The sequence below is a fragment of the Variovorax sp. CF313 genome (assembly GCF_000282635.1).
In the GTDB taxonomy this organism is placed as follows: domain Bacteria; phylum Pseudomonadota; class Gammaproteobacteria; order Burkholderiales; family Burkholderiaceae_C; genus Variovorax.
Map to the genome: position 1 here is coordinate 55,354 of NZ_AKIW01000027.1, position 54,496 is coordinate 109,849.

The following is a 54,496-nucleotide window of genomic DNA, read 5'->3' on the forward strand; positions in this document are numbered from 1 at the left end:
GACCAGTTCGCGCACCGCCTCGCCCGTGGCGGCGCGGTCGCTCAGGTCGACCTCGATGCTGTGCAGCTTCGGGTGGTCGATCTCGGCCTTGCGGCGCGCGAGCGACACCACCTCGTAGCCCTGCGCGAGCAGGTCCTCGCAGATCGCCTTGCCGATGCCGGCGCTGCCGCCGGTGACGGCCGCGACCTTGGGCGCCGCGCCGCTCATGCCGATGCCCCCACCAGCGCGAGCACCCGCAGCGGGCTGCCGCTGCCCTTCTCGATCTTCAGCGGCGGGCAGATCAGCACCGCACCCACGGGCGGCAGCAGGTCGAGGTTGCTCAGGCACTGCAGCCCGTAGCGCCCCGCGCCGTGCATGTAGTAGTGGCACGGGTACGGCGGGCGCAGGTGATAGCCCTGCCCGGCATCGGTGCCGATGGCCTCGGAGCCGAAACCCAGCACGTCGCGCTGCTCGACCAGGAAGCGCACGGCCTCGGTGCTCGGGCCGGGCGTGTGCTGACCGGTTTCGTCGAAGTTCTGGTACGCCTCGGGGTCGCTGCGCTTGGACCAGTCGGTGCGCATCAGCACCCACGCGCCCTTCGGGATGCGGCCGTGCGCCGCCTCGTAGGCCTCGATGTCCTCCAGGGTCAGCAGATAGTCGGGGTCGTCCTTGACCTGCGGCGAACAGTCGATCACGCAGGCCGGCGCCACGAAGTGCTGCACCGGAATGGTGTCGACCGAGTTGTTCGGCAGGTCGCGGCCCGAGATCCAGTGGATCGGCGCGTCGAAGTGCGTGCCGGTGTGCTCGCCGCACGAGAAGTTGTTCCAGTACCAGCCCGGACCGCGCTCGTCGTACTTCGACACTTCCTCGATGCGGAAGGGCCAGCACTGCCCCATCTCGGGCGGCAGCGCGATCTGCGGAAACTCGGGCGTCAGCGTCTGCGTGAGGTCGATCACGCGGATGCGGCCGCTGGCCATCGCGGTCACGAGGCCGCTGAGGATTTCGGCGGTGGACATCAGTTCGGTGGTGATGGTTGTCATCGTGATGTTCCTCGATCAGCCGCCCGCCGCGAGTTCGCGCTCGAGCACCTTGGGGTTGTCGCGCCAGCGTTCCAGCCACTCCTGCGCCACGTCGCCGGGGTAGACGTCTTCCACGCCGTCACGCAGCGCCTTCACGATGGCATTGGCCAGCGCGGTGGGTGCGAGCTTCGGTGGTGGCGTGTGCTGGTTCCATTCGTCGTCGATGGGCCCCGGGAACACATTGATCACGCGGATGCCGGCCGGCCGCATCTCGGCACGCAGGCACTGCGCAAGCGAATGCGCAGCGGCTTTCGACGCGCTGAAGGTGCCGTGCGGCGGGAAGTTGCTCAGCGCGTAGATCGACAGCAGGTTGACCCAGGCCGTGGCGCCCGTCGCGCCGTCGGCCGAGCGGCCCTTCAGCGCAGGGCCGAACTCCTGCGCCAGGCGCAGCAGGCCGAAGTAGTTGATGTCCATCTCGGCCTTGGCCACGTCGGTGCCGCGCCGCGCGCCGATGCCGAAGGTGCGGTGCACCTCCGCGTTGTTGATCACGATGTCGACCTTGCCGCCGATGGAGCCCGCGAGCTCGGTCACCTGCCGGCCGTTGGTCAGGTCCAGCGGCACCAGCGTGACTTGCGGCAGCGCCGAGATGTCGTCGAGCCCGTCGCCCATCTTCTTCCACGGCTCGGCATGGCCGACCCAGACGATGTCTGCGCCGGCCTTGACCAGCGCACGCACGATGGCCTGGCCGGTCTCGGTCTTGCCATCGGTCACCAGCGCCTTGCGGAACTTGGGGTCGCTGGTCATTTCTCGCAGCATCTTGTCGTCGGCCATATGGGCACTCCCTTCATTCGGAAAACCAATGAGAACGGCCTGTCCCGCGCGGTCGAGCCGGGCGCCGACACGCACGCGTTGCGGTGCATCGCCGACTTCGCCGTGCAGATGGACCATGAGCGTCGGGCCCGCATCCAGGTGCACCAGCCCCAGCCGCCAGGGCAGCCGCTCGCGGAAGAACAGGTCGTTGCTGTGGTGCAGCGTGGTGCTGCCGAGCAGTTCGCCCTCGCCGCTTTGCTGCCGCCAGCGCAGTGCGGCCGAAAGGCACTTGTGGCAGACCTCGCGCGGCGGGTACTGCACCGTGCCGCAGTCTTCGCAGGTCTGCAGTTCGAAGCGGCCTTCCGCGGCGGCGGCCGTGAGGCCGAGCGCCACACGGCCGCGCGCGCCGGGCGGCAGGTTCATCTGCCGGGTGCGCAGCACCGGGTTCTTGCGCGGGGGGCGCATCAGGGGCATCGTCATGCCGATCTCCCGAGAATGACGGCGCCTGTGCACAGGCAGCGGTCGTAAGTGACCATGCCGAAGCCGGCGACGAGGCCCAGCCGGGCGTTCGGCACAGCGCGTTGTCCGGCTTGGTCCGTGAGCTGCCGGATCGCCTCGACCATGCCGAGGAAGCCGCCCGCTGCACCGGCCTGCCCGGCCGAGAGCTGCCCCCCGCTCGTGTTGTTCGGAAAGCTGCCGTCGAAGGTCATGGTGTTGGCCTGCACGAAGGCCGGGCCCTCGCCCTTCTCGCAGAAGCCCAGATCCTCGAACTGCATCATCACGATGACGGGATAGTCGTCGTAGGTCTGCACGAAGTCGAGTTCCGCGGGCTGGACGCCGGCCTGCGCGTAGAGGTCGTCGCGGTCCATGCGCCAGCCGCCCTGCACCATCACCGGGTCTTCGGCATAGGCGTTATGGCGCTCGATGGCACCGCGGATCACCACGTGCGCCAGGCCCAGGTCGCGTGCGCGCTCCTCGCTCATCACGAGGAAGGCATCGGCGCCCGCACAGGGCATCACGCAGTCGAACAGGTGGATCGGGTCGGAGATGGGCCGCGCGGCCATGTACTCGTCGAGGGTCAGGCCCTTCTTGAACATCGCGTTCGGGTTGCCCAGCGCGTTGGTGCGCTGGTCCACGCAGATACGGCCGAAGTCCTCGCGCTTCGCGCCGTAGGTGCGCATGTAGTTGGCGGTGATGAACGCGAAGATCGAGTTCGGGCCGCCCGAGCCGTAGGGGTAGCTCGCGTCGCGCGCGAAGTTGCTGAAGCTGCCGAGCGTCTGGCGGAAGGAATCGACGTGGTTGGTGTCGGCGCCCACGCAGGCCACGATGTCGGCATCGCCCGCCTGCACCGCCCGCGCCGCGCGGCGCAGGCACATCACGCCCGAAGCACCGCCGGTGGGCACATGGTCGAGCCAGCGCGGCGACAGGCCCAGGTGCTGCGTGACGCCCACGGCCGTGTCGGGCGCGAGCGAAAAGCTGCTGAGGCACAGGCCGTCGATCTGTTCCTTGGCCACGCCGCTGGCCCGGACCAGCGCCTCGATGGCCTGGCCGATGAACCAGTGGGCGGTGCGCGTGGAGTAGCGCACATAGGGCACCGTGATGGGCACGGCCACCGCGACGCCTTCGTAGGAGAGCCGGCTGCGGGTCATGACTGCCTCTTCTTCATCGCGCGGGTGTCGATGCAGTGGCCCTGCCCCGGCAGCGACTTCGCCATCTCGCGCAATTGCCCGCGCTGGATCTTCTGCGACGGCGTGAGCGGCAGCGCATCGACGAATGCCACATAGCCGGGCGCCTTGTAGTACGCCAGCTGGTCCAGCGCATGCGCGACGATGCTGGCTGCGATCTGTTCACGCTGCGATGCGTCGGCGCCTTCGCGCATCACGATGCAGGCCAGCACCTCGTCGCCGCGCACCGCATCGGGTGTGGCGGCCACGGCCGAGGTCTTCACGGCCGGATGCTGGTTGAGCACACTCTCCACTTCAACCGCGGAGATGTTCTCGCCGCTGCGGCGAATCACGTTCTTCTTGCGGTCGACGAAGAAGAAGTTGCCTTCGGGGTCGCGCCGCACCAGGTCGCCGGTGTGGAACCAGCCGTCGGCCCAGGCTTGGCGCGTGGCTTCCTCGTCCTTCAGGTAGCCGGAGAAGAAGTAACGCTTCGGGTCGTCGCCGGCCGAACGCACGAGCAGTTCGCCCGGCGCATCGACGCCGACATCGTTGCCGTCTTCGCCCACGAGGCGGATCTCCACGAAGTCTTCCTGCCGTCCGAAGCAGCTGGTGCCCACGAGACGCGGTTCGCGGTTCGCCATGATGCAGGCGGCTGCGCCGGTCTCGGTCATGGCCCAGGCCTCGACCAGCGGGAAGCCGAAACGCTCTTCGAAAGGTGCGTGGTTCTTGCGGTCCACACCGGCGCCGAAGCCCCAGCGGATTGCATGCTCCCTGTCGGCCGCAGACGCGTTGGCCGACAGGAGCATCGCCGGCACCACGCCGAGGTAATGCACGATGGTCGCGCCGCTTTCGCGCGCGCTGGCCAGCCAGGTCTTCGGATGGAAACGGTCCAGCTGCACCAGGCACCCGCCCGCCACCAGCACCACCATGGTGGAGAACGCCATCGCGTTCATGTGGTTGAGGGGCAGCGGCGTGATGACGCGCTCGGCGTCGGGCCGGATGCTGCAGACACCGTCGAGCGCGGCGTACCACTCGCCGGCGCGCAGGAAGTAGGCATTGCTCAGGATGCAGCCCTTGGGGCGCCCGGTGGTGCCCGAGGTATAGAGCAGGCCGCATTCGGTGTCGACGCTGATGCGATCATGGGCTCGCGGTGCAATCGTCTTCGCACTGGGCACCGCGTCGTCGGGCCCCATCGTCTCGAAGGCCACACCGGCCTGCGCAGCCGCAGCGCGCAGGTCGCCGGCACGTTCAGGCAGCGTCACGGCCAGGCCGATTTCGCTGTGGCCGATCAAATAGATCAGTTCCGCCGAGCGCATCTCGGCGTTGATCGGCACCACGCTCACGCCCAGGGCGTTCAACGCGAACCAGTGGAAGAGGAATGCGGGACGGTTCTCCAGCAGCAGCCCGACACGGTGGCCGTGTCCGTACCCGGCTTGCGCATAGGCCGCGCGCAGACGCTCGACCTCGGCCGCGGCCTCGCCCCAGCGAATGACGCCGGCAGAAATACCGTAGGCGGCGGCCGTCACCGATTCGGTGAACAGGAACTCGGCCTGCGGCGTGCGCGCCGCGGTGGCCGCGAAGACTTGATGGACGGTGGCGTGTGTCATCGCGTCCCTAGATGAAAAGCTGCACGGCTGGCAGCGCCGCGTCGCAGTTGAGCAGGTTGACGCGCTTGAGCGCCATGCGCAGCGCGCCATCCTGCACCCTGAGATGATGGAAGAAGGTGCCGACGTAGAACTGCAATTCGTCGCCCTGCGACTCCGTGTAGTGGAACCCGGTGCGCACCACGTAGCGGTTCGCCTCGGCGTCGAATTGCTCGATCACCGGCATCTGCAGCAGATGATGGCAGCGGCTCGGCGGTTGCTGCGAAAAGGCACGCGGACTCTTGAGGCGCTCGATGCGCAGGTCGCGCAGCAGCTTGTCCTCGTAGAGGTGCGAGGTGTGGTTGAGGCCGTCTTCCTGGTCGGGAACCAGCGGCACCCAGTAGAAGGCATCGTCGGTGAAAAGCGCGTTCCACTCCTCGTAGCGGCGCGTGTCGAGCAGGTGTACTTCGTTCACGACGAAATCGATCAAGTCCTGGCGGGTGACTTCGATGCCGGTCATCACATGGTCTCCGTCATGCGCTGGACCCATGCGCGGTACTGGTTGCGCATCGGCAGCTCGTTGGTGCCGCCCGTGGTGATCTCTCCGCCCTTCAGCTCCGACGGGTCGTAGTTGCGATGCAGGCTCACCCACTCGTTGCCGCTCGCATGCAGGCCGGCCTGCATGCCGCGGTAGGCCTGCAGGTCGTCATGCCCCACCACCGAGAACGGCGAGTTGATGAGCCGGTTGTACATGGTGGTGCGCTGCAGCAGCTCGGGCGGCGCGCCCTTGAGGCGGAAGGTCCAGCTCTCGATCAGCGTCCTGTCGGCCGAGATCGGCTTGACCACGCGGATCGCCTGGATCGCGCCCTTGATCGTGAGGTTCGGGTAGTACACCGTGTTGTGGCGCGCCATGCCGAGGATCTGCGCGGTTTTTTCCTCGCCGTAGCGCGCCTTCATGGCGTCGTCATAGGCCGGGATCGCCTTGTACTTGCTGTGGATGCTGAAGTGCACACCCGTGAAGCTGTGGCCGTTGTCGTAGGTGCGGATGCCCATGTCCTCGAAGAACTTGTAGTCGGACATGAAAGGCACGAACTGCTCGACCGCCATGGGCTTGGGCTCATCGGCGGGCTTGTCGGCCCACATGCGCTTGGCGGTTCCGGCCGAGGATTCGTGCGCCACCATGGGGTGCATGGTGTCGTTGAGGTTCTCGACGAACATCTTCCAGTTGCACTGGTGCATGAAGCGCAGGCAGCCGCCCGCGATCTCGAGTTCGCCCTCGGGCGAACGGTCGGCCATGTTGTCGATGGAGCTCAGCGAGTCGCCGAAGTAGTCGTCGAAGTCCGGCCCGGCGTCGTTGATCTTCACGAAGATGAAGCCGCGGTGGCTGCGCACGTGCTTCAGCGTCGTCAGGCCCTTGACCGATTCGCACGCGTGCAGTTCGGTGTTCTCGTAGCCGGTCTTCAGCGGAATGGCCAGCAGCGAGCCGTCGGTCTTGAAGGTCCAGGCGTGGTACGGGCAGCGGAAGAACTTGCCGGTGTTGCCGCAGGGCCCATTGACGAGCCGCGAGCCCTTGTGGGCGCAGCGGTTCATCATGGCGCGCACGCTGCCGTCGGCGTGGCGCACGACGATCAGCGGGCGGCCGGCGATCTCGTTGCTGATCCAGTCGCCCGGCTTGAGCAGTTGGCTCTCGTGGCCGACATAGTTCCAGGTGTTGGCGAAGAAGTGCTCCTGCTCCAGCTCGAACAGTTCCTGGCTGGTGTACAGATCGCGGTGCACCTGGTCGTTGCGCACCAGCGCGCGGACGGCTTCAGGGTTGTCTCGGTATGAAGGCATGGTTCTCGTGGCTCCTTCAGAGGTCGAGCACCAGGCGCGCACCCTTGGCGCGCGAGATGCAGATCTGGATGACGTTGCCGGCCGCTTTCTCGCGGGCGGTGAGCACGTAGTCGCGATGCTCGATCTCGCCTTCGATGACGGGCACGGCGCACACGCCGCATTCGCCGCGCTTGCAGTCGAACATCGGGTCGCAGCCGTGCTCGATCAGGCAATCGAGGATGCTCTGGTCGGCCGGCACCGTGAAGCGCTGGCCCGACTGGGCGAGTTCCACCTCGAAGGGCTGGTCGCCCGCTTCCGCGACCGGCTCGGTGAAGAGTTCGAAGTGCACGCGGTCGTGCTCCCAGCCGCGCGCCTGGGTGCGGGCCAGCACGGCGTCCAGCATGAGCTTGGGGCCGCAGACGTAGAGGCGGTCGCCAGCGGGCACGCCGTCGAGCAGCGCGTCGATGTCGAGAGGCGCACCGGTTTCGGCATCGGCGTGCACGCGCAGGTCGTCGCCGAGCAGCGCCTGCAGCTCGGGCAGGAAGGCCATCAGCTCGCGGCTGCGGCCGGCGTAGTGCATGCGCACCGGCGCCTCTTCGGCGCGGCGGCGCGCGGCCATGGTGGCGAGCGGCGTGACGCCGATACCACCCGCCACCAGCACGGTGCCGCCGGGACCGGTGTGCAGCGGAAAGTCGTTCTTCGGCGCCTCGATGGCGACGGTATCGCCTTCTTTCAGCTGCTCGTGCATGAAGCGCGAGCCGCCACGGCCTTCGGCCTCCTTGCGCACGGCGATCACGTACTCGGTTGGTGCGTTGGTGGCGTTGCGCGCGGTCGCGAAGTTGATAAGCGAGTAATGGCGCCAGTCGGTCTTGCCATCGGGCAGCGACACCTGCACACGGATGTGGGAGCCGGCCGCGAAGCCTGGCAGCGCGCGGCCGTCTTCGGCGCGCAGGCGCAGCATGCGGATCAGCGGATTCAATGCCCGCGCTTCGACGACGCGCAGCGAGAGGATGGCGGAGGGTGCGGTCATCTTCGTTGTCTCTTCGTCAGGCCAGTGCGTGCAGCGCCAGTGCAGCCTGCAGCTTGTGGCCGTGTTCGTCGGCCAGTGCCGCGTCGCGCAGTTCGCGCAGCGTGGCCGGTGCCAGCCCCGCGCCGGCGCGCTCGACGGCACGCATCACGGTGTCGTAGTTGCGAACGCCGCGCTCGTGCGTGTCGCTGTAGCCCTTCACGAGCCGCTGGCACTGCGCGAGTTCGACGGCGAGCTCCGGGTTGCGCTGCGCAGTCGCGGCGATGCGCTGCAGCCATTCCTCGATGCGGCGGTTCTCTTCGGCATAGCGCATCGTCGACAGGCGCCAGCGCTTCATGGCTGCCACCGTGCGCAACATCAGGTAGCCGCGCAGCGAGCTGGTCCGGATCACGCGGCCGTGCTGCGTGAAGCGCTCGACGAGCTTCTTCGGCAGCGTCGAATCCATGAGCCAGCGGCCGATGCCACCCGGCAGCGTCTCGCAGATTTCCTGCAGGCGTGGGTGCATGTATTCGTTGATGGCCAGCACCTGGCCCGGCTGCACGCGCGCCTCGCCGCGCACGCGCTCGAAGCGGGTCGCGCGGGTCTTCAGGGCCGCGACGCGGGCGGTGTCTTCGTAGGACATCCAGAGCGCAAGATGGCGCGCGGTTTCACGCAGCAGCCGGTGGTCGCCGGCCGGCAAGGCCGCCATGCGGTCGAGGTACAGGCCGGCGTAGGCCGGGTCCTGGTAGTCGATAAGGCGGCGCACGCCTTCGAGCAGGAAGTCTTGCGCGGCAGCCGGAAAGTCACGCTGCACGCGCTCGACCAAGGCACGCACGGCCGGGTGGCGGGGTTGCGGTGCCGGCGTGGCGAGCGGGGCCTCTTTCACCGGCTCGCCGTCGTCGCCGCCCTGCGCGCGGGCGAATGCGGCACCGAAGGCCTTGAGGCTGGGCTTCACACCTACGCCGCCGCGTTCGATCGTCGCCTCGAACTGCGCACGGCTGAACGGCAGTACGCCTGATCCTGCCAACGCACCAAAGAGCACAGCGCTGATCACGCTGCCCGAAGCCTCGGCCGCCTGTGCCATGTCGAAGCGGATGAAGCGCTTGGCAGCCCGCGCCGTGTGCGCGAGCAACTGGTCGCTGTCGACGCGGCCGTCACCCAGCGCACTCTTCTCCGCGATCGAGAACACGCGGTGCGTGGAGGCGATCAGCGTGGTGCGGTCGTTCGTGACCAGCCCGCGCTGAACTGCGCGTCCGGCCTCCATAAGTTCCGACGCCAGCACCACGTCGACATCGCCCGGCAATGGCATCAATGCGAGCACGGGTCGGCCGCCGTCCGCCTCGGCCTGCGCGCTCGGATAGAGCTCGACGTAGTAGATGGTTGCGCCCGTGCGCTGCGCCACGCCTGGCACCGACGTGGTCTGCGCCACGTAGCCATTGGCCTCGCCCATGTCGACGATCCAGTCGGCCAGAACGCCGCCTCCCTCCCCGCCCATGGCGAGGATCGCGATCTTGATCGGGCTCATGGCTCCCCCCCAGTCTTGCTCACTTCGTGTAGCCGCCAACCCCCTACCGGGGACGATACCTGCGGCCCGGCAAAGCCGGTTCCGCGGCATCCCTGGCACTTCGACGCAATGTCTTCGCTTTGCATGGAGGGACTCATTCAGAAGGCATAGGCTTCACGGCGGCGAGCTTCGCCGCGCTGCAGCCAGCCGATGACGGCAGTGCGCACACGCTCGCGCAGCAGGTCCCAGCGGCTCGGGTTGCTCACGATCTGCGCCTTGTAGAACGAGGGGCACAACACGGCGGCGTGCGAAACCTCGCCGCACACGCCGCAACCCACGCAGCTGTCGAGCACGGTCGCGACCGGGTCGGTGCGCAGCGGATCGGGGTTGGGCTTGATCGACAGCGACGGGCAGCCCGACAAGCGGATGCACGAGTGGTCGCCGGTGCAGGTGTCGGCGTCGACGCCGAACTTCTCGCGCACCATGCGCTTGCCGTCGGCGATGGCCTTGCGTACCAGCGGCTTCTCGCGGCGTTGCTTGTTGAGCATGCATTCCGACTGGGCGATCAGCACTTTCGGGCCCCGGGTCTTGGTGGTGAGCGCTTCTTTCAGCGCATCGCGCATGCCGGCGACGTCGTAGGTTCGGCGCAATGTCTTGACCCACTCGACGCCCACGCCGCGCACGGCGCGCTCGATTTCGTGGCCGGTGCTGCGCGTCTTGTTGACGGCGTTCGACGAGAGGATGTCCTGCCCGCCCGTGGCCGAGGTGTAGTTGTTGTCGACGACGATGGTGAGGTTGTCGCTCTTGTTGAAGACCGCGTTCGCCACGCCGCTGGTAAGGCCGTTGTGCCAGAAGCCGCCGTCGCCCATCATCGAGATCGCGCGCTTGCCGGCCGGCGCGTTGAGCGCGGAAGCACCTGCGCCGCCGAGGCCGTAGCCCATGGTGGTGTTGCCGATGTTGAAGGGCGGCAGGATGGAGAACAGGTGGCAGCCGATGTCTGCGCTCACGTGGTGCGGGCCCAGTTCGCGCTCGACCAGCTTCATGGCGCTGAAGATGGGGCGCTCGGGGCAGCCGGTGCAGAAGCCCGGTGGACGGGCGTGGACCACTTCACCCAGCGCCGTGGACGGCGGTGCGGGCTCGGGCGCGGCATCGACGCCGATCGCTGCGACCTCCACCAGAGGGATCACCTTGCGCACGGGGGCGGGCACCGGCAGCGGCGCGAGCCGGTCGTAGCGCTCGCAGAAGCTGCGCGCGCCCTTCAGCAGTTCGGATGCGGTGTACTCGCCGGCCACGGGCAGCATGTCCTTGCCATGCAGCGCGGTGGTGGAGCCGGCCTGGCGCAGGATGGTCGCGAGGTTCTGCTCGACGAAGTTGGGCTGGCCCTCTTCCACGACCAGCACTGCGCGCTTGCCTTCGCAGAAGCGGATCACCTCGCTCTCGATGACCGGGTAGGCCACGTTCATCACGTAGAGCGGCACCTGGGTGTTGCCGTACACGTCGGCCAGGCCGAGCCGCTCGAGTGCGCGCAGCAGCGTGTTGTAGCTGCCGCCCTGCACGATGATGCCGATGTCGTCGGCGTCTTCGGAGAAGAATTCGTTGAGCTGGCGCTCCTCGATGAAGCGCACGGCCGCGGGCCAGCGGTCCCGCACCTTCTCCTGCTCGTGCACGAAGCTCGCGGGCGGCAGCACGATGCGGCCGACGTCGCGCTGCGGATTCTCGAGTGCGTCCTTGAGCGTGAACTTCGCGCGCTTGTTGTCGCCGGCGATGAAGTGGCCGTGCACATGGCAAGCGCGGATGCGCAGCTGCAGCATCACGGGCGTGTTGCTGGCTTCGGAGAGATCGAAGCCCTGCTTCACCGCATCGACGATGCTCGGCAGGTTGGGCCTCGGGTCGAGCAGCCAGATCTGCGACTTCATGGCGAACGCATGGCTGCGCTCCTGCATGATCGACGAGCCCTCGCCGTAGTCCTCGCCCACGATGATGAGCGCGCCGCCGGTCACGCCGCCCGACGCCAGGTTGGCCAACGCGTCGGAAGCCACGTTGGTGCCCACGGTGGCCTTGAAGGTGACGGCGCCGCGCAAGGGGTAGTTGACCGACGCCGCAAGCGTGGCGGCAGCAGTGGCTTCGCTTGCACTGTTCTCGAAGCGGATACCCTGCTCGGCAAGGATGTCCTGTGCGTCGGCCAGCACATCCATCAGATGCGAGATGGGCGCACCCTGGTAGCCCGCCACATAGGAAACTCCGGATTCGAGCAAGGCCTTGGTGACCGCCAGAATGCCCTCGCCACGAAAGACATCTCCGCCAGAAAGCCTCAGCTTCTTGACTTCTTCGACGAACGAACGCTCAGCCATTGGGGGTCCTTCTTCCTTCGCGTGGGAGGATGCGCTTCAGGTGCCACATCACGCTTCCTATAATGTTGACAAATGAATGTATCCACAATCATGAATTACCCTAGACATGCAAGCCGCGTGCCCGCGGCGACTGTGAGGTGCCTTCATGGCTGAACCAGATCCATCCACCGAATCGCATCGCTTCGTCGACGACTACCTGCCGGCGCTGCTGGCACAGGCCAGCCAATTGATTTCCTCGGAGTTCCACGAGGTTGCGCGGCAGCAGGGGTTCTCCGTGTCGGAGTGGCGCGTGATGGCATCGCTTGCGGGCAGCGAGCCGATCAGCATCGGCCAGCTCGCACAGGTGACTGTCACCAAGCAGCCGACGGTGACGCGGCTGCTCGACCGCATGGAAGCGCGCGGACAGGTCGAACGCCTGCCCCACGAAAGTGATCGCCGCATCACGCTGGTGCGCATCACGCGCAAGGGGCTGAAGGCGGTCGAGCATCTGATGGAACTCGCGCGCGACCACGAGCGGCGCGTGCTCGAACCCTTCGGGCTGCGGCGCGCCGAAGAGCTCAAGCAGACGCTGCGGCAGATGATCGACCTGCATGTGCACGTACCGGTCGAGGGGCCGGAAGAAGACTGAGTCTCCGCGCCTCGCTGGTCAAAGGCGAGGCACGAGAACAGCCCGTCCGCGGTGGCCGCGTTGCGCAATCCAGTCGAGCGCGCCGGCCGCATCGTCGAATGCGAAGAGCCGAACGTCCAGATGCAGGCGGCCGTCGCCCAGCCTTGCGAGCAACTCGGGGGCAGCGGCGCGGCCGGCCGATTCACGCCGGAACATATTGAGCGGCAGAAGCGCGACATCGCGTTGCAGGAAGTGTGCAATGTCCAGCTGCAGCGTCGGGCCGGCGGTGTAGCCGATCAGCACCGCGCGCCCACCGGGACGCACCGCGGGCAGGACTTTCGCAAGGACGTCGCCGCCGACGGTGTCGATGAGCAGGTCGGCGCTGGCCGCGGGCGGCGCTTCGGCATTCGCATCGACGGCCGTCGCTGCGCGGCCCAGGCTGCCTGCCAGCTGCATCACTAGCGAGCCGACGGCACCGCTCGCGCCGGTCACCAGCACCTGTTCACCGGGCCGCAGCTTCGCGACGTCGTGCAGCGCCACCCAGGCCGAGGTGCATGGGGAAAAGAACGCGGCACCCAGCGTCATCGGAACGCCGTCAGGCAAGAGTCCCAACGCTTCGTCGGGCGCATCGACAAGTTCGCACCAGGTGCCATCGAAGAGCGTGCCAAGTCCGCCACCGCGCAGCCACACGCGCTGGCCGACGTCGTAACGTTCGCTCGCGACGACGGTGCCCGCAGCCTCCACGCCGGGCGTGTAAGGCAACGGCGGATGCCGCAGGAAGCTGCCGCGCCACACGGTGCGGTCGATGTGGCCGACCGTCGCGGCTTCCATGCGCACGATGGTGCGGCCCGGCCTTGCGACGGGATCGGCCACCTCTTCCAGCACGGGGACTGCATCGAAGCCGTGGACGCGCACGGCCTTCATGGCAGCGTCGCCAGAAAGTCGAGTACCGTGCGCGCGAAGGTATCGGGCATCTGATCGGGCAGCGGCACCATGCCGCCTTCGATGTCGACGATGCGCGCGTGCGGCAAGTGATGCCGCAGCTGCGCCGCATGCGGCGCCGCGAACGGATCGTCGGTGGCGCGCACGATCAGCGTGGGGTGTGCGACAAGACCGATGCGTTCTTCCATGCGGTACGACGCGACGGCGCGATGGCCCTCTTCGACGCGTTCGACCTTCAACGCATCGCGCACGAAGGCTTCGAGCAGTTCGGGCCGCCCCGGTGGATAGAAGCTCTGGCGCTTCTGCCACAGCGCAGCGAGATGGGAGCCGTCTTCGCTTGGCGCGACTTCGTCGATGGGCGGGTGCTGCGCACGCACGCGGCGAAAAGCTTCGTCGGTGCAAGGCGTGGAAGACAGCACCAGGCTGCGCACGCGATCGGGAAACGCGGCTGCAAGCTCCACTGCCACGACGCCGCCGGTGTGGTGGCCCACCACGTCGGCCTGCGCGATGTTCAACACGTCCAGCAGTTCGCACGCCACGCGCGCCCATTGCCCGATGCTCGCGGGCACGCCGCCGTCCGCGGAGTCGCCGAAGCCGGCAGTGTCCATCGCAATGGCCCGGCGCTGCGCGCCGATCAACGGCAGCACGGCGCGGTACTCGGCCCAGCTGCGCGGCGACTGGTGCAGCAGCAGCACCACCGGCGCGCTGCGGTCGCCGCATTCCGCAAAGTGCACCTGCCCCACCGACAGGTCGGCAAAGGCGCGGCGGATGCTCATGGCAAGGTCTCGTCGGCCGGCGCGCGCCACAGGCCCGCGTGCCGCAGTTCGCCGAGCGTGCGCGAAAGCACGTCGCGCCGGTAGGCCGCGACGTCGCGGCCCGCGTAATCGTAGAAGCCGCTGCCGCTCTTGAGGCCGAGCCGCCCCTGCTCGACCATGCGCCCGACGATGGCCGGCGCGGTGTAGCGGCCGGCATCGAGCGAAGCCGACATCTCGCGGCTCGCGTGATGCAGGATGTCGCAGCCGCCGAAGTCGATGAACTCGACCACGCCAAGCGCGGCGAAGCGCAGGCCGAGGCCGTAGCGCGTGGCCTTGTCGATCTCCTCGGCTGTGGCGGAGCCCTCCTCGATCATTCGCGCGGCTTCGTTCATTACCAGCGCCTGCAGGCGCGGCACGATGTAGCCGGGCGACGCGCCGCAGACCACGGGCAGCTTGCCGATCTCTTCCATCAGCGCCTTGGTGCGCGCGAGCACGGTGGCGTCGGTGCCCGGATGGCAGCTGAGCTCCACCACCGGGATCACGTAGGCCGGGTTGAGCCAGTGCATGTTGAGGAAGCGCTCTGGCAGCCGCACGAGTGCGGCCAGCTGCGTCACGAGGATGCTGCTGGTGGTCGAGGTGAGGATGGCGTCGTCGCGGCAATGGCGGTTGAGATGCTCGAAAGCCTCGCGCTTGGCCTCCATGGTTTCGGGCACGCCTTCGAACACGAGTTCGGCGGCGGCGAGCACCTGCGGTGCGGCGGCAGCGTTGACGAATTCGATACGCGCGGCGACGCGTTCGACCTGCGAGGCATCGATCACGCCAAGCTGGGCGAGACCCGAAAGGCTGGCTTCGATCTCCGCCCTGGCCTCGTCGCGCAAACGACGCCACGCATCGTCGCTGCGCGGGCGCAGGTCGATCAGCGAGATGCGCCGGCCGGCATAGGCGAACGCGATGGCGATGCCGCGTCCCATGCGGCCCGCGCCGACGGCCGCGAAGCGCGGGAGCACGGCCTCATTCGCCATCGTGCAGCCTCTGCTTGAGTTGGGCGGCGCTCAGGCCGGCAAGGCCGAGGCTTTCGAAAGTGCGAGGCCCGCGCCGAAGGTCGCGGCCGAGAAAGCCGCCGACGATGGCCAGCAGGCCATGGGCGATGGGCGCATCGACGCCCGCATGGCGCGCGGCGGAAGCGAGGAAGGCGAGGCCGAGCTCGGTGTCCTCGGTGATGTAGCGGTGCGTGTGCAGGTCGATGTTCTCACGCCAGTCGCCCGACTTCACGAGCTGCTTGTGCGCGTCGCCGTACATCCACTGGTCGTTGTTGTAATGGTCGGCCAGCGGATAGTGCGGCGCGCCCTGCCCGAAGGCTTCGCGCACGGCGATGCGCTCCTGGTCGAGCCGGTCGGTCACATCGCGCACAGCGCGCTGCGTGCCTTCGTTGTGGATGTCCCAGCGCTCGAAGTGCTGCAGCGGCGCGGCGTTCATCACCATCAGCGGCGGATGGATGACGGGGCCGGCGTTCATCAATGCGCCCGAGAGCGCGTCGCCGCAGCCGTGCACGGCCGGGTAGGCCTTGCGGATCACCTCGATCGCGTCGGCTTCCTTGCGCGCCGGATAGACGCCGGTCGGCAGGCGGATGGCGCGGATGGTGACGTTCACCTCGCGTTCGCCGTGCTTGCGCGCGAGGTACGGCAAGGTGCCGGTCTCGGCCCAGGCGACGTCGGCGCGGCTGCCGGCCTCCTTCACCGTCCTCGCCATCACGTAGCTGCCGAAGGTGCCCGGCGGCAGGAACACGACTTGGCCATCGACCAGATGCGGCGCCATCGCGAGCGCGATGTCGTGCTGGGCGATGGCGGGCGTGGGAATGACGATCAGCTCGGCGCCCTTCAGGGCAGTGCCGATGTCGGCGGTCGCCAGCGCAATAGGCACCTCGCGGGTGCCTTCGGCGTCTTTCAGAGTGATCGCGCCGGCGCGGACGACGGGCTCCAGTGCGGCGGCATCGCGGCGCCACAGGCGCACCTCGTGGCCGGTTTCAGACAGGTCGGCGGCGGCCGCATAGGCGCCATGACCACCCCCAAGAATCGCAATTTTCATGTCGAAAGTCGAAAAGCAGGTGTCGATGAACCGGCGGCCGCAGGACGGACCCGGGGAAGCAATGCGCCATTACATTACTTTTCATCGATTCAGGTGTCAATCAAAATCAAGCGACACCGCACTGCTCGGAAACCCGAAATGAAAAAGCCCGCGTTCGTGAGAAGCGCGGGCTTTCGAGGGGGCGAGGCGGCTGTCAGGCCGCTCGGCAAGGATCAGCGGCTGGGCTTGAACGAGCGCTTCTGCGCGTCGCGGGGCACGAACACCTTGCCCTGGCCGCCATGGCCTGCGCCATTGCCGCGGGGCGCGAAGCCTTCACGCGGTGCGAAACCTTCGCGGGGAGCGAAATCACGGCCACCGCCATTGCCGCCGCGCGGGGCGCTGTCGCCCCAACCCGGCTTGCGACCATAGCCGCCGCCTTCGTCACGGCCGCCGCCGAAGCCGGCGTTGTGACCGCCGCCATGGCCGTGGCCCTGGCCACCGAAGCCACCGCCGCGCGGTGCCGGGGGACGCGAGCCGCGGTCGTTGAAGCCGCTGGCGCCTGCGTAGTTGCTGTTGCCGCCGCCGAAGCCGCCGCCATTGCCACCGCGATGACCGCCGCCGCCGAACTTGCGGTCACGCGAATGATTGTCGCCGCGGCCGCCGCGGAACTCGCCTTGTGGCGGGCGCGATTGCGGCATGCGCTGTTGCGGTTCCATGCCCGGCACCACTTCGGCCTTGAACTGCTGGCGGCTGTAGTGCTCGATGTCCATGATCTTGCGGCGATCGCGGAACTCGGCGAACGTGACGGCAATGCCGTCGCGGCCTGCACGGCCGGTGCGGCCGATGCGGTGGGTGTAGTCCTCGGCCTTCATCGGCAGGCCGAAGTTGAAGACGTGGGTGATGGTCGGCACGTCGATGCCGCGGGCGGCAACGTCGGTGGCCACCAGGATCTGCACCTGGCCCTGGCGCAGTGCCATCAGGCGGCGGTTGCGCAGGCCCTGGCTCAGGGCGCCGTGCAGCGCCACGGCGCTGAAGCCGTCCTGCTGCAGGTCGTTGGCGAGGCCGTCGCACTCGACCTGCGTGCTCGCGAACACGATGGCCTGGTTGATGGTGGTGTCACGCAGCCAGTGGTCCAGCAGCTTGCGCTTGTGCTGGCTGTTGTCGGCCCAGAACAGTACTTGCTTGATGTTCGCGTGCTTTTCTTGCGGGCTGTCGATGGTCACACGCTGCGGCTCGCGCATCACGCGCTGGGCCAGCTGCTGGATGCGCGGCGCGAAGGTGGCGCTGAACATCATCGTCTGCTGGCGCTCGATGGTGAGCTGGTTGACTTCGGCCAGGTCATCGGCAAAACCGAGGTCGAGCATGCGGTCGGCTTCGTCGACCACCAGGAACTTGACCTGGTCGAGCTTGATTTGCGACGAGCGCTGCAGGTCGAGCAGGCGGCCCGGCGTGGCGACGACGAGGTCGGCGTTCTGCAGGCGGGCGATCTGGAGCTGGTAGGGCATGCCGCCCACCACGTTGGCGATGCGCAGGCCGCGGCAGTGGCGAACCAGTTCGATGGCGTCGTGCGCGACTTGCTGCGCGAGTTCGCGCGTCGGGCACAGGATCAGCGCGCCGGGGGTGGCGGGCTTGAAGTGACGGGCGTTGGTCGGGTCCTTGCGCTTCGGCTTCTTCGGCACGGCTTCGCCGCGGGCAGCGGCTTCGGCGGCGAGGCGCTGGAATTCGGCCTTGGCTTCGGCTTCGGCTTCGGCCTGGCGCTTCAGCAGCGTGTGCAGCACGGGCAGCAGGAAGGCGGCAGTCTTGCCCGAACCGGTCTGGCTCGAAACCATCAGGTCGACGAAACGAGCGGTCTGGGCGGCGCCCTCTTGCTCGCCCATGGCGATCGGGATGACCTTTTCCTGGACGGTCGTGGGCTGGGTGAAGCCCAGGTCGGCCACGGCGGCGATCAGCTCGGGCGCGAGGCCCAGCTTGATGAAGCCGTTGGGCTGGGCGGGCTCTTCGGCCACGGCCACTTCGGGAGCGGCTGCATCCAGCGCTTCGAGGATGGGCGATTCGGACACGGTGTCCGAAACAGCGGTGAATTCGTTATGGGTAGCGGATTGCACAGGCGCGAACTCGCCCTGCGCTTCAAAAGCGTCGGTCATGAATATCAATCTCAAACGCGAGCGCTGCCGTAAGCGGCGCCCCGTTGGTGGTTAAAAACATCAACCATCCAACGACATTCAACTTCGGGCTGGTGCCCAAGGCTGCGGCCCTTTTTGATCAGCGAATGCGATCGGGCGCGGTGTGCAAGATAGGGAGATGCAAGAGACGCTGGCCGGGCTTGAAATACCCGCCCGATCAGCGAAGCCTGCGATTATGGCATGAACTCGGGTTTTTACCTAATTCCCGGGTTTCTCAATCCGTGAGGCGCAGGAAGGTCTCGCGGTAGTGCGCCAGTTCCTCGATGGATTCATGCACGTCCGCCAGCGCGGTATGCGCCTGCTGCTTCTTGAAACTGTTGTAGGCCGTGGGTTTCCAGCGCTTGGCCAGCTCTTTCAGCGTGCTGACGTCGAGGTTGCGGTAGTGGAAATACGCCTCGAGCTTGGGCATGTACTTGACCAGGAAGCGGCGGTCCTGCCCGATGGTGTTGCCGCACATGGGCGAGCCGCTGCGCGGAATGTACTTGGCGATGAATTCCAGCAGTTGCTGCTCCGCGGCGGCTTCGTCGAGGGTCGAGGCCTTCACTTTGTCGATCAGGCCGCTGCGGCCATGGGTGCCCTTGTTCCAGGCATCCATGGCGTCGAGCACGGCGTCACTCTGGTGGATGACAAGAACGGGGCCGTCGATGCGGGGCGTGAGGTCGGGGCCGGTGACGACCACGGCGATTTCGAGCAGGAACTCTTTCTCGGGGTCGAGGCCGCTCATTTCGCAGTCGAGCCAAACCAGGTTCTGGTCGCTCTTCTTCAGGGTGGGCACTGCGGCGGGAGGCGTCGGGTCAAGGAATTCGGGCATCGCAGGATTGTCGTCGAAGGCCCCGCGGCGCCAGATACCGAGGACTAAACTCACTGCTTCATGTCCTATTCGCTCATCTTCACCCTGGCCTTTGCGGCCGCACTGGTTGCAGGCCTGCTCGTGAAGTTCTGGCTCGCCTCGCGGCAGGTGCGCCATGTGGCGCTTCACCGCGGCGCCGTGCCAGCCGCTTTCGCGCAGACCATCACCCTCGCCGCCCACCAGAAGGCAGCCGACTACACCATCGCAAAGGCCCGCTTCGGCCTGATCGAGATGGCCTGGAGCGCGACGCTGCTGCTCGGCTGGACCCTGCTCGGAGGACTCGACGCGCTCAACAGGCTGCTGCTGGCGTGGATCGGCGGCGGCATGGTGCAGCAGCTGGCGCTGTTGGCTGCCTTCGCAATCATCGGCGGACTGCTCGAACTGCCCTTCACTCTCTGGCAGACCTTCAGGCTCGAAGAGCGCTTCGGCTTCAACAAGATGACCTGGAAGCTCTGGCTCGCCGACACGCTCAAGTCGACGCTGCTGGGCGCGGTGATCGGCCTGCCCATCGCGGCGCTGATCCTCTGGCTCATGGGCGCGGCCGGCCAGCTGTGGTGGCTCTGGGCCTGGGGCGCGTGGATGGGCTTCAACCTGCTGCTGATGCTGATCTACCCGACCTTCATCGCACCCCTGTTCAACAAGTTCAAGCCGCTCGACGACCCCACGCTCAAGGAGCGCGTGACGGCTCTCATGAAGCGCTGCGGCTTCGCAGCCAAGGGCCTTTTCGTGATGGACGGCAGCACGCGCAGCGCGCACGCCAATGCCTACTTCACGGGCTTCGGCGCCAGCAAGCGCGTGGTGTTCTACGACACGCTGCTGCGCCAGCTCAACGCGGGCGAGGTGGAAGCCGTGCTCGCGCACGAGTTGGGCCACTTCAAGCATCGCCACATCGTGAAGCGGCTGGTCGCGATGTTCGCCCTGAGCCTGGCCGGCTTCGCGCTGCTGGGCTGGGTGTCGACGCAGGTCTGGTTCTACACGGGCCTGGGCGTGCAGCCCAACATGACGGCGCCCAACAGCGCGCTGGCGCTGCTGCTGTTCATGGCCGCCGTGCCGGTGTTCGGCTTCTTCGTTGCCCCACTGCCCGCACGGCTGTCGCGCAAGCACGAGTTCGAGGCCGATGCCTATGCGGTGGCGCAGACCAGCGGGGCCGACCTGTCGGCCGCACTGCTCAAGCTCTACCAGGACAACGCTTCGACGCTCACGCCCGACCCGGTGTTCGTCAAGTTCTACTATTCGCACCCGCCGGCTTCCGAGCGCCTTGCGCGCATGACGGCGGCCTGACCCATTACCCTTCGACGAAGCCCACCATGAGCAGCATGTTCAAGCCCAAAGACTGGAAGAACCTTCCTCCCCGCAAGTCGCTGAGCGCTACCGAGATCGTTTCGGGCCTCGCAAAGCTCGACGGCTGGAAGCTCACCGGCGACGGCGCCAATGTCGCCATCGAGAAGACCTTCACCTTCGCCAACTACTTCGAGACCATTGCCTTCGTGAACGCGCTGGCCTTCGTGGCGCACACGCAGGACCACCACCCGGACCTGTCGGTGCACTACAACCGCTGCGTGGTGCGCTTCAACACGCACGACGTGGGCGGCCTGTCGGTCACCGACTTCGACTGCGCTCGCCAGGCCGACGCGCTGGTCGCCAGCCCCGCCGCATGACGGACCACGCCCTTGGCTAAGCCCGGCCGCGCCGCGCCCACGGCAACCGCTGCGAAGGCACTCCACGAGGGCCTTGTCGTTGCCAGCCATGGACGCCACTGCCTGGTCGAAACACCCACGGGCGAACGGCTGATCTGCCATCCGCGCGGCAAGAAGAGCCAAGCCGTGGTCGGCGACCGTGTGCATTGGCAGGCCAGCGAGGACGAAGGCACCATCGAGCAGGTGCTGCCGCGGCGCAACCTGTTCTACCGGCAGGACGAGATCCGCACCAAGTCGTTCGCGGCCAACCTCGACCACGTGCTGATCCTGATCGCGGCCGAGCCGGAATTCTCCGAACATCAATTGGCGCGCGCGCTGATCGCGGCGCAGGCCGAGCGCATCGCACCGATCATCGCGCTCAACAAGAGCGACCTGGTCGAGCCCTTCGAGCGCGCGTGGAACAAGCTGGCGCCCTACCGCCGCATGCACCACGGCGTGCTGCCGCTGTCGCTCAAGGCATCGGGAGAGGCGGACTACGCGTCGCTGATGAAACTCCTGGCCGGCAAATCCACCCTCGTGCTCGGTCCGTCCGGATCGGGCAAAAGCACCTTGACCAACTTGCTGGTGCCGGGCGCTACGGTGTTGACGCAGGAGATTTCGCAGGCGCTGAACTCGGGCAAGCACACGACCACGAGCACCACCTGGTACTGGATCGACGAGGCCCGCACCACCGGTCTGATCGACTCGCCGGGCTTCCAGGAATTCGGCCTGAACCACATCGCGCCGATGCAGCTCGCGGGGCTCATGCCCGACATCGCCGAGCATGCGAGCGACTGCAAGTTCTACAACTGCACGCACCTGCACGAACCGGGCTGCGGCGTGATCGCGAACGTGGAGACGGCGAACGGGCCGGGCGCCATCAGCGCGAGCCGCTACAGGATCTACGGCGAGCTGTTCGCCGAGCTGAGCCAGAAGCGGTACTGACCAACGGCTGCCTCAGCCGACCCAGATCCGGTATGACTTCCAGGTCGGATCGAAGGCAAGGTCCAGCGTCGCCGGCAGGTCCATGTCATCCTGCAACGATTGCGCATGCGAGATCGCCGTCTCGGGATCGGCCACCTGGAAGTGCACGGTGCGAACGCCCTCCTCCAGCACGACGTGCGTGCAGCAGCCCGCTTCGTGCGTCTGCAGCCGCGCCGTCAGCCGGTCTTCATAGGTGCGCGCTTCTTCCAGCTCCTCGCCCGATTCGATCGGCGTGGCGACCGACAGGCGGTGGCACAGGTCGGCGCGCCCCAGCAGTGCGGTGGCCGCGTCGTTGCGCATGACGATCACCTCGACCTCGCGGCCGTCTTCGGCCTCGCGCGTCGCGCTCACGCCCGACCACGCGTGCTCGCCCGGAGGAAACACACCGGTGTGGCCGAGTTCGTCGCGCCAGCAGGCGTCGAACAGCGGCACGAAATCGTCGAGCGGCACGCCATCGAAATCCGCCTGCGCATCGACCTCGACGTGGTCGACCGCCCCGACCTTCACCGCAAAGTCGTACTCGCCCAGGATGTGGTCGAGCATGATGAGGCTCATGTGGCGCGCGTGGTCCTGCATGTCCATCGGAATGGGCTTGGCGAAGCCGATCTCCAGCGCCACCCGGCCCCGATAGGGTTCATGCTTCACGAGGACTTCGGAGCTCGCCAGTTCGAAGTCGTTCATGCGCATGCCGAAACCGTCGCTCGAACGCTGGCGGAAAGCTTCCACCTCCACCTGCGGCAGCCTGGGGCTGCTTTGCACCAGCGCCATCAGGTCCTCGAAGTCGTCCACCGAACCGTGCGCCGTCAGCACGAGCTTGAACGCGGGCGGTTCGCCCGCCACCTCGGCCGACAGCCGAGGAAAGAAAGGCTCCAGCAGTTCGTTGAGCCCCTCCATCAGTTCGCGGGCAGGCAGGGCGCGAAGGCTCTCGAGTTGATCGCTCACTGCCTGCCAGAAGCCTGCGCAGGCCGCCGCGCGCGGGTCGGTGTCGTGGGTCGGCATCGCCAGGGTTCCTTCAGGGAGTCAGGTCAAGAATGTCCTGCAGGCGCTGCACAAGCAGGCTGCATTGCTCGCGTGTGCCGATGCTGATGCGCAGGTACTGTGTGATGCGCGGCAGCCTGAAATGCCGCACCAGCACCGCACGCTCGCGCAGCAGCGCCGCCAGCTCGGCCGCATCGCGCTGCGGATGGCGTACGAAGATGAAATTGGCCTGCGACGGCAGCACCTCGAAGCCCAGGTCTTCGAGCTGGAGGGCGAGGCCCTCGCGGGTGTCAACGACCTTGTCGCGGCTGCTGCGAAACCAGTCTTCGTCTTCCAGCGCGGCCACGGCACCGGCCGAGGCCAGGCGGTCGAGCGGGTACGAGTTGAAGCTGTCCTTCACGCGCACCAGCGCGTCGATCAGGTGCGCCTGGCCGCAGGCGAAGCCGACCCGCAGGCCGGCCAGCGAGCGGGACTTGGAAAGGGTCTGCACCACCAGCAGGTTCGGGTACTTGCCAATCAGCGGCAGCGCACTCTCGCCGCCGAAATCGACATACGCCTCATCGACCAGCACCACGCGATCGGTGCAGGCTTCGAGCAGTTGCTCGATGCGCGCGAGCGGCAGGCCGATGCCGCTCGGCGCATTCGGGTTCGCGATCACGACGCCCGCACAACCCTTGCGGGCGCGCGCCACGAGGGCGTCGACGTCGATGCGCAGGCCATCGTCGACCGGCTGCAGCTCGCACGCGATGCCATAGAGCTGCGCATAGACCTTGTAGAAGCTGTAGCTCACATCGGGCATCAACAGCGGTTCGGCCTGCTGGAAGAATGCGAAGAAGGCATGCGCGAGCACCTCGTCCGAGCCATTGCCCGCGAACACCTGATCGGCTTGCAGGCCGTGCCGCCGCGCCACTGCTTCGCGCAGCGCGAGCGAGGTGGGATCGGGATACAGCTCCAGGCCGTTCTCGGCCGCACGCCGAACGGCCTCGATGGCAAGCGGCGACGGCGGGTACGGGTTCTCGTTGGTGTTGAGCTTGACGAGATTCGCGATGCGCGGCTGCTCGCCGGGCACATAGGGTTCGAGCGCGCCGATGCGCGGGCTCCAGAAAGCCGGGACGGGTTTTGCCATTGGGGTTCTTTTTTGCTCAGCCCAGCAGGCGAGCCAATGTGAGCAAGGCCAGCAGCACCATCCACATCACGACCGAGCGCCAGACCAGGCCCACCACGCTGCGCAGATGGCCGGGCTCGGGCTCGCGCCCCGGCGTGCTGCCGCTGTCGATGCGGCGGCCATCGGCCAGCGATTCACCGGCCTGTGCGCGGGGCAGCGGATCGGCAACCGGGATCGGGCTCAGCGAGCCGCCGCCCAGGCGAACGTTGACCGCACCCGATGTGGCCGCAAGGATCACGCCGTCGTTCTCGTTGGGAAAGCGCTGCGCGTCATTGCGCCAGCAATCGATCGCTTCCTCGAAGCTGCCGACCACCGCGAAGCCCAGCGCCGTGATGCGGGCGGGCAGCCAGTCGATCGCATGCCAGGCGCGATCCGCGGCCTCCTGCACCGAGACGCTCGACGGCTGCACCGCGGCGCCGTTCTTGTGCGCCCAGTAGCGCGAGACGAACTCGCTCATGCGATAGAACACCGCGCCCGCCGGTCCGAGGCCGATGGCCGCGACAATCGAGAACCACGCGAGCACGCCGAACACATGGCGATGCGCGGCGATCACCGAATGCTCGATGACGTGGCGCACGATCTCGCTGCGCGGCAGGTCGGCCGCGTCGACGCCCTGCCAGTGCGCGAGCAGCGAGCGCGCGAGCGGCTCGTCGCCTTCGTCGAGCGCATCGCGGATGTCGGTGAAATGGTGGCTGAACTGCCGGAAACCCAGCGTGACGTAGAGCACCGCGATACTCCAGAGCACCGCGAAAGGCAACCCCAGCGTGAGCACGAGCAGCCAGTGCACGCCCAGCGCGCCCAGCGTGGGCACGAACACCGCGAGCCCCCAGGCGATCCATCCGTGATGCGGCTTGCCCGCGTCGAAGTTGCGGCTGGTCCAGCGTGTCCACGCCAGCACCGCGCCATACACGGGGTTGTGCGGGCCCAGAGGCCGCACCTGCTCGATCAGCAGCGCGCACAGGATGGCAAAAAAGCTCATCCTTCGATGATAGCGAGGGCGCCTGGAGATTCAGGCGGGATTCAGGCGCTCAGGAAACGGTAAAGATTGCGCAGCATGCCGGCGGTCGCACCCCAGACGAAGCGCTCGTCGGCGCCGTCCTGGTAGGGCATCGAATACCACTGGCGCCGGGTGCCATCGGGCGCGGGCACGGTGTGGTGGCGGTGGTTGGCGGGGTCCATCAGCCACGCGAGCGGCACCTCGAAAGCCTCTGCCACTTCGTAGGGATTGATGGTGAGCTCGAAGTCGGGTTGCACCAGCGCGACCACGGGCGTCACGATGAACGAGGTCACCGTCGTGTAGGTCGGCAGGTTGCCGAGCACTTCGATGTATTGCGCAGAAAGGCCAACCTCTTCCCAGGCCTCGCGCAACGCGGCGGCCGCGATGTTGGCGTCCTCCGGATCGACACGGCCACCGGGAAACGCAACCTGCCCCGAGTGGGTCGACAGGTTCGAGGTGCGCTCTGTCAGCAGCACGGCCGCGCCCTGCGGTCGCTGCACGATCGGCACCAGCACCGCGGCCTGCGCGGGAATGCGATCTGTCATTCGCGGTTCGTGGCGCAGTTCGGGTGTCCAGGCGGGCGGCGTGGCGAAACGCGTCCGCAGTGCCTGCGCAGTCAGTTGCGCAGGCGGCACTGCCGGCAATCCCTCGGGTCCGGCCACGAAAGGCACCTGGCGCGGGTCGAACTGCAGCAGTGCGGGCGGCACCACGGCATTGACGGGTTCGACGGAGGTGGCCTGCAGGGGGGCGGATGAGTTGGTCAAGAGATGAAAGGTACCGGAGCCGGATGGAAGAAGTAGAGCGGAAAAATGGAAAGTTGTCTTTGAGCGGGAGCAACAATGCAAAAAGCCGCCAGAGCGGCGGCTTTCTTGCACGAAGGCGAACTGCTTACTTGGCAGCAGCCGTCGACTTGCTCGGCAGCTTTTCCTTGATACGTGCCGAACGGCCGCTGCGGTCGCGCAGGTAGTACAGCTTGGCGCGGCGCACATCGCCGCGGCGCTTGACTTCGATGCCGGCGATCAGCGGGCTGTAGGTCTGGAACGTACGCTCCACGCCTTCGCCGCTGGAGATCTTGCGCACGGTGAAGCCGCTGTTGAGGCCACGGTTGCGCTTGGCGATCACGACGCCTTCGTAGGCCTGCACACGCTTGCGGGTGCCTTCGACGACGTTCACGCTGACGATGACCGTGTCGCCGGGCATGAAGTCGGGGATGGTCTTGCCGAGACGGGCGATTTCTTCCTGCTCGAGGGTCTGGATGAGGTTCATGATTTCCTGATGTTCGATCGTGCCGGGCTACACAAAAGGCGCCTTGGACTTTCGCGGGACAACCGCAAGAAGACCGGGCGCGGCCGGGCAGAGGATCGGGGAGCCGGGGATTATAGCTTTTTTTTCAGCGCGGCCTCATCGGCCTTGCCAAGACGCCCCGCCGCCCGGGCCGCATCGATCAGTTCGGGGCGCCGCGCAGCCGTGATGGCCAGTCGCTGGTCGCGCCGCCAGCGCTCGATCTGGGCATGATGGCCCGAGAGCAGCGGCGCCGGCACGCCCTGCCCGTTCCACTGCTCGGGCCGCGTGTAGTGCGGGCAGTCGAGCAGGCCGTCGAGCGCCGGGTTGAAGCTGTCCTGCACGTGGCTGGCCTCGTCGCCGAGCACCCCGGGCTGCAACCGCGCGACGGCATCCAGCAGCGCCATGGCGGCGATCTCGCCGCCCGAAAGCACGAAGTCGCCAAGGCTGACCTGATGGGTGACGCGTGCGTCGATGAAGCGCTGGTCGATGCCTTCGTAGCGCCCGCAGATCAGTACCGCACCCTCACTTGCCGACCAGCGCTCGACCGATTCATGGCGCAATGCCTCGCCGATGGGCGAGAACAACACCACGGGAGCTTCTGCGCCGCGCGCCGCCAGCGCCGCATCGAGGCAGGCTGCAAGCGGCTCGGCCATCATCACCATGCCGGGGCCGCCGCCGAAGGGGCGATCGTCCACGCGCTTGTAGTTGCCCTGCGCGAAGTCGCGCGGATTCCACAGAATGACTTCGACCTGCTTCGACTCGTAGGCACGGCGCGTCACGCCGCTGGCCATGAAAGGAGCGAACAGTTCGGGGAAGAGCGTGAGGACGTCGAAGCGCATGCGCGCAAGCCTCGAATCAGAAATCGGGTTGCCAGTCGACGGTGATGAGCCGGCCGGCCAGGTCGACCTTGTCGACGAAGACCGAGACGAAAGGCACCATCCGTTCGATGGCCTTGCCGTCTTCTTCGGCGGCCAGCACCAGCGTGGTCTGCGGACCAGTGGCGAGCAGTTCGCGCACCGCGCCAAGCACGACGCCTTCGCGATTGACCACCGACAGGCCGATCAGGTCGACCCAGTAGTACTCGTCGTCGCCCGCCGTTGGAAAGCTCGAACGCGGCACGAACACGCGCGCACCGCGCAGCGCCTCGGCTGCGTTGCGGTCTGGCACATCGTCGGACGTGGCGACGATGCAGTCGGAATGTTCTTTGGCTTCGCGGATCGCGAGCCGGAAAGCGGCGTTCGCAACAGCTCCGGGAGCTTGCAGGAACCAGCGCTTGGAAGAAAAAAGCGCCTCGGGCTGGGCGCTGTGGGGCAGGACCTTGAACCAGCCCTTGATGCCCCATGCATCGGCGATGCGCCCTACTTCAATCGCATCCGCCGGCAATTCGGCGGTTTCGAGTGCGGGCAGCATCGCCGTGCGGGGACGGCTTAGGCCGCCGCCTTGGGAGCCGCGGCAGCGGCTTGCTTGATCAGGCGCAGAACGGTGGGCGAAGCTTGTGCGCCGACGCTCTTCCAGTACGCCAGGCGGTCCTGGGCGATACGGATGCTTTCTTCGTTTTCCTTGGCGGTCGGGTTGTAGAAACCCAGGCGCTCGATGAAACGGCCATCGCGGCGAACGCGCTTGTCCGACACGACGATGTTGAAGAACGGACGGCCTTTGGAGCCGCCGCGGGAGAGTCGAATGACGACCATGATTTATCCTTGGGTGGTCAGCAGGCCTTGTGGATGAAGAAAAGGCCCGCTCACAATGTTCTTCCAGCGTCGAGACACGCGACATGGCCACCCGGCCAGCGACACGCTGAAAAGCCTGCGATTATAGCCCGTCCCGCGTTTTCTTCGAATTCCGGCCTTGCGCCACCCGCTTCCACACGCATGCCCCTCACCATCCGCCCCAGCCGCGAAGAAGACATCGCAGCCATCACTTCCATCTACGCCCATCACGTGCTGCACGGCACCGGCACCTTCGAAACGGAGCCGCCCTCCCCTGCCGACATGAGCGCCCGCCGTGCCGACGTGCTGGGCAAGAACCTGCCCTACCTCGTGGCTGAAGAAAATGGCGAAGTGTTGGGTTTTGCCTACTGCAACTGGTTCAAGCCGCGCCCGGCCTACCGTTTTTCGGCCGAAGACTCGATCTACATGTCGGAGTCAGCACGCGGCAAGGGTCTGGGCGCCAAGCTGCTCGCAGCGCTGTCGCAGGCCGCCGAAGCGGCCGGCGTGCGCAAGCTGATCGCGGTGATCGGCGACTCGGCCAACGCGGGCTCGGTCGGCGTGCACCGCAGCCAGGGTTTCACGCACGTGGGCGTGCTGAAAGACTGCGGCTGGAAGTTCGGCGAATGGCGCGACGTCGTATTGATGGAGAAAGTGCTTGGCGAGGGCAGCACAACCCGCCCCGAGTGACACCCGAATGAAAAACAAGACCACCGCCGCCTGGCTCTCTTTCCTCGGCGGCCCGCTGGGTCTGCACCGCTTCTACCTGCGCGGCATGGGCGACTGGCTCGGCTGGCTGCTGCCCATTCCCACGGCACTGGGCATCTACGGCATAGAGCGCGTGCGCATGTACGGCGTGGACGACGGGCTGAGCTGGGCGCTGATCCCGCTGCTGGGTTTCACCATCGCGGGCTGCGCGCTGACGGCCATCGTCTATGGCCTGATGACGCCCGAGAAATGGAACACCCGCTACAACGCCGGCGCCTCTGCCGACGCCGAACCTGGCCGCACGAACTGGTTCACCATCGGTGCAGTGGTGCTGGCCCTTTTCTTCGGCAGCACGATCCTGATGGCCAGCATCGTGTTCAGCTTCCAACGCTACTTCGAACACCAGATCGAAGAGGGCCGGAAAATCTCCCAGTAGCCGTCAGAACACCTGCAGGCTGATCCAGTAGGCGATTGCGGCGACGAACGCCGAAGCGGGGATCGTGAAGATCCACGCCCACACGATGTTGCCCGCCACGCCCCAGCGCACCGCGCTCGCGCGCTGCGCGGAACCCACGCCGACGATGGCGCCGGTGATGGTGTGCGTGGTCGACACCGGAATGCCCAGCGCCGTCGCCAGGAACAGCGTCAGCGCCCCGCCCGTCTCGGCGCAGAAGCCGCCGACCGGCTTGAGCTTGGTGATCTTCTGGCCCATCGTCTTCACGATGCGCCAGCCGCCGAACATGGTGCCCAGCGCGATCGCGGTATAGCAGCTCACGATGGTCCAGGTCGGCGGGTTCGCGTCCCCGGCGTTGGCATAGCCGGTAGCGATCAGCAGCATCCAGATGATGCCGATGGTCTTCTGCGCATCGTTGCCGCCGTGGCCCAGGCTGTAGGCGCCGGCCGAAACCAGCTGCAGCCGCCGGAACCAGCGGTCCACCCGCGAAGGCGTGGCACGCCGGAAGCCCCAGGCGACCAGCACCATCATCATCGAGCCCAGCACGAAGCCGAGCAGCGGCGAAACGAAGATGAAAGCGACTGTCTTCCAGATGCCCGCGGCGACCAGCCCGCTGGTGCCGGTCTTGGAGATCACCGCGCCCACGATGCCGCCGATCAGTGCGTGCGACGAGCTGCTCGGGATGCCGTAGTACCAGGTCACGAGGTTCCAGCTGATGGCGCCGACGAGCGCGCCGAACACCACGTGCACGTCGACCACTCCCGGCTGGGCAATGCCCTTGCCCACGGTGGCCGCCACGCTCAGGTGGAAGATGAAGATCGCGATCAGGTTGAAGAAGGCCGCGAACACCACGGCCTGCCCCGGCTTGAGCACCCCGGTGGACACCACCGTCGCGATCGAATTGGCGGCATCGTGGAACCCGTTCATGAAGTCGAACAGGATCGCGAGCACGACCAGCACTATCACCACCCAGAGGGCGACCTGAACCGTTGCCATCGGTCGCTACCCGCTCAGGAATTCTCGAGGACGATGCCCTCGATCACGTTGGCCACGTCCTCGCACTTGTCGGTGATCGTTTCCAGCAGCTCGTAGATCGCCTTGAGCTTGATCACTTCGCGCACGTCGGGCTCCTCGCGGAACAACTTGCTCATGGCGCTGCGCATCACACGGTCGGCGTCCGACTCGAGGCGGTCGATTTCCTCGCAGGTCTTCAGCGTGGCCTCGGCCACGGCCGGGTCGGCGATCTTGCCGAGGAACTTGACGGCGTCCTTCAGGCGGTCGCAGCACTTCACGCTCAGGGCCGTGAGGCGCACGATCTCTTCGGTCATGTGGCGCACGTCGTACAGCGCCATGGTCTCGGCGGAGTCCTGGATCAGGTCGGCCACGTCGTCCATCGTGTTGATGAGCTTGTGGATCTGCTCGCGGTCGATGGGTGTGATGAAGGTCTTGTGGATCAGCCGGTTGACGTCGTGCGTCACGCGGTCGGCGGCTCGCTCGGCGTTGTCGACGTCGCGGTTGTACTGCTCGCGCAGGTGCACGTCGTTGTAGTTGGCGACCAGTTGCTCGAACGCGCGCGCTGCCTCGACGATGCGCTCGGCGTGCTGGTTGAACATCTCAAAAAAATTCCCCTCGCGGGGCAGCAGCTTGCCGAACATGGCGCTCTCCTGGGATCTCGGGTCTCGCCCAGCCACAAACGTGTGACGGAGTCGTGAAAAACCGCGCAAGTGTAATGGGAGCCCGGAACCGGACCGCTGCGCCGGGGTTCCAGGCCCGTTGCCCGGTCAGTTCCGGATGCGTTCGATCACCTGGCCCGACACACGGGCCAGCGCAGCGCGCGGCACCTTGTCGGGCGCGATCTCGGCCAGCGGCTTCAGCACGAAGGCGCGGTCACGCATGCGGGGGTGCGGCAGGGTCAGCTCGGGCGTATCCATCACCGAATTGCCGTGCATCAGCAGGTCGAGATCGAGCGTGCGCGGCGCGTTGGGAAAAGCCCGCTCGCGCCCGGCCTGCGTCTCGAGACGCTGCAGGGCGACGAGCAGCTGCTCGGCGTCGAGCCCGGTGCGCAAGGCCACCACGGCGTTGATGAAATCGGGGCCCGTGGCATCGACCGGCGCGCTGCGATAGAGCGACGAGCGGGCCGTCACCTGGGTTCGCTGCAATGCGCCCAGAGCATCCATGGCCGCCTTGACGGCCGCCTGGGCATCGCCGAGGTTGGCGCCGATGGCGACGAAAGCCTGCACGGTCGGATAGTCCTCCCGCACGCGGCCCGGAGACCGCGTGGGCGCTCGCCGAGCCGCGGGCGCGCCCTTGGCACCCGCGGGCCTGGCCCCTGCCGGCTTGCCCGTGGGGGCGCCGCTTTTCTTGCCGTCCTTCGGCTTGCCGGACGCGCTCATGCGCCTGCGGCGCTCTCGCCGCCTCCACCCGCGGAACGCGGCTTGCGGCGACGCCGGCGTTTGCGCGGCACGGCCTCGCCATCGGGCGGCACGGCGCCGGCTTCGACTTCGACCTCGTCCTCGGCGTCCGAATCGGCGTCCTGGCGCGCCACCGGCACGCTGCGCGGCTTCGGCGGCGGGGTTTCGCGCACCCGCACGCGCTGGCGCACCTTCTGCTCTTCGCGCACCTGCTCCAGCAGGTCCTGCCGGCGCACGTCGTCGGCGATGCTGAACTCCTGCCACCACTCGGCAATCGCCTCGCCGACTTCACCCACGTCGGCGCGCAGGCGCATGAAGTCGAAGGCGGCGCGGAAGCGCGCCTGCTCGACCAGGCTGTAGGGCGTGGAGCCGGTGCGCTTGTCGAAACGCGGCTGCATCATCCAGATCTCGCGCATGTCGGCGGCCAGCTTGCCGCGGCCCGAGACATCGCCGATACGGGCGTTGAACACGTCGTCGATGGCGTCCTGCAACGCCGGGAACGGCGGTTGCGCGCGCTGGCCGTGCCGGCCCTCCTGGCGCTGGGCCCAGCCGTCGCGCACGTCGGCCCACAGCACGCAGGCCAGCAGGAAGCTGGGCGCCACGGGCTTGCCTTCGCCGACGCGGCGGTCGGTGTCCTGCAGGGCTGCCTTCACGAAGGGCTGGTCGGCGCGCTCGACCACCACGTCGAGCAGCGGGTAGATGCCACGGGCCAGGCCGAGCTTGTTCAGTTGCTCGACCGTCGCGATGGCGTGGCCGGTCTGCAGCAGCTTGAGCATCTCGTCGAACAGGCGGCTCTGCGGCACGTCGGCCAGCAGCTTGCTCGATTCGACCAGTGGAGCCGCCGTCTTGGCTTCCATCTTGAAGCCCAGCGCGGCGAGCTTGGCCGAGAAGCGGATGGCACGAATGATGCGCACCGGGTCTTCGCGGTAGCGCGTGGCCGGGTCGCCGATCATGCGCAGCGTGAGCTTCTGGGCGTCCTTGATGCCGTTGTGATAGTCGACCACGACCTGGTTGGCCGGGTCGTAGTACATCGCGTTGACGGTGAAGTCGCGGCGCGCCGCGTCTTCTTCCTGCGGACCCCAGACGTTGTCGCGCAGCACCCGGCCGCTGGCGTCCACGGCGTGTTTCATGCTCGCGAGCTCGCCCTTGCTGGTGCGCTCGTTGCCTGCAACCTGCTCGGCGGCGGCGTTGTCCATGTAGGCGCGGAAAGTCGAAACCTCGATCACCTCGTGCTCGCGCCCACGGCCGTACACCACGTGCACGATGCGAAAGCGCCGCCCGATGATGAAGGCGCGACGAAACAGCGACTTGACCTGCTCGGGCGTGGCGTTGGTTGCCACGTCGAAGTCTTTCGGTCGCAGCCCCAGCAGCAGGTCGCGCACCGCGCCGCCCACCACGTAGGCCTCGTAGCCGGCCTGCTGCAGTGTGGTGACCACGTTCTTCGCGCGTTCGTCGACCAGGGCCGGATCGATCTTGTGAACCTCTGCCGGCACCTCCTGGCGCTTGCCGAAGCGGCTCTTGCCCTGTGCGCCGCCGGCGTTCTTGCCGAGCAGCTTGTCGATGAATTTCTTGATCATTGTTGGTTGGAAGCCTTGTTCGCTCTTTATTCGTTCTCGAGCATGGAGCGGATCAGCGGAATGGTGATCGCGCGTTGCGTCTGCAGGGCATAGCCGTCGAGCTGCGTGAGCAGCTCCATCAGGCTGCCGAGGTCGCGGCTGAAGCGGTGCAGCATGTAGTCGAGCACTTCGTCGGACAGCATCACGCCGCGTGCATCGGCGGCTTGGCGCAGCACCGCGCGGCGTTCGCTTTCGCTCAGCACCTGCAAGTGGAACACGTGGCCCCAGCCGAGGCGGGTGCGCAGGTCTTCGCGCAGCGGCAGGTCGGCCGGCGGCAGGGCGCCGGCGGCGACCACGCCGCGCTGCAGGGTCTGGGCGTTGACGAACCAGTTGAAGGCCGCGTGCTGCTGCACGGCGGTATAGAGGTGGACGTCGTCGAGCAGCACGGCGCCCCAGCGCTCGTCGAACTCGGGCGGCTCCAGCAGGCCGGCGTGCAGCCAGCCCACGCTGGCGCCCTGCTCGCGCAGTGCGACACGCACCGATTCGAGCAGATGGGTCTTGCCGCTGCCGCCTTCGCCCCACAGGTAGGTGGGCACCGGCGAGTGCAGCGCAGGGCTGCCGGCGCCGCCCACCCACACTTGCAGGTGCCGCAGCGCCGCCTCGTTGGGGCCGGCAAAAAAGGCGTCGAAGCTGGGGCCCGTCGCAATGCCGATATCGAGCGCGAGCTGTTTCATCCCGGGAAGGTTCATGGAGGGGGCCGCGAGGGCCCTTAAAATCGTGAGGAATTCTATCGGCCCGGCCAACATGGTTACCGGAGCCGCCTTCCGCTCCTACTCTCCGCATCCTTTCGCGTCCCTCCCGACCTCGACCACCCATGACCTCCTCCACGCCCACCCCGCTCAGCTACAAGGACGCCGGTGTCGACATCGATGCCGGCGATGCGCTGGTCGACCGCATCAAGCCGCTGGCCAAGAAAACCCTGCGCGAGGGCGTGCTGGCCGGCATCGGCGGCTTCGGCGCCCTGTTCGAAGTGCCCAAGCGCTACAAGGAGCCGGTGCTGGTGAGCGGCACCGACGGCGTGGGCACCAAGCTCAAGCTGGCTTTCGAATGGAACATGCACGACACGGTCGGCATCGACCTCGTGGCCATGAGCGTCAACGACGTGCTGGTGCAGGGCGCCGAGCCCCTGTTCTTTCTCGACTACTTCGCCTGCGGCAAGCTCGAAGTCGACACGGCCGCGGCCGTCATCGGCGGCATCGCGCGCGGCTGCGAGCTGTCGGGCTGCGCCCTCATCGGCGGCGAAACCGCTGAAATGCCCGGCATGTACCCGGCCGGCGAATACGACCTCGCGGGCTTCGCGGTCGGCGCGGTCGAGAAGTCGAAGATCCTCACGGGCCAGAACGTCAAGCCCGGCGACGTGGTGCTGGGCCTGGCCTCGGCCGGCGTGCATTCCAATGGTTTCAGCCTCGTGCGCAAGGTGATCGAGCGTGCCGGCGCCGATTTGCCCGCCACGCTCGACGGCAAGCCCTTCCGCCAAGCCGTGATGGAACCCACCCACCTCTACGTGAAGCCGGTGCTCGAGGCGCTGGCCAAGCATCCAATCAAGGCGCTGGCCCACATCACCGGCGGCGGCCTGCTCGAGAACATCCCGCGCGTGCTGCCCGAAGGTACAGCCGCCCACCTCAAGAAGGGCAGCTGGCCGCAGACGGAGCTGTTCGCCTGGCTGCAGAAGGTGGCCGGCATCGACGACATCGAGATGAACCGCACCTTCAATAACGGCATCGGCATGGTCGTGGTGATCGATGCGGCAGAAGCCGCCGCCTGCGCGGCCACGCTGCGCGCCGCTGGCGAATCGGTGCATGAAATCGGCGTGATCGCCGCGCGCGGCGAAGGCGCCGCGGTGGTCGTCGGCTGAGCGGCGGCCGCACCTTCCACTTTCCCGAACAGAGCGCCTGACACCCCCGGATGGCCAAGAAGCCGCAACCCGTCACCACCGCCGTTCCGACGGTCCCCATCCACCGCGCCACGGCCTCGCGCGGCGTGACGATCGCAAGCTACCTGCTGATGCTGGGAACGCTGATGCTGGTGATGTGGGAGCACCTGCTGCCAGGATTGCTCTGCGTATGCATCGGCTTCCTGGCCACGCGGTGGTTCGCGCGGCTGCTGGCTGGCGACACGCGGCGCAATCCGGCCCCCAGCCAGCGCACCGACGGCTGGGCCCGCGTGCTGGCTGTCGTCGTCGTGCTGGTGGGGCCGATTGCGCTGATCACGCTGCTGCTGTCGCAGGCCCGCGAATACATCGTCGACGCGCCCGACCAGTACCGCGAGCTGCTCGACTACACGGCGCGCACGGTGCTCGAGCTGCGCTCCAAGCTGCCGGTCGAGATCGCGGTCTACCTGCCCGAGGGCGCCGCCGAAATCCAGCGCGTGATCGCCAACTACCTGCGCGCGCAGGCCGGTTCGCTCGCCGTGGCCGGGCGGGCCTGGCTGCACGGCATCCTGTTTTCGTACGTGGGCCTGATCGTGGGCAGCCTGGCCGCCGTGTCGCACGCGCCGCTGCGCCGGATGCCGCTGGCCGAGCAGCTGCACCAGCGCGTGCAGACCTTCGGCGAGGCCTTCGGCCAGATCGTGGCGGCCCAGTTCTGGATTGCGGCCTTCAACACGCTGCTGACCGCCATCTTCCTGCTGTTCGTCATGCCGCTGTGGGGCGCGCACCTGCCGTACACGCCGGCGCTCATCACCCTCACCTTCCTGGCCGGACTGGTGCCGATCGTGGGCAACCTGGTCTGCAACTCGGTGATCACGCTGGTGGGCCTCTCGGTGTCGCCGGTCACGGCGCTGGCCTGCCTGATCTTCCTGATCGTGATCCACAAGGCCGAGTACGTCATCAACGCCAAGGTGGTCGGCGCGCGCACGCAGATGAGCGTGTGGGAGCTGCTGGCCGTGATGTTCGTGGCCGAGGCGGTGTTCGGGCCGGCCGGGCTGGTGGCGGCGCCGCTGTACTACGCGTACCTGAAGAAAGAGCTGCAGGCGGCGGCGCTGGTCTGAAAAGACGGTACCCGGCGATGTCCTGATCTGATCGATTCTGGTCCGCTCCCGAACGGACCCTGGGCTGGCAACGCACAAGAATAGGCGCATCATTCATTCCGCCCTTGCGAGCCACCGCCATGAAAACCTGTCTGATTGTGATTGACGCCCAGGCGTCGTTTCGCCAGCGCCCCTACTGGGACGAACGCCAGGCCGCTCCCTACCTCGCCGCGCAGAACACGCTCATCGCAGGCTGCGCCGCTGCCGGCACGCCGATCGTGCGGGTCTTCCACGTCGACGAACCGGCCGACGCAAGCAATCCCTTCGCGGTCGAATCGGGCCACATCCGGCCCATAGAAGGCCTGGCTGATTTCGAGGCCGCGGCCACCTTCACCAAGCACCGCCACAGCGCGCTGGTCAACAGCGGACTGGACATCTGGCTCACGCAGAACGGCATCGGCCGGCTCATCGTGAGCGGCATCCGCTCCGAGCAATGCTGCGAAACCACCACACGCCATGCCTCGGACCTGGGCTGGGAAATCGACTACGTGACCGACGCCACCCTGACCTTCGACATGACCCAGCCCGACGGCCGGCCGCTGGCCGCCGCCGACATCAAGGCGCGCACCGCCACCGTGCTGCACGGCCGGTTCGCGACGGTCTGCAGCGTGGCGCAGGCGCTGGAACGCGCCGGCGCGGAGGCAAGCGCATGAGCCTGCGCGTGCTGATCCTGGCCTACGACGGCGTCGAAGCACTCGACTTTGCCGGTCCCTTCGAGGTGTTCACCACCGCCAGCCGCGTCAGCCAACGGATGCAGCCCGGCACGGCCGCGCCGTTCGAGGTGGCCCCGGTCGCACAGGCATCGCCCGTGCAGGCGCGCGCGGGCCTTCGCCTGCTGGCCGACCAAACGCTCGAAGGCAGCCCGAAAGCCGACGTATTGATCGTTCCCGGCGGCGTGGTCGATGTGCCGATGGCCAGCCCCGACACCTTGCGCTGGATCGCGAAAAGCGCAGCCGGCGCGCAGCTCGTGGCATCGGTCTGCACCGGCGCCTTCCTGCTCGCGAAGAGCGGCGTGGTCACGCACCAAGCAGTCACCACGCACTGGGAAGACATCGCCGACCTGCGCGCGCAGTTTCCGCGACTCGACGTGCGCGAAGGCGTGCGCTGGGTCGACAGCGGCCGCATCGTCAGCTCGGCCGGCATCAGCGCGGGCATAGACATGAGCCTGCACCTGGTCGAACGCCTGGCCGGACGCGAACTGGCCGAGCGCACCGCGCGCCAGATGGACTACGCATGGACCCACAACAGCAGCAACAGCCCATCCGCGTAGTCTTCGCGCTCCTGCCCGGCAGCCTGGTGCTCGACTGGGCCGGGCCGGCCGAGGCCCTGCGCATCGCCAACCAGCGGCTGCGCGCAACGGGCCAGCCTGAGCGCTTCACGCTCGAGTTCGCGAGCCCCCGGCCCGATTCCCTCAGCTCGGTCGGCGTTGCGCTCACCGGGCTGGCGTCGCTGCCCACGCGGTGGGACGGCCCGGCCTGGGTGGTGCTGGTCGGCCTGCCCGGGAACAGCATCGCCATCGACAATCCCGAGGCGCAAGACCTGTTGCACTGGCTGCGCGGCCTGCGCTTCGAGCGCAGCCGGCTGGAGCTGGTGACGATCTGCGCCGGCGCCGTGCTTGCGGCGCATGCCGGCGCGCTCGCGGGCCGACGCGCCACCACACACCACCATCACCTGGACGAACTGCGCACGGTGGAGCCACGCTGCGACGTGGTGGCCAACCGCGTCTTCGTGATCGACCCACCGCTCTACAGCAGCGCGGGCGTCACGACCGGCATCGACCTCGTGCTGCACCGCATCGGCGAGATTTGCGGCGAAGCCCTCGCGGCCCAGGTGGCGCAGACCATGGTGGTAGCGCTGCGGCGCGGCCCGAACGATCCGGAGCTGTCGCCCTTTCTCGCCTACCGCAACCATCTGCATGCCGCGCTGCACCGGGTGCAGGACGCGGTCAGCGAACAGCCTCAGGCCGAGTGGAGCGTGCCGCGCATGGCGGAGGTGGCGCACACCTCGGCGCGGCATCTCACGCGCCTGTTCGTCGAGCATGCGGGCGTGGCGCCGCTGGCGTACCTGCGCCGGCTGCGGCTGGCGGCCGCGCAACTGGCGCTGGCCTCGGGTGCGAACGTCACGCGAGCGGCGGAACTGTCGGGCTTCGGCTCCGATACGCAGTTGCGTCGCGCGTGGCACCAGTTCGGCTTGCCGGGTTCGCCGTCCGAGGCGAATACGCCGCTGAAAACCTGACGGGTGTTCGGGCTGCGCCCCGGGGGCGCTCAGTGCCAGACGCCCGCAGGCGCGGGGCCGGTCACGCGCAGCAGCTTGTCGTCGCCGATCTCCAGCAGGCGGTTGGCCGCATAGCTGTTCTGCGAATCGGGCTCCAGCGCGACGCTGACCAAGGGCGACAGCGGCTGCGCCAGCGACACATAGAAGCTGCCCGGCGGCATCACGGCACGCCCCATCCTTGGCCGCACGCGGAAGGCGCGGATCGCCTCGCCGTCCTCGATGGCGCCGCGCGCGTCCTGGCGCCGGCCGTCGCTCTGCGACAGGATCTCGTAGCGCTCGACCTGCCACGGCGCGGCGCTGTCGATGCGCTCGACGCGCACGCCCAGCATCTGCAGGCGCTGCACGGCCACCGTTTCACTGGCCGCCAGCAGATAGCCGCACGGCCGCGGGCGCGCATTGGCGACCTTCAGCGGCTCGGCCGCGCGCCACTCGACGTCGACCGCCTTTTCTTCCCCGCTCTTCTCGTCGAGAAAGTCCAGGCGCTGGCGCGTCGTCGTCTGCCAGGCCTCGACCACGAGGTCTCCGTGGCAGGCGTCGGCCTTGGCGCGCTGGCCGGCCTGCGCGGTGAGCTGCATCAGCGCCGGGCCCTGGCGCGCCGCCGTCTCGATGACGGTGGTGGCGGCCAGCACCTGCGTGTACACGCGACGGGCGAAATGCGCGCGGCCCAGCCCCACGCCCCGCACTTCCAGCAGCAGGCTCACGGCCTGATGCAGGCCGCTCACATTGCGGCCGGTGTCGGGCTGCACACCGCCCATCGAGACGGTGCGGTCGGCGCTCTTGCCGCCAGAAGTGGTGTGGTACTTGAAGCCCTGCAGCCCCGCCTGCGTGAACGCAGCCTGGATGGCGTCGACGTAGTCGCGCTGCGCGCTCGCGGCAATGGCGGCATCCAGGTTGCCCACGGTGGCGGGCTGCAGCAGGCCGTCGTACTTCATGACCGCGCCGAACTTGTCGATCCAGCGACCGCCGACGGTGAACTCGTGCAGGTCGAGCACCACCTGCGGCCGAAAGCGCAGGGTGGCGGCCGCGATCGAGCGGGCCTCGGGCGTGCGCAGCAACAGGTGGTCGCGATTCACGTCGATGCCGTTGGCGGTGACGCGGGTGAAGTGCTCCGCGCCGTCAGGGTTGCCGCGCGGCAGCAGCACGAGGTTCACCTTCTGCAGCAGCGCCGCGCCCGGCCCGCTGGCGAACTGCTGCGCCAGGGCCAGCACCGCTTCGCCGCCGGCTGGCTCGTTGCCGTGTTGCTGGCCGATCACCATGACAGTGGGCCGCGCAGGATCGACGCGACCCTGGTCGGCAAGCAGCACCAGAGGCATCTCGCGCCCCTGTTGCGACACGCCCAGGCGTTCGACGCGCACGTTCGGCGACTGGCGCGCCAGGTCATCGAGAAAGGCCAGCACCTCGGCGTGCGAAGCGAAATCGGTGCGGCCGGCGCGAAAGCCCGGCGTGGCGTAGCTCACGGGCGGATCGGGAAAGCGCGCCGCGATGGCCGGCGGTTCGACCCACACCTTGGCAGGATCGAACTGGGCACAGGCCGATGCGGCCGACAGCAAGGTCAGGCCAAGGATGCACAGGAAACGGAAGGCAGGGGTGCGGCGCATGGCGCGCATTTTCCTCTCGCCCAGGCTGCCGCAGCTTCAGCAACCGTTCAGTTCAGGGTGCACGCCCGCGCACGTGCCAGCAGGAGCGCCCGTTCGCGCGTGTTGCGGGTGAGCGAAGCCGCGCGATCGAATTCCTTGCGCGCCTCGTCGCGGCGGCCGAGCTTGAAGAGCAGGTCGCCGCGCACGGTCGGCAGCAGGTGGTAGCCCTGCAGTGCCGGCTCGCCCGTGAGCGCGTCCACAACCTCCAGCCCCGCGGCCGGCCCGAACGCCATCGACAGCGCCACCGCACGGTTGAGTTCGACGATGGGCGACGGCGTGAGCTCGGCCAGCGCGTCGTAGAGCGCGGCGATGCGGCCCCAGTCGGTTTCGTCGGCGGTGCGCGCGCGGCCGTGGCAGGCGGCGATGGCCGCCTGCAGCGCATAGGGGCCGAGCGCGCCGCCGAGCGACTCGGCGCGCGTGAGCGCCGCGAGGCCGCGGCGGATCAGCATCTGGTCCCAGCGCGCCCGGTTCTGTTCGAGCAGCAGCACCGGTTCGCCCGAGGCACCCACACGCGCGGCGGTGCGGGAGGCCTGGATTTCCATCAGCGCCACGAGGCCGTGCACTTCGGATTCGCCGGGCACCAGCTCGGCCACGATGCGGCCCAGGCGCATCGCTTCGTCGCACAGCGCCGGACGCATCCAGTCGTCGCCGGCGGTGGCCGAATAGCCTTCGTTGAAGATCAGATAGAGCACTTCGAGCACCGAGGCGAGCCGTGCCCCGAGCTCGTGCCGGCGCGGCACCTCGAAAGGCACGCGCGCCTCGGCCAGGGTGCGCTTGGCGCGCACGATGCGCTGCGCCACGGTGGCTTCGGGCACGAGGAAGGCGCGAGCGATCTCGCCGGTGGTGAGGCCGCCCATCAGCCGCAGCGTGAGCGCCACGCGCGCCTCGGTCGACAGCACCGGGTGACAGGCGGTGAACACCAGGCGCAGCAGGTCGTCGCCGATGTCGTCGTCGAGCGCGGCATCGACCGCTTCGGCGAAATCGTCCTGCGCCATGTCGTGCCGGGCGTCGAGTTCGCGGCCGATCTCGCCGGCCTTGCGTTCGGCCAGCTGCAGGTGGCGCAGGCGGTCGAGGGCGCGGCGCTTGGCCACTGCCGTGAGCCAGGCCGCCGGGTTGTCGGGCACGCCCGATTCGCTCCATTGCTCGAGGGCCGAGACCAGCGCGTCCTGGGCCAGCTCTTCGGCCAGCCCCACGTCGCGCACCATGCGCGCGACAGTGGCGATGATCTTCGCGGACTCGATGCGCCATACCGCCTCGATGGTGCGGCGGATGGCGCCGGTGTCCGCGCGGCCCTCGCCGTGGCTCATGCGCCGGTCTTCTTCACCGTCTGCATCGACGTGAATTCGGTGGCCACGGCCTGCACGTCGGCCGGGAAGTCGCCGATCTCCTGGATCTGGCGCACCTCGATGACCTCGTTGTCGCCGCCCGGGCAGCGGCTGGCCCATTCGATGGCGGCGGCGCGCGAGGGCACGTCGATGATCCAGAAGCCGCCGAGCACTTCCTTCGCCTCGGCAAAGGGGCCGTCGACCACGGTGGGCTTGCGGTCCTTGAAGCTCACTCGCGCGCCCATCGAGGGGGGATGCAGGCCGTCGCAGCTGATCAGCACGCCGGCTTTCTGCAGCGACTCGTTGTAGGCCATCATGGCCGACACCGCCTCGACGTCGTCGGGCATGGTGCCGGGCGCGGCGGTTTCGTAGCCGTGGGGAATCATCAGCAGCATGAATCGCATGGCAGTCTCCTTCGGTCCGGTTGCGTTGTGCTGGCGGCCGCTTCAGCCGCCGGCCTTGGCGCGGGCTTCAGTCTCGGCCCGCAGGCGGTCTTCCTGGGCGAGCAGCTCGGGCGTCATCGAGTCGCCGAAATCGGCCGCCTCGAACACCTGGCGGATCTCGATCTCGCCTTCCTGGAACGGGCTGCGCTTGATCCATTCGATGGCTTCTTCCTTCGACTTGACCTGGAACAGCCAGAAGCCGGCCAGCAGTTCTTTGGTTTCGGCAAACGGTCCGTCGATGACGGTGCGCTTGGTCGGGCCCTCGAAGCGTACGCGCACGCCCTTGGAGCTGGGGTGCAGCCCTTCGCCGGCCAGCAGCACGCCGGCCTTGACTAGTTCCTCGTTGAACTTGCCCATGGCGGTGAGGATTTCGGTGCTGGGCATCACGCCGGCTTCGGAATCGGCGTTGGCCTTGACCAGAATCATGAATCGCATGTCGTTTCTCCTGAAGGTTAATGAGCTTGGGAGCGGCTCGATGGAATTTGCCTGCTCCTGTTCACACGTCGGACGAGCGGAAGACGGATCGACACGCTCGCGTCGATCTATTTGTAATTTTGTGCTTCAGAAATTCGAGGCTTCAGGGCAGGTAGCCGCAGAAGCGCAACACATGCCCGTCGGGCTCGCGGATCGCGAATTCGCGCAGGCCCCAAGGCTGGGAGACCGGCGGCTCGATGATCGTCACGCCGCGCTTCACGTAAGCGGCATGCAGCCCGTCGATGTCCTTGCCCACGTGGATCACGATTTCGCCGCGCCAAGGTTTGGCCTCGCGCGCGTTGCACTGCCACAGCCGCAGGTAGACCGGGTCGCCGTAGCTGCGGTCGCCCTTCTTCACGCGGGCGTAGCTGGGCGGCTCTCCCGCGATGAAATCGAGCTCGAAGCCCAGCACATCGCGAAACCAGCGCGCGGCGCGCGAGACATCCGACACCGGCAGCACCGGCTGAACGCCATGGAATTCATGCAGGGTGCCCAGATCGGGCGCCGGGCTCACACCGGCCTTCGCGTCCATTTCAATTGGCCGTGCGGCGAAGGGTGGCGACGCGCTCGGCAATCGCGTCGATGTCGAGGGCGTCCTCGGCCTTAGCCAGGTAGGTTTCCAGGTCGCGCACGGCCTGCGTCGTGTTGCCCTGTTCGGCGTGCGCGACGCCGCGGTCGCGGTACTCGCCCCAGGCGCTGGGCAGCAGCGCGATCAGGCGGTCCTGCACGGCGATGACGCGCTGCCAGTCTTCCTGCGCGTGATGCACTTCCTTCAGGTTGCGCAGCATGCGGGCGATGATTTCGCGCGGACTGGCAGGCTGCAGGTACAGGCCCAGCGGCACGTCGAAATCGCCGACGAGGCCGTTGCTGCGCTTGTAGGGCTCGAGCCGCTCGCCCAGTTCCTCGCGCGACAGCGACTTGCCGGTGAAGGGATCGATCACCACCTGCCCCTTGGGCAGCGTCACCTTGAGCATGAAATGCCCCGGAAAGCCGATGCCGCGCGCCTGCAGGCCCAGGCCCTGCGCCAGCTCCATCCACAGCACGGCCAGCGAGATCGGAATGCCGCGGCGGGTGCGCAGCACGGCGTTCAGGTAGCTGTTGTCGGGGTCGTAGTAGTCGTTGACGTTGCCGCCGAAGCTCAAGTCGTTGAAGAAGAACTGGTTCAGGGCGCGCAGGCGGGCCAGTGGCGCGGCGTCGGCCGGCAGGCGGCGCTTGAGGCGGGCGAGAAGTTGGTCGACATCGCCCAGCACCTGCTGCACATCGAGTTCGGGGTATTCGTCCTGCGCCAGGCTGGCGGCCGCTTCGAGCAGCGGAAAGTGATCGTCGCTGCAGACCAGCGATTCGAAATACTCCAGTGCGGTGGGAACCTGAAAGCTGAACGTCATGTGTCTTTGTAGAGGAGCCCGCCAGGGGCGTCAAGGCGGGACACGTGCGGATTGCGGCGCCTGCGCGCGGGGGTTCAGCGGCGAACGAAGCTGCGCAGCCGCACACCCACCGCCGCCAGCACGGCGAAATAGAGCAGCGCGGCGCCGGCGATCAGCGCGGCGAGCAGGCCGATGCGCAGCAGGCGCTGGTCGCGCAGGGCGATCCAGTCGAAATGCGCCGAGCCCCAGGCCAGCAGGCCCGCCAGCATCAGCGTGCCGGCCAGCACCTGCAGCGCGAACCTGCCCCAGCCCGGCTCGGGCTTGTAGCTGCCGCGGCGAATCAGGCCGACCAGCAGCCAGGTCGAATTGACCAGCGCGCCGATGGCGATGGTCAGGGTCAGCGCTGCGTGCTGCAGCACCGGCACCAGAAAGATGTTGAGGATCTGCGTCAGCACCAGCACGCCCACGGCGATGAGCATCGGCGTGCGCGTGTCGTGCTTGGCGTAGTAGCCGGGCGCCAGCACCTTCACAGCCACGATGCCGACCAGCCCGACGCCGTAGCCCATCAGCGCCAGGGTGGTGCGGCCCACGTCCTCTCCCGAGTAGGCGCCGTTGTGGAAGAGCACCGCCACCAGCGGTTTTGCGAACAGCAGCAAGGCGACGGCGCACGGCGCCGACAGCAGCACTACGAGGCGCAGGCCCCAGTCGAGCAGCGAGGAATAGCGCGCGTCGTCCTTGGCGGCGCGGGCGCCGGCCAGCTGCGGCATCAGCACCACGCCGAGGGCGACGCCGAGCATCGCGGTGGGAAACTCCATCAGCCGGTCGGCGTTGGTGATCCAGGTGACGCTGCCCACCGCCAGGTGGGAGGCGATCTGCGTGTTGATGAGCAGCGATATCTGCGCAACGCTCACGCCCAGCAGCGCGGGCAGCATCAGCCTGAGCACCTTGCGCGTGTTCGGGTCGGTCCAGGCGGTGCGCAGCGCCCGAAGGCTGGTTCCCACGCGCGGCATCAGCCCCAGCTTGCGCAGTGCCGGCATCTGCAGCGCAAGCTGCAGCACGCCGCCCACCATCACGCCCACGCACTGTGCGTAGATCGGCTCGATGCCCCAGTGCCGGAAAAGCGGCGCCCCGACCAGAATCGACAGGATCAGCGCCACGTTGAGCAGCACCGGCGAGGCCGCCGGCACCGCGAACTTGCGCCAGGTGTTGAGAATGCCGCCCGCCAGCGCCACCAGCGACATGAAGCCGATGTACGGGAACATCCAACGCGTCATGACGATGGCGGCGTCGAAGCCGGGCAGCCCGCTGGCCATGGCCCAGACCAGCAGGGGCGCGCCGGCCACGCCTACCACGCAGACGATCAGCAGCGTCCAGGTCAACAGCGTGGCGACGTGGTCGATGAGCTGCCTGGCGCCCTCCTCCCCGGCTTCGGCCTTGCGCGCGGCCAGCACCGGCACGAAGGCCTGGCTGAAGGCGCCTTCGCCGAAGACCCGCCGGAACAGGTTGGGGATGCGGAATGCGACGTTGAACGCGTCGGTCAGCGCGCTGACGCCGAAAACCGAGGCAAACAGCACGTCGCGCACGAGGCCCGTGATCCGCGAGGCGAGGGTCAGCAGGGAGACGGTGGAGGCGGATTTGAGCAGGGACACGGGGGCCGAGTGTAGGGCCCGCCAACCCCCTGAAACGGGCCGATTCGGCGGAAAAGGCAACCCGGCCTATAATCGAGGGCTTTGCTGCATCATCCTCAGACACCTAAGGAACATTAAATATGGCATCCGCCAAGCCCAAGAAGAAGAACCCGCGCCTCGCCTCCGGCCGTAAGCGCGTCCGCCAGGACACCAAGCTCAACGCTGCGAACACCTCGCTGCGCTCCAAATACCGTACCGCTGTCAAGAACGTCGAAAAGGCTGTTCTGGCTGGCGACAAGACCAAGGCAAGCGAACTGTTCGCGAAGGCCCAGAGCATCGTCGACACCGTCGCCGACAAGGGCATCTTCCACAAGAACAAGGCCGCCCGCGACAAGAGCCGCCTGTCGGCCAAGGTCAAGGCCCTCGCCCTGGCGCCTGAAAAGGCCGCCGCCTGACACCTGTCAGGCAAGCCCGGATCGGAATCCTCCGGTCCGCCGTTTGATCGGGGTGCGCTGCAGCAAAGTGTAAAAAACCGCCTTCGGGCGGTTTTTTCATGCCCGGCTGGTTCATGAAGCCAGGGGACGGACAAGAAAAAAGGCCGGTCAGGCCTTTGGGGGTGGGGTGTCGGGAACCAGACAGGCTTCGGCGACCTGCAGATCGTTGTCCTTGGCGAAATTCACACAGAAGTCCCAAGCCATGGGCTCGGCGTCGCGCAGCGCTCGGTTCACGACCACGCACTTCACGCCGTTGATGGTCGTCGGCACGCACCAGGGCGAATAGCTCAGGTAGCTGCCCGGAAAGGCGCCGCCGGGGCGAAAAGAGCTCATGACGCCGGCCAGGCGCTCGGCCCAATCGCTCGGGCGAAAGGTCCGGCCATCCTTGGTAATTCCCTGGATGAAGATTTCTTTGGCAGTGGAGGAAATCATCGTTGAATGAGGCGACCGGAGCAGGTGCTGCGGTGCAGCAAGCGATTCTATCCGCGGCCCTTTTTGCATCCTGAACACGGGGCATTGCTGTAATGCGCAATCCTCAACGAAGCCGTCAAACCGCACGCCTAGAATCCGCGTTCCCTATCTGGAGAACCCGAATGAGCGCTACCGCCCAGCCCACCTCGCCCCACGTCATGAACACCTACGGTCGCCTGCCGATCGCGCTGTCGCACGGCCAGGGCTGCCGAGTCTGGGACACCACGGGCAAGGCCTATATCGACGGCCTCGGCGGTATCGCAGTGAACACCCTGGGCCACAACCACCCCGAGCTGGTGCCCGCCCTGCAGGACCAGCTGACCAAGCTGATCCACAGTTCCAACTACTACCACGTGACCGGCCAGGAGCAGCTCGCCACCAAGCTGACCGAAATCTCGGGCCTCACCAACGCGTTCTTCTGCTGCACGGGTCTCGAAGCCAACGAAGCCGCATTGAAGCTGGCCCGCAAGTTCGGCCATGACAAGGGCATCGAGCGTCCCGAGATCGTCGTCTACGAAGCCGCCTTCCACGGCCGCAGCATCGCCACCCTCTCGGCCACCGGCAATCCCAAGGTGCAGGCCGGCTTCGGCCCGCTGGTCGAGGGCTTCATCCGCGTGCCGCTGAACGACATCGAGGCACTGAAGAAGGCCACCGAAGGCAACCCCAATGTTGTGGCCGTGTTCTTCGAAACCATTCAGGGCGAAGGCGGCATCAACCCGATGCGCTGGGAATACCTGAAGCAGGTGCGCGCCCTGTGCGACGAGCGCGACTGGCTCATGATGATCGACGAGGTGCAGTGCGGCATGGGCCGCACCGGCAAATGGTTCGCCCACCAGTGGGCGGGCATCAAGCCCGACGTCATGCCGCTGGCCAAGGGCCTGGGCTCGGGCGTGCCGATCGGCGCCGTGGTGGCCGGCCCCAAGGCCGCCAACATCTTCGGGCCCGGCAACCACGGCACCACATTCGGGGGCAACCCGCTCGCGATGCGCGCCGGCATCGAGACCATCCGCATCATGGAAGAGCACCAGCTGCTCGAGAACGCTGCCACCGTGGGCGCCCACCTGAAGGCCGCGCTGGAGCGCGAAATCGGCGGCCTGCCGGGCGTGAAGGAAATCCGCGGACAGGGCCTGATGCTCGGCATCGAGCTCGACCGCCCCTGCGGCGTGATCCTGAACCGCGCCTGCGACGCCGGCCTCCTGCTGAGCGTGACGGCCGACAAGGTGATCCGCCTCGTGCCGCCGCTCATCCTGACCACGGCCGAAGCCGACGAGATCGTCGCCATCCTCGCGCCGATCGTGAAAACCTTCCTGTCGGAGCCTGCAGCGCAATGACGACCGCCGCCACCCCCAACGCCATCCGCCACTACCTGCAGTTCTCGGACTTCACGGCCGACGAATATGCCTACCTCTTCGATCGCATGGCGATCATCAAGAAGAAGTTCAAGACCTACGAGAAGCACCAGCCGCTGGTCGATCGCACGCTGGCCATGATCTTCGAGAAGGCCAGCACGCGCACCCGCGTGAGCTTCGAGGCCGGCATGTACCAGCTCGGCGGCAGCGTGGTGCACCTGACCACCGGCGACAGCCAGCTCGGCCGCGCCGAGCCCATCGAGGACAGCGCCAAGGTCATCAGCCGCATGGTCGACCTCGTGATGATCCGCACGTACGAGCAGACCAAGATCGACGCCTTCGCCGCGCACTCGCGCGTTCCGGTCATCAACGGCCTGACCAACGAATTCCACCCCTGCCAGATCCTCGCGGACATCTTCACCTACATCGAGCACCGCGGTTCGCGCGACGCCGGCGGCGACGCACTTTCCTGCCTCAAGGGCAAGACCGTGGCCTGGGTCGGCGACGGCAACAACATGGCCAACACCTGGCTGCAGGCGGCCGAGATCCTGGGCTTCACGGTGCACGTGAGCACGCCCAGCGGCTACGAGGTCGACCAGTCGATCGCGGGCATTCGCTCGGGCGACAGCTACAAGGTCTTCCAGGACCCGATGGAAGCCTGCCGCGGCGCCGACCTCGTCACCACCGACGTCTGGACCAGCATGGGCTACGAGGCCGAGAACGAGGCGCGCCGCAAGGCCTTTGCCGACTGGTGCGTCGACGAGGACATGATGCGCATCGCGCAGCCCGACGCCCTCTTCATGCACTGCCTGCCCGCGCACCGCGGCGAGGAAGTGCAGGCCGAAGTGATCGACGGGCCGCAGTCGGTGGTGTGGGACGAGGCCGAGAACCGGCTGCATGCGCAGAAGGCGCTGATGGAGTTCCTGCTCCTCGGCAAGTTATAGGCACTCCCCCAGGCTCCGCGCACTTCGTGTCGCTTCGCCATCCCCCTCGCCGGGGGCAACACCTGCGGCCCGGCAAAGCCGGTTCCGCGGTGTTCCTGAGACAGATCGTCAACTGGGCCTTGCCATGAATGACTGCCAGCAATGCGGCGCCTGCTGCGCCAGCTACCGCGTCGACTTCAGCGTCCATGAGCTCGACGACAACGGCGGCAGCGTGCCTTCCGGCCTCGCGGTCGAGGTGAACGACGCCATCTGCCGCATGCGCGGCACCGACCACACGCCCATGCGCTGCGCAGCGCTCACCGGCAAGATCGGCCAGGCCGTGGGTTGCGGCATCTACGAATGGCGCCCCAATCCGTGCCACGAGCTGCAGGCCGGCAGCGACGCCTGCGAGCGGGCGCGCGCCCGGCACGGACTGCCCGCGCTGTCGCCGCTTCATTGACGGCTTCAACTCGTCACATAAGGTGTTGGAAATAACCGACACCACGACCGCTCGCCGGGCGCTAACTTCGCGCCATGCGTTCAAAGCAACCCCGCCCCCGAATCTGGGACATCTCGCCGCCCGTGCATGAAGGCACGCCGGTGTTTCCCGGCGATACGCCCTACCAGCAGCGCTGGGCAGCGACCATCTCGCCGGACTGCCCGGTGAACGTCAGCGAGATCAAGCTCTCGCCCCACGTCGGCGCGCACGCCGATGCGCCGCTGCACTACGACCCCGCAGGCCAGACCATCGGCAACGTCGACCTCACGCCCTTCCTCGGCCCCTGCCGCGTGATTCATGCGATCGACAAGGGCCCGCTGATCGAATGGGAGCACATCTCCCACGCCGTCGACAGCAACCTGCCGCAGCGCGTGCTGGTGCGCACCTACACCGCCATGCCGGTGGACCGATGGGACCCTCGGCTTGCCGCCTACGCCCCCGCCACCGTCGAGCGCCTCGCGGCCATGGGCGTGAAGCTCATCGGCATCGACACCGCCAGCATCGACCCGGCCGACAGCAAGACGCTGGACAGCCACCAACGCATCCGCCGCCTCGACCTGCGCGTGCTCGAGAACCTCGTGCTCGACGACGTGCCCGAAGGCGACTACGAACTCATCGCGCTGCCGCTCAAGCTGGTCAGCGCCGATGCATCCCCCGTTCGCGCGGTCCTGCGCGAACTCCCCCGCTGAAACCTCCAACATGACGACCCTTGCAGACTGCCGCGCGCTCGACGCGCAAGACCCGCTGCGCGCCTTGCGCGACCAATTCACCATTCCCGAGGACGTGCTCTACCTCGACGGCAACTCGCTCGGCGTGATGCCCACGGCCGCCGCGGCGCGCATCGCCGAAGTCGTGACGAAGGAATGGGGCGAAGGCCTGATCCGCTCGTGGAACACCGCAAGCTGGTTCGACCTGCCGCAACGCCTGGGTGACAAGGTAGCCCGACTGATCGGCGCCGCGCCCGGCGAAGTGGTGTGCACCGACAGCACCTCGGTCAATCTCTACAAGGTGCTGTTCGCTGCGCTGTCGCAGCACAAGGACAGTGGCCGAAAGCTGGTGGTGAGCGAACGCAGCAACTTTCCGACCGACCTCTACATCGCCGAGTCGCTGTGCCGCGAACGCGGCTTCACGCTCAAGCTGATCGATGCGAGCGAACTGCCGGACGTTCTGACCGACGAAGTGGCCGTGCTGATGCTGACGCACGTGAACTACCGCACCGGCGCCATGCACGACATGAAAGCCGTCACCGCCGCCGCGCACGCCGCGGGCGCGCTCACGGTGTGGGACCTCGCGCACAGCGCGGGCGCGGTGCCGGTCGCGCTCAACGAGAGCAACGCCGACTACGCGATCGGCTGCGGCTACAAGTACCTCAACGGCGGCCCCGGCGCACCGGCCTTCGCATGGGTGCACACGAAGCATGCGGGCCAGTTCGAGCAGCCGCTGTCGGGCTGGTGGGGCCACGCGGCGCCCTTCGAGTTCACGCCGCACTATCGCCCGGCCCCAGGCGTCGGGCGGTACCTCTGCGGCACGCAGCCGATCATCGCGCTCGCGGGCCTGGAATGCGGTCTCGACACCGTGCTCGCGGCCGAAGCCTTCAACGGCGATCACGGCGCGATGGCAGCGCTGCGCACGAAGTCGCTCGCGCTGACCGATCTCTTCATCAAGCTGGTGGAAGAACGCTGCGCCGGCCAGGGCCTCTCGCTCATCACCCCACGCGATCACGCCCAACGCGGCTCGCAGGTCTGCCTGAGCCGTGAAGAAGGCGCCTACGCCATCGTGCAGGCGCTGATCGCGCGCGGCGTCATCGGCGACTACCGCGCCGGCGACTCGCAGATGCCCGACATCCTGCGCTTCGGCTTCACGCCGCTGTACATCGGCTTCGAGGACGTGTGGAACTCGGTCGAGCACCTCGTGCAGGTGCTCGAGACGGGCGAGTGGAAGCGCGAAGAGTTCAACCGCAAGAACGCCGTCACCTGAGCGGCGCCGCATCATGAAACACGCATTGCTCGCTCTTTCCGCCGCGCTGCTGATGGCGGCAGCCCCCGCCCTTGCACAGCAGCCGAACTTCACGCTGCCGCAACTGAAGGCCTTCGTCGTCCTGTCGCCCGACGCCTTCCGCCAGGAGATCAGGCGCCAGGGCTTCTCGTATGCCGACAAGACCGTGACCGACGAGGTCAGCATGATCGAGTACGAGAAGTTCGTCGACGGCCAGACCACGCATCTCATGAAGTCCACCTATGTGGAAAGCCGCGGCAGCGAGAACAGCATCCAGCTCTCGCTGACCGACAAGGCCGCCTTCGATCGCCTCGTGAAGGAAGTGCGCAACGCCGGCTACGCACCGGCCGAGAAAGGCCGCATCCCGGGCGGCGAAACCTACCAGCAGTTCAAGCGCAAGGACGAAGCCGTGCGCTTCGTCTACCCCAGGAAAGAGTCCGGCATGGGCCTCCCCTCCTACACCGCCGTGGTCTGGCGATGACCAACCAGCAAACATCATGAGCACCGAAAAAATCGTACACGAAGAAAAGGCGCAACTGGATTTCAGCAAGTCCATGAGCTACGGCGACTACCTGCACCTCGACGAGATCCTCAACGCCCAGCACCCGCTATCGCCCGCGCACGACGAGATGCTGTTCATCGTGCAACACCAGACCAGCGAACTCTGGATGAAGCTCATGCTGCACGAGTTGCGCGCGGCCATCGGCTGCATCGCCGACGAGAAGCTGGCCGACGCCTTCAAGATGCTCGCGCGCGTGAGCCGCATCATGGAACAGCTGGTGAGCGCATGGACCGTGCTCTCGACCATGACGCCGCCCGAGTACACGGCGATGCGCCCCTACCTCGCCAACTCCAGCGGCTTCCAGAGCGCGCAGTACCGCTGCATCGAGTTCGCGCTCGGCAACAAGAACGCCGCCATGCTCAAGCCGCACGCGCACCGTGCCGACCTGCTCGCGCAGGTCGAGGCGGCCTATCGCGCCCCCTCCCTGTACGACGAGTCGCTTCGCCTGCTGGCGCGCCGCGGCCTTCCTGTGCCCGCCGACCGGCTGGAACGCGACTGGACCCAGCCCTACGAGGCGAGCGACGGCGTCGAAGCCGCGTGGCTCACGGTCTACCGGAACCCGCACGATCACTGGGACCTGTACCAGCTCGGCGAAAAGCTCACCGACCTCGAAGATGCATTCCGCCTCTGGCGCTTCCGCCACGTGACGACGGTGGAGCGTGTGATCGGCTTCAAGCGCGGCACCGGCGGCACGGGCGGCGTGAGCTACCTGCGCAAGATGCTCGACGTGGTGCTGTTTCCCGAGATCTGGAAGCTGCGCACCGATCTGTAGGCGCACAAGCCACGCAAACGCCCTAATAAAGCTGGGGTGGTCCGGATTGCTCCGCTGGCGCAAAGCGCTACATTTTTGGAAACAACGGAGGCCACCGCCATGAACGACATCCGGTTCACACCCGACGAGCTTTCCACCTTGCGCGAACATGGCGTCGTGCTGTTCGCCGACCGCGTGATCTTCGATGCGCAGCCGCCGATGCCGCGGCAGCAGATCGATGCCGTGCAGGCCCAGTGCGCGGGCCCGGTCCCCGAAGCGCTGCTCGCGCTGTGGCTGCAGACCGCGGGCGGGCGGCTCGACTACGACCTGTCGCTCGAGATGAACGGCAATCTCGAGGCCATCAGCTGGAACGAGCTGTTCTGGAACGGCAGCGACGGCTACCACGACCTGCAGGGCTGGATCGCGCACGAACTCGAACTGGCCGAGGAAGCCGCGCAGAAAGGCGGCACGGCGTGGAGCGGCAAGCTCACGCACCTGCCTTTCGGCGGCTTCGAATACACCGACCGCATCTACGCGGTGGTGGAGCCCGGCGCCGGGCACGGGCAGGTCATCGCCTGGAAGAAGGGCCTGCCGCCGGCATGGACGCATGCGCTGCACGAAGACAGCGTGAACACCATCGCGCCCGACCTCATGGGTGCCTTCGCGGCTCTGCACCTGGAAGAAGACCCGCTGGCTCCCACGGGCGATTACTTCTCGGGGCAGACGCTGCTCGAATACCTCGACGACCGCCACGAGGAGCACGGACTCGACCTTGACCTGATGGACAAGCTGGTGGCCTTCTATTCCCGTGCCGTGGCCGACTGGCGCTCGCCGCTGGCCGCGGGCACGCTGCGCCACCAGCCCTCGCTTGCACGCGTGGCGCTGCGCCATGCCATCGCGACCGACGATGCCGAGCTGGTCGCCGAGCTCGCCGCCGCGGGCGTGGACTTCGACGGCCCGCTGCAAGGTAGCGCGCTCGCGACCGACGTCGCGGTGGGGCACGGCGCTTTCGCCGCGGCCGCGGCACTGGTGCGTGCGGGTGCGCCAGTGGCGGCCGATGCACTGCGCAACATCGATGGACAGATCGCGCCCGAACTCACGAGCGCGCTGCTGGCCAACGGCGCGGAGCCCAACGTGGCTGCGATCGTCAAGTGCGCGGCCTGCGGTGCGCCCGCGAGCGCGCACCTGATCGCGGATGCCTGTGCGCGGGCGGGCATCGACGTGCAGCCGGCCTTCACCGCGGACCGCGATGCGATGCTGCTCGAACTGAAGACCACGCTCGCCGACAAGCACGGCCACTACCTGGGGCAGGAAGGGCTTGCAGAGCGCATCGAGCACCTGCAGACTTTTCAGCTGTGAAACGAACTCTCCTTGCGTGATGCGTGGCCTGTGCACGCACCCCGGGGGACACAAGCATCAACCGCCGTACAGCCACGGCTGGTCGAGCAGCTTTGCTCCCAACAAGCGCATCGCCATGTCGCGCCCCAACCGCATTGCGCCCGTGGCGTGGAAGATCTCGCCGTTGCGGCGCGCACGCGCCTGCACCTGCGCATTGCGTGCCCAGCGCGCCTCGGCATAGCGCGCGAACGCGGCGGGTACGTCGGCGGCGCTGCCGTCGCCCAGCGCATCGGCCAGCGCCACCGCGTCTTCGATGGCCATGCCCGCGCCCTGCGCGAGGTACGGCACCATCGGATGCGCCGCATCGCCTACCAGCGCGATGCGCTCGTGCGCCATGTCGGCCGCGCCGCTCAGGGGTGCGCGGTCACCGAGCGACCACGCGCGCCAGCCGGGCATGGCGTCGAGCAGCGCCTGCAGGCCCGCGCAGCTGCGGCCCATGGCCTGCTTCAGCGCGGCGATGCTGCCGGCCTGGTCCCAGTCGCGCGCATCGCCTGCGGGGGCGGACTCGGCAATGACAACCACGTTGAGCCAATCGCCGCCGCGCACCGGGTACGCCACCGCATGCAGGCGCGGGCCGAGCCAGACGTCGACTTGCCGGCGGCGCAATGCAGCGGGCAGCCTCGCCTGCTCGGCCATGGCGCGCCAGGCCGTGTGGCCGGTGACGCGCGGCGGTTGCGCGGCAGACGCGGAGTCGAGCTCCTGCCGCACCATGCTCCATAGGCCATCGGCCCCGACGACGGCTTCGCCTTCCCAGGCGCGCGCATCGGCGCTCGA

General features: G+C 67.5%; 58 protein-coding genes (2 of these 58 running past the window's edge). 20 read left to right on the top strand and 38 right to left on the bottom strand.

What is annotated here, in order from left to right; all coding sequences use genetic code 11:
- The 10 genes from PMI12_RS08940 to PMI12_RS08985 all read right to left on the bottom strand — a co-directional run.
- A protein-coding gene (locus PMI12_RS08940; protein WP_007831253.1) for an SDR family NAD(P)-dependent oxidoreductase crosses the window boundary here: on the bottom strand, positions 1-207 show its start. It extends 528 nt beyond the left edge of the window; 207 of the gene's 735 nt are visible here — the first part of the coding sequence; it begins with the start codon at positions 205-207; its stop codon lies beyond the left edge, outside the window.
- Positions 204-1,019, bottom strand: a complete 816-nt coding sequence (locus PMI12_RS08945; protein ID WP_007831254.1) for a cyclase family protein — start codon at positions 1,017-1,019, stop codon at positions 204-206. Before PMI12_RS08945 ends, PMI12_RS08940 begins: the two co-directional genes overlap by 4 nt.
- Before the next feature lie 15 nt (positions 1,020-1,034).
- On the bottom strand, positions 1,035-2,288 hold the full coding sequence (locus tag PMI12_RS08950; protein WP_007831255.1) for an SDR family NAD(P)-dependent oxidoreductase: 1,254 nt from the start codon (positions 2,286-2,288) through the stop codon (positions 1,035-1,037).
- Complete coding sequence (locus PMI12_RS08955) at positions 2,285-3,457, bottom strand: thiolase family protein (RefSeq protein ID WP_007831256.1); 1,173 nt, start codon at positions 3,455-3,457, stop codon at positions 2,285-2,287. The genes PMI12_RS08950 and PMI12_RS08955 overlap by 4 nt, the downstream gene beginning before the upstream one ends.
- The gene (locus tag PMI12_RS08960) at positions 3,454-5,079 is read right to left on the bottom strand and encodes an AMP-binding protein (RefSeq protein WP_007831257.1); all 1,626 of its coding nucleotides are present in this window, start codon (positions 5,077-5,079) and stop codon (positions 3,454-3,456) included. Before PMI12_RS08960 ends, PMI12_RS08955 begins: the two co-directional genes overlap by 4 nt.
- Positions 5,080-5,086: 7 nt before the next feature.
- Entirely contained in the window at positions 5,087-5,575 is a 489-nt protein-coding gene (locus PMI12_RS08965; RefSeq protein ID WP_007831258.1) for an aromatic-ring-hydroxylating dioxygenase subunit beta, read from the bottom strand.
- Positions 5,575-6,888: an aromatic ring-hydroxylating dioxygenase subunit alpha gene (locus PMI12_RS08970; protein ID WP_007831259.1), complete on the bottom strand. Its 1,314-nt coding sequence runs from the start codon at positions 6,886-6,888 to the stop codon at positions 5,575-5,577. The genes PMI12_RS08965 and PMI12_RS08970 overlap by 1 nt, the downstream gene beginning before the upstream one ends.
- 16 nt (positions 6,889-6,904) lie before the next feature.
- Positions 6,905-7,897, bottom strand: a complete 993-nt coding sequence (locus tag PMI12_RS08975; RefSeq protein WP_007831260.1) for a PDR/VanB family oxidoreductase — start codon at positions 7,895-7,897, stop codon at positions 6,905-6,907.
- A 16-nt stretch (positions 7,898-7,913) separates the two neighbouring features.
- Complete coding sequence (locus tag PMI12_RS08980) at positions 7,914-9,398, bottom strand: indolepyruvate oxidoreductase subunit beta family protein (RefSeq protein WP_007831261.1); 1,485 nt, start codon at positions 9,396-9,398, stop codon at positions 7,914-7,916.
- Between the two features lie 137 nt (positions 9,399-9,535).
- A complete protein-coding gene (locus tag PMI12_RS08985; protein ID WP_007831262.1) occupies positions 9,536-11,728 on the bottom strand; it encodes a thiamine pyrophosphate-dependent enzyme in 2,193 nt (730 codons plus the stop codon).
- A gap of 145 nt (positions 11,729-11,873) precedes the next feature.
- On the opposite strand from PMI12_RS08985, the gene PMI12_RS08990 reads away from it, so the two are divergent.
- The gene (locus PMI12_RS08990) at positions 11,874-12,356 is read left to right on the top strand and encodes a MarR family winged helix-turn-helix transcriptional regulator (protein ID WP_007831268.1); all 483 of its coding nucleotides are present in this window, start codon (positions 11,874-11,876) and stop codon (positions 12,354-12,356) included.
- Positions 12,357-12,374: 18 nt separating this feature from the next.
- On the opposite strand, the gene PMI12_RS08995 is transcribed toward PMI12_RS08990, so the two are convergent.
- The 6 genes from PMI12_RS08995 to orn form a co-directional block, all read right to left on the bottom strand.
- A complete protein-coding gene (locus tag PMI12_RS08995; protein WP_007831270.1) occupies positions 12,375-13,259 on the bottom strand; it encodes a quinone oxidoreductase family protein in 885 nt (294 codons plus the stop codon).
- Positions 13,256-14,053 carry an alpha/beta fold hydrolase gene (locus PMI12_RS09000; RefSeq protein ID WP_007831272.1) on the bottom strand — a complete coding sequence of 266 codons (798 nt, stop codon included), beginning with the start codon at positions 14,051-14,053 and terminating at the stop codon, positions 13,256-13,258. The genes PMI12_RS08995 and PMI12_RS09000 overlap by 4 nt, the downstream gene beginning before the upstream one ends.
- A complete protein-coding gene (locus tag PMI12_RS09005) occupies positions 14,050-15,054 on the bottom strand; it encodes a 3-hydroxybutyryl-CoA dehydrogenase (RefSeq protein WP_007831273.1) in 1,005 nt (334 codons plus the stop codon). The genes PMI12_RS09000 and PMI12_RS09005 overlap by 4 nt, the downstream gene beginning before the upstream one ends.
- Positions 15,044-16,117, bottom strand: coding sequence for an NAD/NADP-dependent octopine/nopaline dehydrogenase family protein (locus PMI12_RS09010; RefSeq protein WP_007831275.1), 1,074 nt, complete (start codon positions 16,115-16,117; stop codon positions 15,044-15,046). The genes PMI12_RS09005 and PMI12_RS09010 overlap by 11 nt, the downstream gene beginning before the upstream one ends.
- Before the next feature lie 212 nt (positions 16,118-16,329).
- Entirely contained in the window at positions 16,330-18,240 is a 1,911-nt protein-coding gene (locus tag PMI12_RS09015; protein WP_007831277.1) for a DEAD/DEAH box helicase, read from the bottom strand.
- Positions 18,241-18,493: 253 nt separating this feature from the next.
- Positions 18,494-19,090, bottom strand: coding sequence for an oligoribonuclease (gene orn / locus PMI12_RS09020; protein ID WP_042673080.1), 597 nt, complete (start codon positions 19,088-19,090; stop codon positions 18,494-18,496).
- 60 nt (positions 19,091-19,150) lie between these two features.
- Between orn and PMI12_RS09025 the strand changes: the two genes are divergently transcribed.
- From PMI12_RS09025 to rsgA, 3 genes are read left to right on the top strand one after another with little or no spacing between them, the layout of a single operon-like run.
- Complete coding sequence (locus tag PMI12_RS09025; RefSeq protein ID WP_007831285.1) at positions 19,151-20,410, top strand: M48 family metallopeptidase; 1,260 nt, start codon at positions 19,151-19,153, stop codon at positions 20,408-20,410.
- Between the two features lie 26 nt (positions 20,411-20,436).
- Positions 20,437-20,787, top strand: coding sequence for a 4a-hydroxytetrahydrobiopterin dehydratase (locus PMI12_RS09030; RefSeq protein ID WP_007831287.1), 351 nt, complete (start codon positions 20,437-20,439; stop codon positions 20,785-20,787).
- A gap of 12 nt (positions 20,788-20,799) precedes the next feature.
- Positions 20,800-21,750, top strand: a complete 951-nt coding sequence (gene rsgA / locus PMI12_RS09035; protein WP_007831289.1) for a ribosome small subunit-dependent GTPase A — start codon at positions 20,800-20,802, stop codon at positions 21,748-21,750.
- Between the two features lie 12 nt (positions 21,751-21,762).
- On the opposite strand, the gene PMI12_RS09040 is transcribed toward rsgA, so the two are convergent.
- The 8 genes from PMI12_RS09040 to rpsP all read right to left on the bottom strand — a co-directional run bounded on the left by PMI12_RS09040 (position 21,763) and on the right by rpsP (position 27,904).
- Entirely contained in the window at positions 21,763-22,788 is a 1,026-nt protein-coding gene (locus PMI12_RS09040; protein ID WP_007831295.1) for a hypothetical protein, read from the bottom strand.
- 13 nt (positions 22,789-22,801) lie between these two features.
- Positions 22,802-23,893 carry a histidinol-phosphate transaminase gene (hisC, locus tag PMI12_RS09045; RefSeq protein WP_007831296.1) on the bottom strand — a complete coding sequence of 364 codons (1,092 nt, stop codon included), beginning with the start codon at positions 23,891-23,893 and terminating at the stop codon, positions 22,802-22,804.
- A 16-nt stretch (positions 23,894-23,909) separates the two neighbouring features.
- A complete protein-coding gene (locus PMI12_RS09050) occupies positions 23,910-24,911 on the bottom strand; it encodes a CobD/CbiB family protein (protein WP_007831297.1) in 1,002 nt (333 codons plus the stop codon).
- 41 nt (positions 24,912-24,952) lie between these two features.
- Entirely contained in the window at positions 24,953-25,693 is a 741-nt protein-coding gene (locus PMI12_RS09055) for a CoA pyrophosphatase (protein ID WP_007831299.1), read from the bottom strand.
- Positions 25,694-25,817: 124 nt separating this feature from the next.
- Entirely contained in the window at positions 25,818-26,195 is a 378-nt protein-coding gene (gene rplS / locus PMI12_RS09060) for a 50S ribosomal protein L19 (protein WP_007831302.1), read from the bottom strand.
- A 110-nt stretch (positions 26,196-26,305) separates the two neighbouring features.
- Complete coding sequence (gene trmD / locus PMI12_RS09065; protein WP_007831309.1) at positions 26,306-27,052, bottom strand: tRNA (guanosine(37)-N1)-methyltransferase TrmD; 747 nt, start codon at positions 27,050-27,052, stop codon at positions 26,306-26,308.
- Between the two features lie 16 nt (positions 27,053-27,068).
- Positions 27,069-27,623 carry a ribosome maturation factor RimM gene (gene rimM / locus PMI12_RS09070; protein ID WP_007831310.1) on the bottom strand — a complete coding sequence of 185 codons (555 nt, stop codon included), beginning with the start codon at positions 27,621-27,623 and terminating at the stop codon, positions 27,069-27,071.
- A 17-nt stretch (positions 27,624-27,640) separates the two neighbouring features.
- Positions 27,641-27,904 carry a 30S ribosomal protein S16 gene (gene rpsP / locus PMI12_RS09075; RefSeq protein ID WP_007831311.1) on the bottom strand — a complete coding sequence of 88 codons (264 nt, stop codon included), beginning with the start codon at positions 27,902-27,904 and terminating at the stop codon, positions 27,641-27,643.
- 180 nt (positions 27,905-28,084) lie between these two features.
- Here rpsP and PMI12_RS09080 point away from each other — a divergent pair, with 180 nt between their 5' ends.
- Together PMI12_RS09080 and PMI12_RS09085 are read left to right on the top strand one after the other, a co-directional pair.
- The gene (locus PMI12_RS09080) at positions 28,085-28,609 is read left to right on the top strand and encodes a GNAT family N-acetyltransferase (protein WP_007831312.1); all 525 of its coding nucleotides are present in this window, start codon (positions 28,085-28,087) and stop codon (positions 28,607-28,609) included.
- Between the two features lie 7 nt (positions 28,610-28,616).
- Positions 28,617-29,063: a TM2 domain-containing protein gene (locus PMI12_RS09085; protein ID WP_007831313.1), complete on the top strand. Its 447-nt coding sequence runs from the start codon at positions 28,617-28,619 to the stop codon at positions 29,061-29,063.
- Between the two features lie 3 nt (positions 29,064-29,066).
- Here PMI12_RS09085 and PMI12_RS09090 read toward each other — a convergent pair whose 3' ends face one another.
- The 5 genes from PMI12_RS09090 to hda form a co-directional block, all read right to left on the bottom strand.
- Complete coding sequence (locus tag PMI12_RS09090) at positions 29,067-30,077, bottom strand: inorganic phosphate transporter (RefSeq protein WP_007831314.1); 1,011 nt, start codon at positions 30,075-30,077, stop codon at positions 29,067-29,069.
- A 14-nt stretch (positions 30,078-30,091) separates the two neighbouring features.
- Positions 30,092-30,736, bottom strand: a complete 645-nt coding sequence (locus PMI12_RS09095) for a DUF47 domain-containing protein (RefSeq protein WP_007831315.1) — start codon at positions 30,734-30,736, stop codon at positions 30,092-30,094.
- Positions 30,737-30,862: 126 nt separating this feature from the next.
- Positions 30,863-31,474: a 2-amino-4-hydroxy-6-hydroxymethyldihydropteridine diphosphokinase gene (folK, locus tag PMI12_RS09100; protein ID WP_007831320.1), complete on the bottom strand. Its 612-nt coding sequence runs from the start codon at positions 31,472-31,474 to the stop codon at positions 30,863-30,865.
- Entirely contained in the window at positions 31,471-33,069 is a 1,599-nt protein-coding gene (gene pcnB, locus PMI12_RS09105; protein WP_007831322.1) for a polynucleotide adenylyltransferase PcnB, read from the bottom strand. Before pcnB ends, folK begins: the two co-directional genes overlap by 4 nt.
- 26 nt (positions 33,070-33,095) lie before the next feature.
- Entirely contained in the window at positions 33,096-33,782 is a 687-nt protein-coding gene (hda, locus tag PMI12_RS09110; RefSeq protein WP_235505650.1) for a DnaA regulatory inactivator Hda, read from the bottom strand.
- A 140-nt stretch (positions 33,783-33,922) separates the two neighbouring features.
- On the opposite strand from hda, the gene purM reads away from it, so the two are divergent.
- The 5 genes from purM (at position 33,923) to PMI12_RS09135 (ending at position 38,370) form a co-directional block, all read left to right on the top strand.
- The gene (gene purM, locus PMI12_RS09115) at positions 33,923-34,963 is read left to right on the top strand and encodes a phosphoribosylformylglycinamidine cyclo-ligase (protein ID WP_007831326.1); all 1,041 of its coding nucleotides are present in this window, start codon (positions 33,923-33,925) and stop codon (positions 34,961-34,963) included.
- 50 nt (positions 34,964-35,013) lie between these two features.
- Positions 35,014-36,096, top strand: a complete 1,083-nt coding sequence (locus PMI12_RS09120; RefSeq protein ID WP_007831328.1) for an AI-2E family transporter — start codon at positions 35,014-35,016, stop codon at positions 36,094-36,096.
- A 119-nt stretch (positions 36,097-36,215) separates the two neighbouring features.
- Positions 36,216-36,788, top strand: a complete 573-nt coding sequence (locus tag PMI12_RS09125; protein WP_007831329.1) for a cysteine hydrolase family protein — start codon at positions 36,216-36,218, stop codon at positions 36,786-36,788.
- A complete protein-coding gene (locus PMI12_RS09130) occupies positions 36,785-37,405 on the top strand; it encodes a DJ-1/PfpI family protein (protein ID WP_007831331.1) in 621 nt (206 codons plus the stop codon). The genes PMI12_RS09125 and PMI12_RS09130 overlap by 4 nt, the downstream gene beginning before the upstream one ends.
- The gene (locus tag PMI12_RS09135; RefSeq protein ID WP_007831333.1) at positions 37,369-38,370 is read left to right on the top strand and encodes a GlxA family transcriptional regulator; all 1,002 of its coding nucleotides are present in this window, start codon (positions 37,369-37,371) and stop codon (positions 38,368-38,370) included. The genes PMI12_RS09130 and PMI12_RS09135 overlap by 37 nt, the downstream gene beginning before the upstream one ends.
- A gap of 29 nt (positions 38,371-38,399) precedes the next feature.
- Here PMI12_RS09135 and PMI12_RS09140 read toward each other — a convergent pair whose 3' ends face one another.
- From PMI12_RS09140 to murJ, 7 genes are all read right to left on the bottom strand, one after another.
- Positions 38,400-40,007 carry a M14 family metallopeptidase gene (locus PMI12_RS09140; protein WP_007831334.1) on the bottom strand — a complete coding sequence of 536 codons (1,608 nt, stop codon included), beginning with the start codon at positions 40,005-40,007 and terminating at the stop codon, positions 38,400-38,402.
- Positions 40,008-40,054: 47 nt separating this feature from the next.
- Positions 40,055-41,353: an RNA polymerase sigma factor gene (locus PMI12_RS09145; RefSeq protein WP_007831335.1), complete on the bottom strand. Its 1,299-nt coding sequence runs from the start codon at positions 41,351-41,353 to the stop codon at positions 40,055-40,057.
- Positions 41,350-41,775: a YciI family protein gene (locus tag PMI12_RS09150; RefSeq protein WP_007831336.1), complete on the bottom strand. Its 426-nt coding sequence runs from the start codon at positions 41,773-41,775 to the stop codon at positions 41,350-41,352. Before PMI12_RS09150 ends, PMI12_RS09145 begins: the two co-directional genes overlap by 4 nt.
- Before the next feature lie 42 nt (positions 41,776-41,817).
- Complete coding sequence (locus tag PMI12_RS09155; protein ID WP_007831338.1) at positions 41,818-42,249, bottom strand: YciI family protein; 432 nt, start codon at positions 42,247-42,249, stop codon at positions 41,818-41,820.
- A gap of 142 nt (positions 42,250-42,391) precedes the next feature.
- Positions 42,392-42,820, bottom strand: a complete 429-nt coding sequence (locus PMI12_RS09160) for a bleomycin resistance protein (protein WP_007831340.1) — start codon at positions 42,818-42,820, stop codon at positions 42,392-42,394.
- 1 nt (position 42,821) lies between these two features.
- The gene (locus PMI12_RS09165) at positions 42,822-43,673 is read right to left on the bottom strand and encodes a SirB1 family protein (protein ID WP_007831342.1); all 852 of its coding nucleotides are present in this window, start codon (positions 43,671-43,673) and stop codon (positions 42,822-42,824) included.
- Between the two features lie 74 nt (positions 43,674-43,747).
- A complete protein-coding gene (murJ, locus tag PMI12_RS09170; RefSeq protein ID WP_007831344.1) occupies positions 43,748-45,301 on the bottom strand; it encodes a murein biosynthesis integral membrane protein MurJ in 1,554 nt (517 codons plus the stop codon).
- 119 nt (positions 45,302-45,420) lie between these two features.
- Between murJ and rpsT the strand changes: the two genes are divergently transcribed.
- Positions 45,421-45,735 carry a 30S ribosomal protein S20 gene (gene rpsT / locus PMI12_RS09175; protein WP_007831346.1) on the top strand — a complete coding sequence of 105 codons (315 nt, stop codon included), beginning with the start codon at positions 45,421-45,423 and terminating at the stop codon, positions 45,733-45,735.
- Positions 45,736-45,882: 147 nt separating this feature from the next.
- Here rpsT and PMI12_RS09180 read toward each other — a convergent pair whose 3' ends face one another.
- On the bottom strand, positions 45,883-46,206 hold the full coding sequence (locus tag PMI12_RS09180) for a DUF3579 domain-containing protein (protein WP_007831348.1): 324 nt from the start codon (positions 46,204-46,206) through the stop codon (positions 45,883-45,885).
- A gap of 161 nt (positions 46,207-46,367) precedes the next feature.
- On the opposite strand from PMI12_RS09180, the gene PMI12_RS09185 reads away from it, so the two are divergent.
- From PMI12_RS09185 to PMI12_RS09220, 8 genes are all read left to right on the top strand, one after another.
- Positions 46,368-47,576: an aspartate aminotransferase family protein gene (locus PMI12_RS09185; RefSeq protein ID WP_007831350.1), complete on the top strand. Its 1,209-nt coding sequence runs from the start codon at positions 46,368-46,370 to the stop codon at positions 47,574-47,576.
- The gene (argF, locus tag PMI12_RS09190) at positions 47,573-48,538 is read left to right on the top strand and encodes an ornithine carbamoyltransferase (protein ID WP_007831352.1); all 966 of its coding nucleotides are present in this window, start codon (positions 47,573-47,575) and stop codon (positions 48,536-48,538) included. Before PMI12_RS09185 ends, argF begins: the two co-directional genes overlap by 4 nt.
- Before the next feature lie 124 nt (positions 48,539-48,662).
- Positions 48,663-48,977: a YkgJ family cysteine cluster protein gene (locus tag PMI12_RS09195; RefSeq protein ID WP_007831354.1), complete on the top strand. Its 315-nt coding sequence runs from the start codon at positions 48,663-48,665 to the stop codon at positions 48,975-48,977.
- Positions 48,978-49,051: 74 nt separating this feature from the next.
- Positions 49,052-49,705: an arylformamidase gene (gene kynB, locus PMI12_RS09200; protein WP_007831356.1), complete on the top strand. Its 654-nt coding sequence runs from the start codon at positions 49,052-49,054 to the stop codon at positions 49,703-49,705.
- Positions 49,706-49,715: 10 nt separating this feature from the next.
- Positions 49,716-50,993 carry a kynureninase gene (gene kynU / locus PMI12_RS09205; protein ID WP_042673085.1) on the top strand — a complete coding sequence of 426 codons (1,278 nt, stop codon included), beginning with the start codon at positions 49,716-49,718 and terminating at the stop codon, positions 50,991-50,993.
- Between the two features lie 13 nt (positions 50,994-51,006).
- A complete protein-coding gene (locus tag PMI12_RS09210) occupies positions 51,007-51,492 on the top strand; it encodes a hypothetical protein (RefSeq protein WP_007831359.1) in 486 nt (161 codons plus the stop codon).
- 16 nt (positions 51,493-51,508) lie between these two features.
- Positions 51,509-52,345, top strand: coding sequence for a tryptophan 2,3-dioxygenase (gene kynA, locus PMI12_RS09215; RefSeq protein WP_007831360.1), 837 nt, complete (start codon positions 51,509-51,511; stop codon positions 52,343-52,345).
- 99 nt (positions 52,346-52,444) lie between these two features.
- Positions 52,445-53,683: a hypothetical protein gene (locus PMI12_RS09220; protein WP_007831361.1), complete on the top strand. Its 1,239-nt coding sequence runs from the start codon at positions 52,445-52,447 to the stop codon at positions 53,681-53,683.
- A gap of 57 nt (positions 53,684-53,740) precedes the next feature.
- Here the strand turns inward: PMI12_RS09220 and PMI12_RS09225 are convergent, their stop codons facing one another.
- Positions 53,741-54,496, bottom strand: the 3' portion of a protein-coding gene (locus PMI12_RS09225) for an FAD-dependent monooxygenase (RefSeq protein ID WP_007831362.1). The gene runs 429 nt beyond the window's last position; the window shows 756 of its 1,185 coding nt (coding positions 430-1,185); its start codon lies off the right edge, out of view; its stop codon occupies positions 53,741-53,743.

Excerpts from the sequence above, each read along its gene's own strand:
- PMI12_RS08945 (WP_007831254.1), bottom strand. The coding sequence starts at position 1,019 with ATGACAACCATCACCACCGAACTGATGTCCACCGCCGAAATCCTCAGC.
- PMI12_RS08950 (WP_007831255.1), bottom strand. The coding sequence starts at position 2,288 with ATGACGATGCCCCTGATGCGCCCCCCGCGCAAGAACCCGGTGCTGCGC.
- PMI12_RS08955 (WP_007831256.1), bottom strand. The coding sequence starts at position 3,457 with ATGACCCGCAGCCGGCTCTCCTACGAAGGCGTCGCGGTGGCCGTGCCC.
- PMI12_RS08960 (WP_007831257.1), bottom strand. The coding sequence starts at position 5,079 with ATGACACACGCCACCGTCCATCAAGTCTTCGCGGCCACCGCGGCGCGC.
- PMI12_RS08965 (WP_007831258.1), bottom strand. The coding sequence starts at position 5,575 with ATGACCGGCATCGAAGTCACCCGCCAGGACTTGATCGATTTCGTCGTG.
- PMI12_RS08970 (WP_007831259.1), bottom strand. The coding sequence starts at position 6,888 with ATGCCTTCATACCGAGACAACCCTGAAGCCGTCCGCGCGCTGGTGCGC.
- PMI12_RS08975 (WP_007831260.1), bottom strand. The coding sequence starts at position 7,897 with ATGACCGCACCCTCCGCCATCCTCTCGCTGCGCGTCGTCGAAGCGCGG.
- PMI12_RS08980 (WP_007831261.1), bottom strand. The coding sequence starts at position 9,398 with ATGAGCCCGATCAAGATCGCGATCCTCGCCATGGGCGGGGAGGGAGGC.
- PMI12_RS08985 (WP_007831262.1), bottom strand. The coding sequence starts at position 11,728 with ATGGCTGAGCGTTCGTTCGTCGAAGAAGTCAAGAAGCTGAGGCTTTCT.
- PMI12_RS08990 (WP_007831268.1), top strand. The coding sequence starts at position 11,874 with ATGGCTGAACCAGATCCATCCACCGAATCGCATCGCTTCGTCGACGAC.
- PMI12_RS08995 (WP_007831270.1), bottom strand. The coding sequence starts at position 13,259 with ATGAAGGCCGTGCGCGTCCACGGCTTCGATGCAGTCCCCGTGCTGGAA.
- PMI12_RS09000 (WP_007831272.1), bottom strand. The coding sequence starts at position 14,053 with ATGAGCATCCGCCGCGCCTTTGCCGACCTGTCGGTGGGGCAGGTGCAC.
- PMI12_RS09005 (WP_007831273.1), bottom strand. The coding sequence starts at position 15,054 with ATGGCGAATGAGGCCGTGCTCCCGCGCTTCGCGGCCGTCGGCGCGGGC.
- PMI12_RS09010 (WP_007831275.1), bottom strand. The coding sequence starts at position 16,117 with ATGAAAATTGCGATTCTTGGGGGTGGTCATGGCGCCTATGCGGCCGCC.
- PMI12_RS09015 (WP_007831277.1), bottom strand. The coding sequence starts at position 18,240 with ATGACCGACGCTTTTGAAGCGCAGGGCGAGTTCGCGCCTGTGCAATCC.
- orn (WP_042673080.1), bottom strand. The coding sequence starts at position 19,090 with ATGCCCGAATTCCTTGACCCGACGCCTCCCGCCGCAGTGCCCACCCTG.
- PMI12_RS09025 (WP_007831285.1), top strand. The coding sequence starts at position 19,151 with ATGTCCTATTCGCTCATCTTCACCCTGGCCTTTGCGGCCGCACTGGTT.
- PMI12_RS09030 (WP_007831287.1), top strand. The coding sequence starts at position 20,437 with ATGAGCAGCATGTTCAAGCCCAAAGACTGGAAGAACCTTCCTCCCCGC.
- PMI12_RS09040 (WP_007831295.1), bottom strand. The coding sequence starts at position 22,788 with ATGCCGACCCACGACACCGACCCGCGCGCGGCGGCCTGCGCAGGCTTC.
- hisC (WP_007831296.1), bottom strand. The coding sequence starts at position 23,893 with ATGGCAAAACCCGTCCCGGCTTTCTGGAGCCCGCGCATCGGCGCGCTC.
- PMI12_RS09050 (WP_007831297.1), bottom strand. The coding sequence starts at position 24,911 with ATGAGCTTTTTTGCCATCCTGTGCGCGCTGCTGATCGAGCAGGTGCGG.
- rplS (WP_007831302.1), bottom strand. The coding sequence starts at position 26,195 with ATGAACCTCATCCAGACCCTCGAGCAGGAAGAAATCGCCCGTCTCGGC.
- trmD (WP_007831309.1), bottom strand. The coding sequence starts at position 27,052 with ATGCGCTTCGACGTCCTCACGCTCTTCCCCGAACTGTTCGCTCCTTTC.
- rimM (WP_007831310.1), bottom strand. The coding sequence starts at position 27,623 with ATGCTGCCCGCACTCGAAACCGCCGAATTGCCGGCGGATGCGATTGAA.
- rpsP (WP_007831311.1), bottom strand. The coding sequence starts at position 27,904 with ATGGTCGTCATTCGACTCTCCCGCGGCGGCTCCAAAGGCCGTCCGTTC.
- PMI12_RS09080 (WP_007831312.1), top strand. The coding sequence starts at position 28,085 with ATGCCCCTCACCATCCGCCCCAGCCGCGAAGAAGACATCGCAGCCATC.
- PMI12_RS09085 (WP_007831313.1), top strand. The coding sequence starts at position 28,617 with ATGAAAAACAAGACCACCGCCGCCTGGCTCTCTTTCCTCGGCGGCCCG.
- PMI12_RS09090 (WP_007831314.1), bottom strand. The coding sequence starts at position 30,077 with ATGGCAACGGTTCAGGTCGCCCTCTGGGTGGTGATAGTGCTGGTCGTG.
- PMI12_RS09095 (WP_007831315.1), bottom strand. The coding sequence starts at position 30,736 with ATGTTCGGCAAGCTGCTGCCCCGCGAGGGGAATTTTTTTGAGATGTTC.
- folK (WP_007831320.1), bottom strand. The coding sequence starts at position 31,474 with ATGAGCGCGTCCGGCAAGCCGAAGGACGGCAAGAAAAGCGGCGCCCCC.
- pcnB (WP_007831322.1), bottom strand. The coding sequence starts at position 33,069 with ATGATCAAGAAATTCATCGACAAGCTGCTCGGCAAGAACGCCGGCGGC.
- hda (WP_235505650.1), bottom strand. The coding sequence starts at position 33,782 with ATGAAACAGCTCGCGCTCGATATCGGCATTGCGACGGGCCCCAGCTTC.
- purM (WP_007831326.1), top strand. The coding sequence starts at position 33,923 with ATGACCTCCTCCACGCCCACCCCGCTCAGCTACAAGGACGCCGGTGTC.
- PMI12_RS09120 (WP_007831328.1), top strand. The coding sequence starts at position 35,014 with ATGGCCAAGAAGCCGCAACCCGTCACCACCGCCGTTCCGACGGTCCCC.
- PMI12_RS09125 (WP_007831329.1), top strand. The coding sequence starts at position 36,216 with ATGAAAACCTGTCTGATTGTGATTGACGCCCAGGCGTCGTTTCGCCAG.
- PMI12_RS09130 (WP_007831331.1), top strand. The coding sequence starts at position 36,785 with ATGAGCCTGCGCGTGCTGATCCTGGCCTACGACGGCGTCGAAGCACTC.
- PMI12_RS09135 (WP_007831333.1), top strand. The coding sequence starts at position 37,369 with ATGGACCCACAACAGCAGCAACAGCCCATCCGCGTAGTCTTCGCGCTC.
- PMI12_RS09140 (WP_007831334.1), bottom strand. The coding sequence starts at position 40,007 with ATGCGCCGCACCCCTGCCTTCCGTTTCCTGTGCATCCTTGGCCTGACC.
- PMI12_RS09145 (WP_007831335.1), bottom strand. The coding sequence starts at position 41,353 with ATGAGCCACGGCGAGGGCCGCGCGGACACCGGCGCCATCCGCCGCACC.
- PMI12_RS09150 (WP_007831336.1), bottom strand. The coding sequence starts at position 41,775 with ATGCGATTCATGCTGCTGATGATTCCCCACGGCTACGAAACCGCCGCG.
- PMI12_RS09155 (WP_007831338.1), bottom strand. The coding sequence starts at position 42,249 with ATGCGATTCATGATTCTGGTCAAGGCCAACGCCGATTCCGAAGCCGGC.
- PMI12_RS09160 (WP_007831340.1), bottom strand. The coding sequence starts at position 42,820 with ATGGACGCGAAGGCCGGTGTGAGCCCGGCGCCCGATCTGGGCACCCTG.
- PMI12_RS09165 (WP_007831342.1), bottom strand. The coding sequence starts at position 43,673 with ATGACGTTCAGCTTTCAGGTTCCCACCGCACTGGAGTATTTCGAATCG.
- rpsT (WP_007831346.1), top strand. The coding sequence starts at position 45,421 with ATGGCATCCGCCAAGCCCAAGAAGAAGAACCCGCGCCTCGCCTCCGGC.
- PMI12_RS09180 (WP_007831348.1), bottom strand. The coding sequence starts at position 46,206 with ATGATTTCCTCCACTGCCAAAGAAATCTTCATCCAGGGAATTACCAAG.
- PMI12_RS09185 (WP_007831350.1), top strand. The coding sequence starts at position 46,368 with ATGAGCGCTACCGCCCAGCCCACCTCGCCCCACGTCATGAACACCTAC.
- argF (WP_007831352.1), top strand. The coding sequence starts at position 47,573 with ATGACGACCGCCGCCACCCCCAACGCCATCCGCCACTACCTGCAGTTC.
- PMI12_RS09195 (WP_007831354.1), top strand. The coding sequence starts at position 48,663 with ATGAATGACTGCCAGCAATGCGGCGCCTGCTGCGCCAGCTACCGCGTC.
- kynB (WP_007831356.1), top strand. The coding sequence starts at position 49,052 with ATGCGTTCAAAGCAACCCCGCCCCCGAATCTGGGACATCTCGCCGCCC.
- kynU (WP_042673085.1), top strand. The coding sequence starts at position 49,716 with ATGACGACCCTTGCAGACTGCCGCGCGCTCGACGCGCAAGACCCGCTG.
- PMI12_RS09210 (WP_007831359.1), top strand. The coding sequence starts at position 51,007 with ATGAAACACGCATTGCTCGCTCTTTCCGCCGCGCTGCTGATGGCGGCA.
- kynA (WP_007831360.1), top strand. The coding sequence starts at position 51,509 with ATGAGCACCGAAAAAATCGTACACGAAGAAAAGGCGCAACTGGATTTC.
- PMI12_RS09220 (WP_007831361.1), top strand. The coding sequence starts at position 52,445 with ATGAACGACATCCGGTTCACACCCGACGAGCTTTCCACCTTGCGCGAA.